The organism is Treponema sp. UBA7570, from assembly GCA_002477955.1.
GTDB lineage: Bacteria > Spirochaetota > Spirochaetia > Treponematales > Treponemataceae > Treponema_D.
Genome location: DLLE01000052.1, coordinates 1 through 57,671, shown reverse-complemented (window position 1 = coordinate 57,671; position 57,671 = coordinate 1). Strand labels below are relative to the sequence as shown.

Sequence of the window (57,671 nt, the reverse complement as noted above, 5' to 3'; positions counted from 1 at the left end):
TTTTTACCTTTACGGTACAAATACATCTGGAGGAACTTTTGGACCTGAAAAAGTGGATTTTAATGGAAATACAGATGCTGCAGGAGGCACTGCTTCAAAGACTGTCGGAACAATAAATATTCCGGCAAACAGCGCTGTATGGGAATTTACACTTGTCGCAGTAGCTAATGGAGATGCAGCCCCGACTGAAGCAACTCTTAAAGACAATGCGGTTCTTATCGGCTATTCGTCAATGGATATGCTCAACGGCGACACGGCAAAATTTACACTTTCTCCAGACGGTCTTACAAAAGAGGCACAAATCGCAATGAAGCTTTACACTGACGGTTGGAAACTTCCAGCAGGATTCACTGCAAAAGCCGGAATCTATCTTCTTACAACAGGAGCGGACGCCGGAGCAGACGCCACCCCGACAGAAAAAGATGTTACTTTTACAGACGCTTCAATTGACGAGGCACATGCCGTAGATTACGCAATTGCTTCTTTTGCCCCTGGAACTTATCTTTTCAAAGTGACTTTTGAAAAAACAGGCTCAAATAAAAAGTTCTACTGGAGCGACGTTCTTGTTGTTCTTCCTGGAAAAACAGTAGAAAATGCAGTTGGTATTCCAAACATAATCGGAACTGCGCCAGAAGCTCCGACAGCATTTAAAGCAGGCTATGTGGAAAACAGCGAGGACAAGTTCTCCGGCTGGTACACTACAGCATTTGAATGGGAACGTGGTTCTAAAAACGAAAACAATTTTGAAATCGAAGTTCTTGAATTTAACGATGCGGACACAGCAGTTACTCATCCAACCACTGACGATGAATGGACAACAGCTTTAGCAGACGGAAAATCTGTAACTTATGGCAGCAAATTGAGCACAGAAGCAAACTACGAAGGCGGCTCTCTTCTTTCTGGAAACACAAAGGCTCAGCTCCGCCTTGAACTTGGAAAACGCTATTTTGCAAGAATCCGCGCAGTAAACGACGCAGGAAAATCCGCTTGGAAGCTTGTTGACCTTACGACAGCACCAGCAGAACCGACAGAAACTAAAGCATTTACTGGAAATACAATCAACCGCTACAGGCTCACATATTTTATGAACGGAGGCACTTACTTCGATGACGAAACAGCGGCAGAAGGCGGCACTGGCGGCAGCACAGCGGACAGAGTAAGCTATCACTGCGAAGATTCTACAACTGGAACCGAAATCATAAAAGCAGACGGAACTCCAATCATCAAGAAAAACACATATACCTGGTCTTACTGGAGCAAAGACGCAACAAGCGAAACTGCAAGCAGATACAACGAACCTGGAACAGCACCAGAAGCGTATAAAGGCTACAAAAACTTGGATCTTTACGCAATGTTCGCAACAGACGCAAGTGTGGCAATCTTCGACAAACAAAGCCTTGAAATTCAAGACGGCTGGATTACGGTAGACACAGGAACGATCACTGGAAAAACAGCAGAAATTGAAGCTACAACTCAGACAGAAGCAAAATGGACGTTCACTCCAGGAGATGTAAAAGATGCGGAAGGCAACAAAATCGAAAATTTTGCTTATGACAAAGTAAACTTTACTGTAACAAGAGGCGGAACAATTTTTGAGGCATTATCCGCGGATAAAGTAGGCGCAGAAACAGACTTTACAATGTCACTTTCAGATCTTCCTGCAGGAATCTATCAGGTAATGTTCACCGCTCATTACGGCACAACTACGGTTTCTTATTCAATAATAACAACAATTACAAGATAAGATTTTAGTTTATCCCGGCCCGGCTAAGTCTTTAGCCGGGCTTTTTTTATAAACTGTCCACAAATGTTTATTTTTGATAGTTTTTTTCTTGAAAATACATTTTTCTTACATATTCTTGACAAAACGTTTTTGAGGTTACATAATCTGAAATATGTTTAATTCAAACCTTGTAAAAGTCAGCGTCCTTCTCGTGGTGGTTTCCATCTAGCCGGAAAGTCGTTGCTTTTATTTTTGTTTGATAAATTTAAAGCGTAAATCACAGGCTCTCCGGAACTAGTTTCCTGAGAGCCTTTTTATTTTTTTTGGAGAATAATATGAAGTTGACTGGCGCGCAAATCGTTGTAAAAATGCTCGAAAAACAGGGCATTAAGACTGTTTCTGGGATTCCAGGCGGTTCAATCCTGCCTTTGTACGATGAACTCAATAAAAGTTCAATCCGGCATATTCTAGTGCGACAGGAACAGGCGGCAGGCTTTATAGCGCAAGGAATGGCACGCACATCTGGAAAAGCGGCGGTCTGTCTGGCAACAAGCGGTCCAGGAGCAATGAACCTTTTGACGGCAATTGCAGACGCAAGAAGCGACTCGATTCCTCTGGTTGCCATAACCGGTCAGGTAAACACATATCTTATCGGAACAGATGCGTTTCAAGAAGCCGACACTTTCGGACTTTCGTTTCCAATCACAAAACATTCAATCGCAGTAAAAAATCCAGAAGAACTTTTGACGGCAATTCCACAGGCCTTTGCAATTGCCCAGGAAGGCCGTCCGGGTCCTGTTTTAATTGACATTCCGCGCGACGTTCAGCTTGCCCAGTGCGAAGTAGAAAGTTTTCCTGATTACGAAGATTTTTGCATAAAAGAAGAAAATGTGCGCTTTCATACAAAAAAAGGAAAAATTCAAAATATCGTAGAAAAAATGGCATTAGAGCTTGCGCAAGCAAAAAAACCGGTTTTGTACATTGGCGGTGGCTGCAATTCTCCAGCAGCAGCAAAAGCATTGAGGGAATTCAAAAAAAATTACCGTTTGCCCGTTGTAACTTCGCTCATGGCTTTGGGAGCAATTCCAAAAACAGATTCGGACAATGCCGGAATGGTCGGCATGCACGGCTCTTACCCGGCAAATGTTGCAATGTACGAAAGCGATCTGGTTTTTGCGGCAGGAGTACGCTTTGACGACCGCGCAACAGGAATCGTAAAAAAATTCTGTCCTTCTGCAAAAATTCTTCATATCGACATTGACGCTGCGGAAATAAACAAAATTCTCCCGACAACACACAGCCTTGTCTGCAAAGCAGAAACCGCAGTTCCGCTCATTACAGATTCGCTCAAAAATATTTTAAAAAATCAGGACAGCAAAGGATTTGCACAGGAACGCGAGCTTTGGGCAGAAAAAATCGCAAACCTTTCAAAAGAAAATTTTTCCCTCAACTGCGGTTCCCCGGACAAAAATCAAAAAAGAGAGGGTTTTGAAGATTCAGCAAATCCGCGAAAATTCATTTCAGAGCTTCCATCTCTTGCGCAAAACGCCGGACTCAACGAAAAAGACATACTCGTTACGACAGATGTCGGCCAGCACCAAATGTTTGCCGCCCAATACTATCCTGTAAACGAGCCGCGGACATTTTTAACTTCAGGAAGCCTCGGAACAATGGGTTTTGGACTTCCGGCGGCAATCGGAGCATCGCTTCAAAACCCGCAAAAAAGAATTATCTGCATAAGCGGCGACGGCTCAATTCTTATGAACATTCAGGAACTTGCAACTCTGGCCGAAAACAACCTTGCCGTAACGGTAATAATTTTTGTAAATCACACGCTCGGAATGGTTTACCAGCAGCAAAAGTTTCTTTTTGACAAAAATTATTCAGCAAGCACCTTTTCAGCACAGCCAGATTTTCTTCAAATTGCAAAGGGTTTTGGAATCGAAGGAACAAATGCAAACACGGACAGCGAATGGTTCAAAAAAGCCTTTGACCAAAACAGAAAAAACAGACCGTTCATTGTCACTGTAAAAGTTGATCCCGAAGAAAATGTACTGCCGTTTGTTCCAGGCGGAAAGGCAAATATTGATTCGATAAGATAAAATAAAAATTCGGGTGGCTTTTTGCTAGCGCAAAAATCGGGCTATTCGGGGTTCCGCGCTAACCGCGCTACATTGGCGGTTGCAAGCAACCGCCAACGGCTCCGCCGCCCCTACTATCCCTGCCATGTAAGTGGCGGGCCGTGCGCGTAAGCGCACAGTATAATCAACGAGTTTTGCGCCAGCAAAAGTCGCAGCGTGCTTGCACGCAATATCCCTGCCATGTAAGTGGCAGGCCGTGCGCCAGCAAATTCAATTTTTTTTTACAGAATGTAGCGCGACAAATCAACATCCGTAACAACGCCACGGAGCTTTTCATCAACAAATTTTGCATCAATTGTAAGAGTTTCTCCAGAATGTTCGTCTGCAGAAAAACTTGCATCTTCCAGAACTTTTTCCATAATCGTATGCAAACGGCGTGCGCCAATATTTTCGCTTCGGCTGTTTACATCTTCTGCAAGGAAACTCATTCTGTCGATTGCATCGTCGCTAAATTCAATTTTTAAGCCTTCTGTTTCCAAAAGCGCAGTATACTGTTTTGTAAGAGCATTTTTTGGTTCAAGCAAAATGCGCTTAAATTCATTCTTTGTAAGGCTTTCAAGTTCAACGCGAAGAGGAAAACGTCCCTGCAATTCAGGAATCAAATCGCTTGGTGCGCTCATGCTAAAGGCTCCTGCGGCAACAAACAAAATATGAGTTGTATCTACAACGCCCCATTTTGTATTCACTTTTGAGCCTTCAACAATCGGAAGAATGTCTCTCTGAACGCCTTCGCGGCTTACCTGTCCAGAAGAATTCTGATTTTTTGCCGCGATTTTGTCGATTTCATCAATAAACACAATTCCGCTCTGTTCCACACGCTGCTTTGCAATATCAGCAACTTTGTCAGGATCAATCATTGAATCCAATGTTTCTGCCTGTAAAATCTTGCGCGCTTCGCGAACAGTAACCATTTTTTTCTTCAAATTCCGGCCTGTCAAAATATTCTGCAAATCCTGCATTCCGCTTTGCAAATCATCAAGGCTTCCACCGGCAATAATTTCCATGCTCGGTCCGCGTGGCTGCCTTCTTATTGTAACTTCAACTTCGCGGTCTTCGAGTTTGCCCTCACGAAGCATCTGGCGGAATTTTTCGCGGGTCGAATTCTGAGACGATTCTGTTTTTTCATCAGAAATCTGCTCCGGCAAAACAAACGCATTTTCCGGCATCTGCATAGATTCGGAATCCTTTGGCGTTTTCTGTTTTTTTTCTGTTCCGGGCAGCAAAAGGTCAAGAATCTTTTCTTCAACTTTCGGAAGGCTTGATTCTTTCATCTGCTCTTCCATTTCTGCCTTTACGTTATTAAAACCAACTGCCATAAGGTCACGAATCATTGATTCAACATCGCGTCCAACATAGCCAACTTCTGTGTATTTTGTCGCTTCAACCTTTATAAAAGGCGCATTTACGAGTTTTGCAAGCCGACGTGCAATTTCTGTTTTTCCAGAACCTGTAGGCCCAATCATAAGAATATTTTTTGGCGCAACTTCGTCCCGAATATCTTCAGAAAGATGAATCCGGCGCAAACGGTTACGCAAAGCAACAGCAACCGCCCTTTTTGCTTTTTCCTGGCCAATTATGTACTGGTCGAGTTTTTCTACTATCTGTTTAGGTGTAAGTCCTTCAATAGCCATAGTTTTTTTTCCTTTTTTATTTTGCAATAACGTTTAAATGTAAGTTTGCAGTTTTTTCTATTCAAGAACTTCTGCTGTCACGTTATGGTTCGTGTAAATACAAATATTTCCTGCAATACCCAATGATTTTTCCGCAATTTCTTTTGCACTGTAATTGCTGCATTCCAAATAGGCAAGAGCCGCAGAATAAGCGTAATTCCCGCCAGAACCGATTGCAAGAACATCATTTTCCGGTTCAATTACGTTTCCATCGCCGCTTATCAAAAGAATTTTTGACTTATCCGCAACAATCAGCATTGCTTCGAGTTTCTGCAAAGAACGTTCTGTACGCCACATTTTTGCAAGCTCAACAGCAGAACGGGTCAAATCACCGTTAAACTCTTTTATTTTTTCTTCAAATTTATCAAGCAAAGTAAAAGCGTCTGCCACGCTTCCGGCAAAACCTGTCAAAATTTTCCCATTGTAAATTTTTCGAACTTTACGCGCATTGCCTTTGCAAACCGTGTTTCCAAGAGTAACCTGTCCGTCTCCGGCCATAGCAACTTTACCGTCTTTTTTTACAGCAATAACTGTCGTACTTCTAATTTTAGCCTTTTCCATATTTTAAATATATTCAAAAAAAAATAATCGGGCAAGAAAAAAAACAAAAAAGAAAATTATCGGTAAATTGTCAATTCTTTTAAATTTTGTTTCCGCCGTGAGGGTGCGCTTTATTGTACATTGCAATCATTTTGTCTGTAGAAACGTGAGTATATCGTTGAGTTGTACTTATCGAAGAATGGCCAAGCATTTCCTGAACAAGCCGGACATCTGCTCCCTGGGTTATGAGGGCAGTGGCAAAAGTATGCCTGAACGCGTGAGGATTTACATGACGGTTTGTCCCCTCCGCTCCCGAATATTTAGAAAGAATAAAACCGACACCTCCACGCCCCAGAGGTTCTCCCTTTTGGCTTACAAACAGAAAATCTTTCGGATTTCTAATCTTTAAATCTGTAAACCGCGAATTTCTTTCTGCAAGATAAGTTTTTATTGCGTTTTGAGCGTCTTTTTCAAAATAAACAATTCGGTCTTTTTTTCCCTTTCCTCTTACAACTGCACTCGAAAAACCGTACGAAAAATCTGAAATTTTTAAGCCGACAACTTCAGAAAGACGGCAGCCGCTTGAATACATCACCTCAAAAAGGGCTTTGTCGCGGCTTTTCCATAAAAGAGGCTTTTTATCCGGTTCGGAGCAAATTTTATCAACTTCTGCGCCTGTCAAAAAATTCGGCAAGTTTTTTGACGTTTTTACGGTTTTTATTTCAAGCGCAGGATTCGTTTTTAAATATCCGAATTTCCAGCAATAAGCGAAAAGGCTTCTAAATGATGAAATAAATCTATTTATGGAAGTGTTTTTTCTATGTTTTAAAGACATATTTCCAACACAAAGCCTCAAGTCTTCGGTTGTTACAGTTTCTATCTGCCGTTCAAAACCAATGCTCTGCATCAGGCAAAGCTGTTCAAGGTCATTTTTATATGCCGTCACAGTATTTTGCGACATTCCCTTTACAGAACCAATATAAAGCAAAAATTCTTCGCAAGCCTCTTTTATTGTCAAAAAAACTTACCTCAATCTTCAGAAGGAATCGCCGGCATTTCTTCTTCTCCGGCAGAGTGCAGATAATCACAATCTGGATTTATGCACGATTTGTAAGTTCCATTCTTTTTGTCAAATTTTTCAACCAAAAACCAGCCGCACTTAGGACAGGTTGCGTCGATAGGTTTAAAATGACTGATAAATGAACATTTTGGATAATTTGTACATCCGTAGAAAGACTTTCCTCTTCCCTTTGATTTTCGTTCAACAATGTCGCCGTTACAGCCTTTTATCGGACATTTTGCAAGAGGAATAGACTTTGTGTTGTGGCATTCTGGAAATCCTGAGCAAGCAAGAAAAAAGCCAAATCTGCCGAGCTTTTTCACCATCGGCTTGCCGCATTTTTCGCAGACCAAATCAGTCTTTTCGTCCAAAAATCCCTTTATGCTTTCTGTATTATGCTCAACTTCTTCAACACGTTTTTTAAAAGGACCATAAAAATCGCGAATCATATCGTTCCATACGACCTTGTCTTGTTCAACTGCATCGAGTTCGTTTTCAACTTCCGCTGTAAATTTTTCGTTTATAACGTCAGGAAATGATTCTACAAGAATTTTCGAAATCATTTTCCCGAGAACCGTCGGCATAAGCTGTCTGTTATTTCTTGTTACGTAATAACGATCGAGCAAAACAGAAATAATCGGCGCATATGTAGAAGGACGTCCAATTCCTTTTTCTTCAAGCATTTTTACGATTGAAGCATCCGTATAGCGTGCGGGTCCAGAAGTAAAGTGCTGTTCAGGATAGAACTTATGAGCACTATCCAAAACTTCGCCTTCTTTTAAAGCCGGAATGTTTCCTGTAACTTCTTCCTTTGAAGAAAGAACTTTCATTACGCTGTAAAAACCTTTTTCAATGAGTTTTGAAGCGCTTACGCGGAAAAGAGCATCTCCAGCTTCAATATCAACACTTGTTGTACGTGTTTTTGCATTGTTCATCTGGCTTGAAAAAAATCTTTCCCAAATAATTGAATAAAGTCTCAATTGGTCGCGGGTAAGATATTCCTTTACGCTGTCTGGAGTGTAATCAATATAAGTCGGGCGAATACATTCATGCGCATCCTGGGCGCTTTTTCCAACTGCATAATGAATCGGCTCGGCAGGAAGCTGGTCAGGAAAATTTTTGCCAATCCATTTGCGGACATCATCGAGCGCGCTCTGTGCAATTCTGACAGAATCTGTACGCATATAAGTAATAAGACCGACACGGCTGCTTCCAATCTGAATTCCTTCGTAAAGCTGCTGTGCAACCTGCATGGTCTTTCTTGAAGTAAAACCTAGCCTGTTTGCGGCATCCTGCTGAAGTTTACTCGTCGTATACGGCGCTTTTGGGCGAACTGTTTTATCTGTGTTTTTTATTTCCTTTACTTTACATTCGGAATTTTTTATTTCTTCTATGATTTTATTGACTTCAGCTTCGTTTTTTAATTCAGGCTTTGCCCCCTTATATTTTACGAGCTGAGCCGTAAACTGGGTTTTACCTTTTATAAAATCCGCTTCCAAAGTCCAATATTCTTCAGGAATAAAATCTTCCACTTCTTTTTCACGTTCGCAAATAAGGCGCAATGCAACCGACTGAACTCGGCCTGCAGAAAGACCGTTTTTTACTTTTTCCCACAAAAGCGGACTCAAATTGTAGCCTACAAGACGGTCAAGAACACGGCGAGCTTTTTGCGCGTTTACAAGGCTTTCGTAAATACCGCGAGGATTTTTTACCGCTTCGCGAATTGCATTTGGAGTAATTTCATTAAAAACAACGCGCTTTATGTCCGCAGATGTTTTTTCTTTGATTGCGTTGTTCAAATGCCAGGCAATCGCTTCTCCTTCGCGGTCAGGATCGGATGCCAGAAATACCTGGCTGCTGTTTTTTGCATCTTTCTGCAATTCATTCAAAAGCTTTGCACGTCCGCGGACTGTTATATATTCAGGTTCAAAATTATTATCAATTTGGATTGCCATCCGGCTTTTCGGGAGATCGATAAGATGACCCATGCTCGCTTTTACCGTATAGCCTGGCCCAAGATATTTTTCAATTGTTTTTGCTTTCGCAGGAGACTCTACAATTACCAGAGTTTTTTCCGCACTCTCTTTTTTCTTAGCTGCCATTTTTTACTCCAAATTCAATCAATAAACAAATTTAACTGCTCTTCATCCTTTTTTAAGGTTATTCCGCAGAAATCTTCATTTTTTAACGCATAGTATTCTGCGTAGCTTTTTACAACAGGCGCCCCTTCAGAAACGTATCTTTCCGGAGAATTCAAGCTTTTTGCATAAGCCTTTTTTTGTCCGTTTTTTTCTCTTAAAGCCATTGCCGAAAGTTTTTGAGCATTTATTACGTCCAAAGCTTTTGATTCCTGATTAAAACACGCTTCGTGAAAAAACACATATCTGTTGTAATCAAGCGCAAGTCCTGCCGTAATCATAGCCCCGCTTCCAGCAGGCGCCTGAACAACCACAGTTGCCGGACTCAAAGCGGCAATAATTCTGTTGCGTTGCACAAAACGAAAAGGCTGGGCAGGAGTTCCAGGCGTATATTCGCTCAAAATCAATCCACCGTTTTCAACAATTTGAACGGCAATTTTTGAGTGCCCTGCAGGAATAATCGAATCAATTCCACCTGGCAAAACAGCCGCGGTTTTTGCAGATTTTCCAGCCAATGCTCCTCTATGACTTGCAATATCAATTCCATAAGCAAGACCAGAAACTACAGTTTCGCCATTATCTGACGCATCTCTTGCAAACTCAAAAGCTGCGTTTTTTCCTGTAAAAGTCGCTCTTCGAGTCCCTACAATCGAAACACAATTCGCCTTCAAGCAATCCAAATTTCCACGATAAAAAATAACATAAGGTGAATCTTTCATTTCTGTCAGCAATACGGGATAATCCGAATCTCCGAAAAAGATCCATCTTATGCCAAATTTTTGCATAAGAAAATTTGCAATTTGCGCTTTTTTTAGAACTTTTTTTCCATCCCAAGAAGTCTTTATTAAATCCCTGTTTATAATAGAAGAAAGTTCTTTATTTGACATTAACGCAATGTCATTAAAACTGTCAAGTTTTTTTTGCAAAAGAGTCTTTTCTTTGAGCGTTAAAAAAGAGGCCTCGGAAAGCATCAGCCTCTTTATGATTTCGTTTTCGCTAATTTGCATAGGAAGCATCAAGTGCAATTTTTTTATTTGCTTCTGCGCTATTTTTTTTCTGCTCAGATTTTGTTACAGAAATTATCTTATCATAAAGCGAAACAGCTTTGTCGTACTGATCTTCAACATAATATGCTCTGGCAAGAACAAACATAATGTCTGTGTTTTTTGTTTCAACACTAAGCGCAGTTTCAAGATAAGGAATTGCTTTTTCGCACTGATCAAGTTCAAATACATAGAGAACGCCAAGACCGTAAAGTGAACGGACATAACGCGGTTCTAGCTCAATCGCCCTTAAATATGCGCTTTCTGCAAGTTTTAAATAATTGAACTTTTCGGCAGAAGTTCCGCCACCCGCATTAAAATCCAGGGAAGCTTTTGCCATATAACCGGCGCAAACCCCGACATAATAAAAAAGATTTTGATTTGCAGGATAATATTGAATTGCAGTTTGAAAAGTTTTTAAGGCTTCCCCGTACATTTTTGCATCAAGATAACGTGTTGCAAGCATTTTGTACCAAATTCCAATTTGAGAATTTGCAAGCTGAATATCGGTTACACGGTCTTGATATTTTTTTATAGCGTCTTTTAATTCAGCCTCGGTCGTAGGAGAACCAACATTTTCCTCCATTTTTTGAAGACGAATTATTGTCTTGCTTGATTTTCCAGAACAGCCGCAAAAAAGGAATACGGCTAAAAAAAAGGCAAAAATTGAATTCCTTAAATTTTTTTGTGAAGATTTTTTTAGGACAATTTTTATCATTTTCTTAATCCTCCTGCTCTTCCGTTCTATGTCCCGGAAAAAACTTTTTATGAGCTTCTCTCAATTGAGAATTTTCAATATGCGTGTAAATCGTAGTCGTTGCAAGATCCGAATGACCAAGCAATTCCTGCACAGAACGCAAATCCATTCCGCCGGCGAGCAAATGGGTTGCAAAACTATGGCGCAAAGTATGAACTTTTGCATTTATCCCGCTTTTTGCTTCGTAAATTTGAAAATTCTTCCAAATTCCTTTTCTGCTCAAAGGCTTACCTTGATAATTTACAAAAACTTCATCAATTACTCTAGTACCGACCAGTTGCGGCCGAATATCATTTAAATATGCTTCAAGGCGGATTTTTGCAGCTTCTCCAAACGGCACCATCCGCTCTTTATCACCTTTTCCATGGACAATCAAAATCCTCTCTTTAAGATGAAGATTCTGTATTTTTAGTCCGGCCGCTTCGCTAATCCGAAGTCCGCAACTGTAAATAAGCTCAAACAAGGCTCTGTCGCGAATCCCCAGCGGTTTAGAAAGGTCAATTGCATTCAAAAAAGCATCAACCTGCTCAACACTCAAAACTTTTGGCAGAGAGCGGCTCGCTTTTGGTCTGTCCAAAGGAAGGGCAAAATTCTCTTTCCAATAGTTTTTTCTTTTTAAAAAAGAACCAAAAAGCCGGAGCGCCGAAATATCTTTCGCAATTGTAAGTTCGTCTGTTCCCTCAGTTTTTCTCCAGACAAGATAATAAACCAAATTTTTTGTGGTTACAGAAGAAAGCTTTATTTTTTCTTTTGCCAGCCACCTAAAAAAAAGAACAACACATTCCGCGTAAGTTTTTGCTGTATTTTCGCTAAGCCGTTCAACAGTCCTTACATCAGTATAAAACTGTTGAACAAGCATTTTTACCGTCATTTTTTATTTTTTTGAAAGATCAATGAGTTTTGAATATTTTTTTCTCAAATATGTAGGCTGATTTATATCGTTTATATCAAAATTCGGCGGAGGAACAAGGCCTGACTGCATGCGGTTAGAAACATTTTCCCTTCTTTCTTCAATAGTATTTGCCGGTTTTGCGCCGCCTGCGATTTTTGAAGCGGTGCTCTGTTCAACCACAGGAATTTCTTTTTTCTTTTCGGAAAATGTCGAAACATCTTCAAAAGAACCGCCGTTCAAAACGTTTATAAAATCGCCAAGACCGATTGTGTTTTTGTCGTTTTTTTGTTTTGCCGATGTCTGCACATTCTCTTCGACCGCAGATTCTTCCTGTTTTTCTTCAAGAACTTCAGGAGAATTAAAACCAGTAGCAACTACAGTCACGCTGATTTTATCGCCAAGTTCTGGTTCAGTATAAAGCCCCCACAAAACCTTTACATCTTTTGACGCGCTAGCCGTAATTCCTTTTACAATTTCATCACATTCATCAATACCAACGCTTTCATCGCCGCTGATTTTTACAAGAACATTTTTTGCTCCGTCAATGTGAGTATCAGAAAGAAGCTTATTGTTGATTGCCATAGAAGCAGCATCGACAGCACGGTTTTCGCCTTCCGCAACACCAATTCCAAGAATAGCATCGCCCTGACCTTTCATTACGGTATTTACATCGTTAAAGTCGCGGTTTACAACGCCAGTTTTTGTAATTATGTCAGAAATTCCCTGTACACCTTGACGCAAAATATCATCAATAATTTTAAATCCCTGCAAAACTGAAGGCTTTTTTTCTGGTCCTTCAAAAACGCGCTGGTTTGGAATCACAATTAAAGAATCAACTTCTGTTCGGAGTTTTTTTATGCCTTCTTCTGCAAGCTCGCGTCGTGCTTCACCTTCAAAATCAAAAGGAGTCGTGACTACAGCGACAGTAAGAATTCCAAGTTCTTTTGCGAGTTTTGCAACGACAGGGGCAGAGCCAGTTCCAGTTCCACCGCCCATTCCTGCCGTAATAAAAACCATATTTGTTCCCTGCAGAAGCTTTTTTAGATTTTCAGATTCCTCTTTTGCGGCTTCTTCTCCAATCTCTGGATGCATTCCAGCTCCAAGTCCTCCGGTAATTTTTTTACCGATTTGAATTTTATAGTCGGCCTTGGAAACAGCAAGATGCTGCAAATCTGTATTGAGCGCAATAAATTCAACCCCCTGAATTCCGGCATCAATCATATTATTTACGGCATTTCCGCCACAGCCACCGCAACCGATAACCTTTATTTTTGTAGGATTTACAGGTTCGATTGTTTTTACTGAAAAATCAGGTTCTGTTTTTTCCGATTTTTCCTCGTTTACGGCTAGAATATTCATTTTGTCCTCCCGCCCATATTTTTTAGCAAATCCCCATCTGCTTTTTATAAACTCCAGTTTTTAGATGTTTTTCCAGAACAAATATCGAGTTTTATCAAAACATTCTAAAAATTGACTTTTGACCTTCTAAAAAAACTTTTTGAAAAATTTCTGGATAAGTCCAATTTCATCAGAATGTTTTTCGTTCTGTCCTTTTTTACTTTTTTTGTTCGGACTGTCTGATCCGCAAAATCCTTCAAAATAACCGTTTACAAGTCCAACAGCTGTTGCAAAATCCGGTCTTCTATATTCTTCACGAATTCCACCAAAATCTCCAGGAACTCCGATTCTAACGGCAGTTGTGCCAAAAACGCTTTCAGCAAGCTGGACAACTCCAGGCATAAGCGCCCCGCCACCCGTCAAAATAATATTTCCAGACAACTGCAAATTTGCCCGGTCAATTATCTCATCTCGAATCATTGTAAAAATTTCCTGCATTCGAGGTTCAATAATTTCGCAAATTTCTGAACGAGCACAAACTTCCGGCGGACGGCCGCCAGCACCAGGAATTATAACTTCCCTTTCACCTTCCATTGCATCGAGCCAGCAGCATCCGTCTTCAATTTTAATTTTTTCAGCATTTGCGGCAGAAACTCCTTTTACGACAGCAATGTCGTTCGTAACAAGGTTGCCGCCGACAGGAATCGAAACAGTACAGACGGGAGCATCTTTATTTATGACGATTGCGTCCGTAGTTCCTCCGCCCAAATCAATTATAATTGACCCCAAATCCCTTTCTTCAGGATCCATTACAGCGTGCATGGAAGCCAAAGTTTTCAACATAATATTATCAATTGAATAACCTGCGCGTTCAATACATTGAGTTATATTTGCAATTGCAGTTTTTGAAGTGGTGATTATTAAAACTTCCGCTTCAAGCCTGACAGCAAGATTTCCAAGCGGCTCTTTGCAAGGCAGGTTTCCATCAATAATAAAATTCTGAGGAATTACATGAAGCATTTTTCTGTCATAAGGAATATTTATTGAATTTGAAGCGTCAATAACATTCTTAATGTCCTGTTTTGTAATTTCCCGTGCGCCTTTTCCGTGAGAAGCGATCGGCAAAAATCCAGTTGAATTCTGACTTTCAACTTGCTGACCGCCAATTGCAGTCACGCAAGAATAAACTTCATATCCAGCCTTTTGCTCCGCTTCTTCAATACAATTTTTTATACATTCCATTGCACTTTCACGGTTTACGATTATGCCGTTTCGTAGGCCAGCAGATGCTTTTTGAGCCGTACCGATAATTTCTATTTTGTTGTCTTCCGTAATTTCTCCAATTACAGTGCGCACATTGCTTGTACCAAGATCAAGACCAACTATAATATTGCCCAAAATATGCTCCTAAAAACAACCGTTACTTTGAAGAACGGGAATGATAAGAAATTGAACCGTAGCGCAAATCGATTACATCAACATCGCGATCCAAACCAGTCACAACGTCAAGAGTCACCATCATTTTTTGCAGCGTATCTTCGTCCAAAATACGATCTGCAAGAACCCGAAGGTGAGCTTTTAACGGAATCAAAACAAGTTCAAAATTGCCGTATTCGCGAGGAACAACATGAATTTCAGAAACTGCCGCAAAATATTTTTTGTTTACAGACTGAATTTTTGCAATCTGATCAATAAGCAAATGATATTTTGAAGGAAGCCTCATTCCCTCAGGAATATTTTCTACAGGAACTCCAGAAATAATCGGAATTGAACCGTCAACAGGAAGCTCGGCAGATTTTACAGGAAATAGTACTCCGTTTTTGTCGATTTGAACAGGCACAGTTCTGTCATTTTTATTCACAAAAGTAACTGCAACCGGCTCTCTTTCCTTTATTTTTATAAAAATTCTGTCAGGAAACCGCCGTTCAATTTCAACATCTTCGATTCCGGGAATACTTGCAATTATCGACTGAACCTGAACCTTATTGAACCGGATAAAATTTCTGTTGAGTTTTTCGCCGCAGGCATTTACAAGCTCCTGGCGAGTGCAATTATTCAAGCCGTAAAAATTTATCTTTACATTATTTAGGCACGGAAAAACAAAAATATAAACAAGCGCTTCCACAAAAAGCAAAACAAGAAGAATTGCAAACACAACCTTCAAAACCTTGCCTTTCGTGTCTTTTTTCTTATGATCCTGAACCTTAAAATCCTCAAAAGAGGTTATCATTATCTCACTCATCTTATCCCTTCTCCGTCAAAATTTTCAATTTCATTTTCTTCTTCAATTCTCGACGCATTTAGGATAAAACCGCACATTGCAAGTGTAAAAATAATTGAAGAACCGCCAGAACTAAAAAACGGCAACGGAATTCCTGTGGAAGGCAAAACTCCGCCAGCTACGCCAATATTCACAAGAGACTGCAAGACAATCATCATTCCAAAGCCAAACGAAGAAATCGCAGCAAAATAATTTCCGCAGTGCAAGCTTATTTTTACAACCCTATAAGCAAAGGCCGAAAGAATTGCAATATAAACCGCAACGCCAAAAAGCCCCATGGCTTCCGCCCAGCCTGCAAAAATATAGTCGGACTGAATTTCTGGAACTCCGCCCAATTTCGTCAAGCCAGTTCCAATTCCTTGTCCAAAAAGTCCGCCGTCAATAATTGCGCGTTTTGCGCCGTTTACCTGCCAGTTAAGCGTCTGCTCGTAACTGTCCGGCGCTAAAAAACCAACGATTCTGTTTACGCGATACGGCTCAAGAAGAATAAAAAGCGCAAAAAAAGGAATTGCAAGTCCTGCAAGAGGAATAAACATCTTTAATTTGACACCCGAAACAAAAAAAAGCAAAAGTCCTGAGCCAATTATAAAAATCCCTGTACTAAAATCTTGCTGAGCAAAAACAATTCCACCAAAAACTACAAGCCCAATAACAGCCGGAAAATCCGACCTTTCTTCTTCGAGGGAATTGCGTTGCTTGTCAAAAAGATTGGCCAAATACAAAACCATCGAAAATTTTATAGCTTCGGAAGGCTGAAAAGTTGAAAAATACGGAATTTTTATCCATCGGCGCGCACCGTTTCTTTCAACTCCAATTCCCGGTATAAAAGTCAAGACACAAAGAAAAAGAGAACCCAAAACAATAAAAGGCAGTATTTTGCGGAGTTTTTTTATATCAATCACTCCAAAAAAAATCATAAAAAGAAGCCCGATAAACGAACTTATAAGTTGCCTTTGAGTAGAATGAAACGGATTTTGATGAAAACGCATGCCGTAAGTCATAGAACAAAAATAAAGCGTTACAATTCCAATTCCCCACAATAAAACAACGAGAATTAAAAAATGAAAGTCGCTTTTTCTATAAGTTGAACTTGGTTTTTCGGCAAAAAAATTAAAATTATGCATTTTCAGTCCCACCACCGTTTAAAAGCGGAACAAGACGTTCCAATGCAATTCCATGACTTGCCTTCAGAAGAATAAAATCGCCTTCAACTGCAAAATTTTTTATTATTTCAGCAATTTTCCTGATTGAATCTTCATCGCTGTGTTCAAAATATTCAAGGCGAAGATTTTCTGCCCTCTGTCCGCAACTTTTTGCACATTCAAACCCGCTGAGCATGTCTTTTCCCACAAAAACGATCATATCCGCTCCGCCTCTTACAGCTTCAAGACCGGCTTTTTTGTGAGCTTCGCACGACTCCTGCCCAAGTTCAAGCATAGACCCGAGAACAAAAATCTTTTTTCCACTAAATTTTATGCTGCCAGCAAATTCCAAAGCTTTTTCCATAGAATCTGGATTTGCGTTGTAACAGTCTTCAAGAATTTTATATTTTCCCTTTAAAATACGGCTTCTGCCATTTAAAGGCTTTACTTTTTCAATTCCATTTTTAATCTGCCGGCTGGAAAGTCCAAGAGCGTGGCCAATTTCAACTGCGGCAAGCGCATTTAAATAATTATAGCTTCCAGGAATTGCAAGATGAACAGTTTCGCCGTCCAGCTTAAAACTCGTTCCGTCAATTCCATCATCGCTCAAAAATTCAATTCCATTGTTTTTTACATTTTTTCCATAAAAAACAATTTTTCCTTTTACACCTTCTGCTAAAAAATCAGAAAAATCATCGTTTTCGGGAATTACGGCGATTCCATCTTCCTTTAAGAAATTAAAAATCTTCTTTTTTTCTTCCGCAATTTTCTGGCGGCTTCCAAGTTTTCCAATATGAGCCGTTCCAATATTCGTAATTGCACAAAATTGAGGCTTAAAAATTTCGGCAAGCTCACCGATTTCGCCCTCACGGTTCATTCCCATTTCGAGAAGCGCAACCTGATTTTCGCTCCGAATTTCAAAACAGCTCAAAGGAAGGCCAGTTTCGCTATTCAAATTTCCTTTATTGCAGACAACATCGTATTTTTCGCTCAAAACAGATGCTATAATCTCTTTAGTTGTAGTTTTTCCGCTGGAACCTGTTACAGACACGCGAATCAAGTCCGGGAATTTCTCAACATAGCGTTCGGCAGTTTTTTGAAGCGCATAAAGGGTATTTTCAACAAGAATGAATGCAGTTTTCGGGTTATTTTCTGCCAGTTTTTTTAATTCTTCAGAAGATTTTTCAAAAGCACAGCGTGCAACAAAAACAACCGATGCGCCTTTTTCCAAAGCTTGAGGAATATATTTGTGTCCGTCCTGAAACTCTCCAATTAGAGGCACGAAAAGTGAATAAGGAACAACATTGCGGCTGTCAGTCACAACGGATTTAAAAGAAAAAAGAGAAGAATCAAAATTGCCGACAACGCTTCCTCGAACAACTTCAAGAAGCTCATTCAACGTCAAAAGAGATGTATTTGTATTTTCAGCAGCAAGATTCTTCATTTTATGTTACCCTAAATTTTAATTTTCCCCTTTAATCTCAACACGAACAATATCTTCGGTGTTGGCTTTCCGCATTCCAAGCTCTTCTTCGGCAATTTTTTCAATTCTTTCAGAACTCGAAAGCACGCTTATATCAGAAATCAATTTTCTGTTCTGTTCAACAAGCTCAACCTGTTTTTTTTCCAGTGTTTTTATCTCTGCGCTCAGTTTTTTATAGCGATAAGACTGAAACGCCTGAAAAACCAGCAAAACAGGAATCAAAAAAGTTGCAAGGCAGGCAAAAAAATATGATTTAAAAAATTTTCTTTTCATCACATAGCCTCCTCTTCGATTGCCATAAAATGCCGGGCGCTCGCATCATGGATTTTCCGCACAACACGAAGTTTTGCGCTTCTGCTTGGGGAATTCATCTTTACTTCCTGGGCAGTCGGCTCAACAGGCTTTCTGGTCAAAATTTCAGCGCAGGCAGTACCACCGCAAGTGCAGGCAGCCTGTTCCGGAGGACAAACACACTGTTTTCCTAAATTTCTAAAATAATTTTTTACAATGCGGTCTTCCAGAGAATGAAAAGTAATCACGCCCATTTTTCCACCGTCTTTCAAAACATTGAACGCACTGTGCAAAGCTTTTGGCAGACGACGCAATTCACTGTTTACAGCAATTCGCAAAGCCTGAAAAGTTCTTGTAGCTGGATGAATCTGACCGTAACGATAGTTTGCAGGAACCGCATTCCAAATGATTTCCGCAAGAGCTTTTGAAGAAGTGATTTTTCCACCCATTCTCGCTTCAACAATCGCCTTTGCAATTTTTCGGCTCATTTTTTCGTCGCTGTATAAATAAATCATATTTGCCAGTTCATCTTCTTTCCAGGAATTTACAATGTCACCTGCACTTTCCCCTTCAGAAGCATTAAGCCTCATATCCAAAGGTTCATCATGCCGAAAAGAAAATCCCCTCCCGCTTTTTTCGTAATGATAAACACTTATGCCCAAATCAAAGAGTATTAAATTCGGTCTTTCGCCAGACATATCATAATTCTCATAAAAATCATTAAACCAGCCGTTAAAAAACTTCATTCTTTCGCCAAACAAAGCAAGTCTTTCTCGTGCTCTGGCCTGAATATTTTTATCAGCATCAAGTCCAATAATATGAAGCCCTGGAAATTTGGAAAGAAAAGCAAAAGAATGTCCGCCTTCTCCCAGAGTTGAGTCAATCATCAAAGCATTTTTCTCAAAAAGCTCTCCAACAGGACTTAAATAATCCAAGCATTCCTGCAAAAGAACCGGAGTATGAACAATTTCCAACTTAAAAACTCCCGCAAACTTCAAGGAAAAACTGCACAGAAAAAAAACGTCCGGCACACAGCAGTTTTTTCAATAAAATTTATAAATTTATAGCACTAAGAGCTTCTGCCGCATCTTTTAAATCCTGCTCATTTTCTTCAAGATAAGATTTATAAGATTCACTGTCCCAAAGCTCCATATACCTGTTAATTCCAAGAATTATGCAATCTTTAGACAGTCCTGCATACTCGCGCAAGCTCTGCGGGATAGAAAGCCGTCCAGCTTTATCAAGTTCAACTTCTTGAGCTGGAGCAATAAGACTACGAAGAACAAGACGATTTTGCTTGCTGAAAGGAGATGCCGTTTCCATAATTTTAGAAGAAAGCGTCTTCCATTCTTCCAGCGTATAAAGCCATAAACAGCGGTCAAACGACTGCGTAACGATGAGGACATTTTTATCTGATTCACCGAACAACTCATTTCTAAGTTTTGCTGGAAAGAGAATTCTCCCTTTTTCGTCCAGCGTGTTCCGGTACTCACCAGTCAGAAGCTCCATTTTTTACCACTTTATTCCACTTTTTCCCACTTAAAATACATTTTAACCAATAAAATCATAAAGTCAACCACTTTTTTAGCCGATAAAATGAATATTTTAATGTTTAGAACAAAAAAAAATTGAGCAACAAAAACAAATAAACAAAAGCAACAAAAAAAATGACAGTCATAAACACATACAATGAAAATTCCCTACATCGTACGCTAAAAAACATCTACGCGCTTGAGTTCAGCGGAAAAACCGAACAAAAATCCGGACGTTTTATCTGCGACATAATCACTCAAAACGACGAGATAATCGAGATCCAAACTTCAAATATTTCTGCTCTAAAACGAAAAATCGAATATTTTCTAAACAAAAATAAAAAAATAAAAATCGTTCATCCGCTAATCGAAGAAAAAATCATAAAAACTTTTTCTCCAGACGCAACCCTTCTTTCAAAAAGAAAAAGCCCGGCAAAACAAACCGTCTACACCGCGCTCCGCTCTCTTACAGGAATTTACACATTTTTAGGAAATAAAAATCTTTCTATAGAGTTTTTAAATGTAAAAATTACAGAAATCCGCCGTCAAACAGAACAAACCGTCCAAAACAAAACAAAAAGCCGCCGGCATCTAAAAAACTATCTTGTAACCGACAAAATTCTTGAAACAATCAATTCAAAACAAATTTTCCACACAAAAGAAGACTGGAAAAACCTGCTTCCACAGTCGCTTCCAGATTTTTTTACGCCGCCAGAACTACAGCAAGCCCTTTTAAAAAAAAATTGGCCTCAGAATTTTTCAAAAACAAACATCAAATCATGCGTAAAATGCTACACGCTCTTAATCTGGCTTCTGGAAAAAATGCATCTCATAAAAAAAACAGATAAAAAGAAGGGAAAAAGCTGGATTTATAAAATCAATTAGGGCGTGCCGTTTTTTTTTACAAAAAAAAACGTCGGGTCAAACGTGGCTACAGCGCCTTCGCGCTTTCGGTGCTCTGCACCCGCATCGCGGCCACTAATGCCCCTCACGCAAAAAAAAATGGGACTATTCAAAAAGCCAATCCATCGCAATTCATAACAAATCACTTAGAATAAAACTTTTAGAACGGTCCCTTTTTTAAGAAAGTCTATCGACTACCAGTCATCCATAATATCATCTTCATCACGGTTTTCAACGTCATAAAGATCAGTTACAGCATTCAATGCATCAAAATAAATATAGTACTGACCGCGAGCAAGAGCTGGATCACAGTCAATTCTAAATCCAAGAATACGAAGTCCTGGTCTAATTCCATCGTAAGCACTCTGCTGGATAATTCCATGCTCTCCATCCGGAGTTGGAGGAATTGCAACCGTCATCTTTCTCCAGCCAGAAAATGCAAGATTTCCCATATAAAGTTCAAAGTTGTTTCCAAAATAATCCTGAACTAAAAGATAAAGACTATGTCCAATATTGCGTCCTGCTACCCAAACAGAAACAGTCTTCGTAACACCTTCAATCGGAATTGGACGAGCAGAACGGATAAAGAAAGAATTTATACCGCGTCTAAAAAATTCAACCTTAACGCCCAAAACCTTTGAATCTTCTGCATTCTCATCACCTTTTACAGGTTCTTTCATTGCTGGCGAACCGTCAAAAAGCCGGCTAGAAATCACGCCAAAATCTGGAGAAATCGAAGCATTCCAAGAGCCTTCAACTTCAAATTTATCTACAGAAATTTCACGGAGAGCCTGTTTTGCAGAATCTGCGCCGATAATTGTTGGATCAGGATCTGAAAGGCTAGAACTCTGTGCAAAAGCAATACTTGCCGCCGCCAATGTAAAAATTACAGAAATTAACTTTTTCATTATTTTGCATCCTCACTGCTTGAGCTTGATGATGAATCACCAAAATCAATATCTTTAAGCTCATATCCATCAAAAATATTGCTCAAAGTATTTGTCGTATATTTAAGCTGATCGAAGAAGATATTAAAATCATCTACAAATTCATCTGGATCAGTACGTACTCTAAAACCAACAAACATCATTGTATCAGGACCGCTACGAAGCCTTGAGTGCTGACGGATAGAAGTAGGAACTGTTACAATAACATTTTTCCAGCCGTTAAATGCAAGATTTCCGGCAGGAAGAGTATGAACGCGGCCATCAGAGTCACGAACAAGAATGTCGATGTAATAAAGATAGTTTGCGCCCCAAACCCAGAAATCTATCTGTGTGCAAGTTCCAACAAAAGGAATTTCATAAGGTTTTCCGTCAACTTCAGGGTAAACTTCAAACCAGTTTTCTCCCTTGCGTGCAAATTTAGTCTTTACACCGAGAACTTTAGGCTCGGCATTTTTATCTCTATTTAAAACTTTAAGAGAATTTGGCTGTCCAGGCACAAAATCTTTTTTCGGAAAACCTTCCTCAATGAAACGGCTTGCCTGAACACCCCAAGTCCACAACTCAGTACCAGCCATATTCTGGTATGCATTTTTTTCACCTTTATTGTCAAAATCATCAACAATAAAAGTTTCAACCGCCCTGCTGCTTGGCTGTGCAAATACCGGAGCACAGAATCCAAAAAGAAGAGCAAGACTAGTTAAAGCAACAACGCTTTTTTTCATCTAAAAACTCCTTCATGCGTATTACTTGATAATACGGCAATTTAATTATCGGCATTATTTTCTAAAATAATTATATAACATTCCAAATTATATTTTTCTCTTTGTCCTTTGTCAAACTCTTTTAGCATCATTATTTTCTAAAAACCAAAAACTTTACACGAATCTGCACATTTTCTTCTTAACTTGATTTTTCGTTTCTGACGCTGCATAATAACAGCAAGAGAACAACACCAATGGAGGCGTAGAATTTTATGGTAAATTACAAAGATTTAGGACTCGTAAACACCCGCGATATTTTCGCGAAGGCAATAAAAGGCGAATATGCAATCCCTGCCTATAACTTCAACAACATGGAACAGATGCAGGCAATTATCCAGGCCTGTGTAGAAACAAAATCTCCTGTAATTCTTCAGGTTTCAAAAGGCGCCCGCCAGTATGCAGACAAATTCATCCTCAGAAATTTAGCTCGCGGCGCAGTTGAATATGCTCATGAGCTTGGCTGCGATATTCCGATCGTCCTTCACCTTGACCACGGTCCTAGCTTTGAAGTAGCAAAAGACTGTATCGACAACGGTTTTTCTTCAGTTATGATCGACGGCTCTTCGCTTCCATACGAAGAAAACATTGCGCTCACAAAGCAGGTCGTTGACTACGCACATAAATTCGACGTTACCGTAGAAGCAGAGCTCGGCGTTCTTGCCGGAGTTGAAGACGAAGTAAGCGCGGCAGAAAGCCACTACACAAAACCGGAAGAAGTCGTAGACTTTACCCGCAAAACAGGCTGCGATTCCCTCGCAATCTCGATTGGAACTTCTCACGGCCGCTGCAAATTTACTCCGGAACAGTGCACCCGCAACGCCGACGGAATTTTAATTCCACCGCCGCTTGCCTTCGACGTTCTCGCGGAAATCGAAAAACAGCTTCCAGGATTTCCTATCGTACTGCACGGCTCATCTTCCGTGCCAATCCAGTATGTAAAAATGATTGAACAGTACGGCGGAAAAATTCCTGATTCAGTCGGAATTCCAGAAGAGCAGCTCAGGAAAGCGGCAAAATCCGCCGTTTGCAAAATCAACATCGACTCAGACGGACGCCTTGCAATGACAGCCATCATCCGCAAAGTTCTTGCAGAAAACCCGGGCGAATTTGACCCTAGAAAATACCTTGGGCCGGCCCGCGACGAGCTCAAAAAAATGTACATGCACAAAAACATCGACGTTTTAGGCTCAGCAGGACACGCGCTCGACTAGGATTTGCCACTTCTTAATAAAAAAAGGCTGTTCAAAGCAAATGCCAATTTTTTACAGGCACTGCTTTTTACAGCCTTTTTGTTTTTTTCAGGCGCAAATTTTACCGTCCAGCGTTTCTCCGTGGTTCGGTAACCCTCAGTCCTTCGGACCGGCCTTGCCGCCACTGCGGAACGGAGCGCATCTTTCTAAAAAAAACTATTTTTTCACCTTAAAACAAAATCTAAAAAGACACAAAACTGCAAAAACACCACAGGCAGAACCCCAGATCCACCAGTCAAAATCAAAATAATAAAGAGTCAAAACAAGCGAAGCAAAAACGGATTCGGCCAAAATAAAAAAAACGTTAAGCACACATTTTGCAGACTTGTTTTTTAAATTCAAATAAAAAGCCTTGACATCAGTCTCGAGCGCAAAAACTTCAAAAAGGAACATCACCGGCAAAACAAAAAGCATAAAGAACGAAAGTTCCGCATTTTTTGTAAAAAGCCAAAATGGAACATAAACGCACAAAAAAGGAAGAAAAAAATACAAAAAGCCGTCAATTCGTACCCGCCATTCATCATTCGACCACAAAATAAAAAAAACAAAAAAAAGCGACGGAATAAAAAAGCTAAAAATCCACTGCAATAAAAAGAAAAACGCGGCATCAGTTCCCTGATACTCCGGAACAAAAATACAAAATTCAAAAATTGCACAAAGAGCACAACCGCTCAAAGCGCCAAAAAGCACAATTAAAAAACGGCTTTTTAAGTATTCAAAACCTAATTTCTTATAATCAGAACACGCTTTAAAAAAAGTTACTATTGGAAACAACAAAAAAGAAAACAAATACATAGGTGCAATAAAAAATATCAGCAAAGTTCTATTTTTTCAATACAGCAGATACAAAAACAGAGAAAAAACAACTAGACAAAGAATCTCAGAATTTGATATTATGTAAAGACTTATTGATACAAGTGTTTTGTAAAACACTAGGAGGAACGTTGGCAGACATTAAAGGTTTAAGAATCAATGAACAGATTCGTGTTCGTGAAGTTCGTTTGATTGATGGTGAAGGTGAAAAGAGTGAAGTAAAAATTATTTCAACTCGCGACGCACTGGAATTAGCAAAAGAGAGAAATCTCGACCTTGTTGAAGTGTCCCCTAACGCAAATCCGCCGGTTTGCAAGATTCTTAACTTTGGTAAGTATCGGTACGAGCAGGAAAAAAGACTCCGTGATTCCCGCAAGAACCAAAAAGCCCTTAAGAATAAGGAAATCCGCATGCAGCCAAAAATCGGCGCAGGCGACCTTGACACTAAGGCAAAACATATTCAGGAATTCCTTGATGATGGTAACAAAGTAAAAGTAACGATTCGTTTCCGCGGACGTGAACTTGCCCACACAGAACTTGGATTTGATGTCCTGAAAGAAGTAGAAAAAAGACTTCGTGAAGGTTCATACGCAATTGAAAAGGCGCCAGCAATGGAAGGCCGTTTCATGTCGATGACCTTAAATTCGAAAGTCAAGTAAAGGAATGAGGTAAAGTAAAATGCCTAAGATGAAGACAAAGAAAGCCTCAGCTAAGAGATTCTCTCTTACTGGAACTGGCAAAGTAAAGTACAAGAAAATGAATCTTCGTCATATTTTGACTAAGAAATCACCAAAACGCAAAATGCACCTTCGTGGCGCTGGAATTCTTTCTGAAGATTCAGCAGCAAGAATCCGCAAACAGCAGCTTCCATACGGCTAATACCGTTAATTAAAGGAGAATAAAATGTCTAGAGCAATAGATGGAACAAAACGCAATAACCGCCGTTCAAAGATTCTTAAACTTGCAAGCGGATTTACTGGACGCCGCGGAACAAACTACAAAGCAGCAAAAGACGCTGTTGTAAAGGCTCTTCGCCACGCTTATGTTGACCGCCGAGACCGCAAAGGCGATTTCCGCCAGTTGTGGATTGCACGTATCAATGCAGCTGTTCGTGATGAAGGTCTTTCTTACTCACGCTTTATTGATGGGCTTAACAAAGCAGGTGTAACATTGAACCGAAAGGCTCTTTCAAACATGGCTATTGAAGACCCAGCAGCATTCAAAGCTGTTGTTGAAGTTGCAAAAAAAGCGCTCAGCAAATAATTTTACGGAGACGTAAAAATGATTTCACTCGATCAAGTCATTCTTCTTGAAGAAAAAGTAGAAAATGCTGTTGCGAAAATCGTACAGCTTAATGCAGAAAATGCTGCTTTGCGTAGAAAATGCGCAGAGCTCACAAACGCACTTTCAGCAAAAACGGAGCAATTTTCTAGTTTTCAGACAGATCAAGGCAAGATCGAGGAAGGAATTTTAAAGGCGCTTGAACGTTTAAATGCTGTAGAAAATGCAGTTCATACGGCAACAGCAGGTGTTCAAGCGTCTGTACAAAAACAACCGCAAATACTAGTTCAGCAAGCAGACAAAACTACAGAACAAACTTCAATTCAAAATTCTTTCGAACAAAAAAATACAGAAAACAGTTTAATTCAAGATAAAGCAGTTCAGCACTCGTTTGATACAGCAATTCCAGTTCAGAACCAGCAGACAGAACAAGAAAATTCAGTTAAGAACGAAGAATCTTCTGAAAAAACAGAGACAATTCAGCCGTCATTTGATATTTTTTAATAAACCAAAAAGGCAGTTTAATGGGAACATTGAAAATAGAGCTTTTAGGAACATCTTTTTCAATAAAAGCAAGTGAAGATGATAACTATCTTAAAAAGTTGCTTGGCTATTATAAAAATATCGTAAACGAAATTCAAAAAAGTGGAATGTTAAAATCTGAACTCCATATTTCAATTCTCGCAGGAATAATGCTCTGCGACGAACTCTACAAAGAAAAATCAAAAAGTTCAGTTTCTCAAAAAACTTCGCTCAGCAACGAAAAAGCAGAAAAACTGACTTCCGAAATGATAAAAAAACTTGATCAGGTTTTAAAAGCATAGGTGCAAAAAAATGTATTCATTTTTCATCTGGATAGATGCCGATTCCTGCCCTCTTCCTGTAAAAAATTATGTAATCGACATAGCAAAAGCAAAAAACTTAAATGTTAATTTTGTCGCAAACCATGAAATTTCCCATCCAAAGAACAACCCTCTTTTTAAAATGATTGTCTGCGAAAAAAAAGAAGGTGCCGCCGATAATTTTATTTTTGAAAATGCAAAAAACAACGACATCGTAATTACAAGGGACATTCCATTTGCAGCACGGCTTGTAGAAAAAAAAATCTTCGTAATGAATGATCGCGGAACAGCTTTTACAAAAGACAATATACACGAACGCTTGAGTGAAAGAAATTTCAACCTCAACCTTGCACAGCTTGGGCTTTCAGAAAAAAATGCAAGCCGCTACGGAATTAGAGAATTAAAAAAATTTGCAGACTGTTTTGAGCGAAAAACAAGCCAGCTTATCGTAAACGAAAATTTTTCAAAAAAGAACTAAAAAAATATCAGTCAATATCCTCAGCAGAACCATTTGTTTCAAACGCAGAATTGATTGCAATAATACGATCTTTTATCTGCAAAAAAGCCATTACCAATGATGGATCAAACTGAGTTCCGGAAAGTTTTTCGATTTCAAAAAAAGAATCTTCCAAAGACCATGCGCTTTTATAAGCACGTTTATGGCTTAGAGCGTCAAAAACATCGGCAATCGAAACAATTCTCGCGGCAAGAGGAATTTCTTCGCCTTTTAAGGGTTTTGCCTGAGGAATAGCCATTCCAGGCTCATATTTTGAAAAATCAAAATCTCCAGGATAACCTTTATCCTGCCCGTCCCACCATTCATGGTGTCTCAAGGCAACATCTCGGCACATTTCTTCGAGGGCGGATTCAGGCTCATTAAAAATCAAGGCTCCAGCGCAAGTATGACCTTTCATAATATTACGTTCGTCGCAAGTTAACCGCGGCGTTATTTTTTTGAGAATTGCGTCCTGAACGGCAACTTTTCCAAAATCATGGCATTTTGCGGCAATCTTTAAATTATCACGGTATTTTTGCTGTTCAAGGAATGGAACATTATTATTCACTGCCCAGCGGTCATAAATTTCAATCGAAAACGAAGAAACCCTTTCGACATGCTTAAAAGTTTCTTTCGGATCTCGAAACTGTGCCATAAGTTGAAGTGATTTTATCATATTTCCGATAAGACGGGCATGTTCAAGAGCCTGAACCGCACTTGCCGCAAAATGCGTAATATAAAGTTCAGCATCAGAGTCAAAAGGAATTACATTTCCATTTTCATTCTGAGCATTTATAATCTGGAGAACTCCAAGAATTTTTCCGCTGGCAATTTTTAAAGGAATACAAAACATTGAAGTTGAACGATATCCAGTTTCTTTGTCAGTCGCTTTGTTGAACGAAAATGGCAAATCTTCAGAAAGATTATAAGCATCGGCAATATTTACAGATTTTCCGGAAACCACGCAGTAACCGGCAATTGATTTTTTTGAAATAGGAAAGGAAAAAGAAACATAAGGAATTTTTGAGCCCGCAGGAACAGTTTTTAACTGGGTGTCATTTTGTGCATATTTTATTCTTAAATTATTTCCTTCAACTACATAAATCGAGCCGGCATCTGCATGAACAATTTTTCTTGCTTCCGTTAGAATTCTTTCCAGCAGAACATCCAAATCTTGAATTTCATTTAGCATTCGTTCCATCTCAATAATGCTCTGAAGTTTCTGTTCCTTTGTAGTTGAAGCCATCTCTTTCCTCTTAATTTTTAAAATAAACCTCTACCATTTTAGCACTTAAACTTAAATTCTTCTATTATTTTTATTCTATTATGCCAATTTTATGCAAAAGTGAAAAATAAAGAGGTCCTGCTCCATTGCAAGTGTCTGGCAAAACATGGCTTCCAAACTCTGTTTTTTCGCCTTCAGGCAAAGTCGCATTGCAAAAGCTGCTTACATCTGAAGAAATTTTAGGTTCACAAATTTCCACATCGTCAAATTTTTTTAACAGTTTTTTTATGATATTGTCATTTTCGTCCGGATTAAGTGCACAGGTTGAATAAACCATATATCCGTCCACATTGAGCATGCGCCATGCAGAAGACAAAAGCGACCACTGGGCAATTGCAAGAGTTTTAATTCTCGATGGCGACCAGTCTTTTAAATAATTCAAATCGCAAAGAACATGCCTTTCGGAAGAACATGGAGCGTCGAGCAAAATTCGGTCAAATCTGTTTGATTCTGCAAGGCAAAGTATAGCTCCATCTTTGCAAATTACATTGACACGTTTTTTTACATTTTCTGGAAGACAATTTTCCACAGAATGAAAAAGGCGGATTTTGCGCTCAGACGAACGTTCATTTGCCAAAAGCTCAGCATTTTTTTCCATGCAGCTTGCAAGGACAATTGTTTTTCCTCCAGGAGCGGCGCACATGTCCAAAACAGTCCTGGCATTTTTTAATGGAAGAGTTACTGCGGCGCGAACAGAAGCGCTGTCAAGAAAATAACTTTCGCTTCCGCCGGCATTAAATTCTGCAAGCTGATTTTTGCCGTAAAGAGACGGCTTCAACAAATTCCATCTTGAACCAAAAATTTCTGAATAATATGAATCAAAACCTTCGGCTCCAGAAAGTTTATTTTTTTTGTTTTTTTGTTTCATTCTTAAAAATCCGCGGCAACGACTTTAAAAGCTGGAATTTTCAGTTTTTTGCCGTCTGAATCAAAATCAAACTGCCTAAGTTCCAAAAGTCCGCCCTTAATTTTATATTCGATTATTTTTTGAACGCTTTTTTGAATTTTTTGATTAAACTCTTGAGATTCAGATGCTTTTTTGAGTAAAATTTTTGCAACAGAACCAAAACGTTTTTCGCTCAGCATAATTATATTAACACCGGCCTCAATCGCCCTAACCGCTGCATCTTCGCTCAAAAAACCATTGTCCGCCAAAGCGCCCATAAAAATATCATCGCTCAAAACAAGACCTTCAAACCCAAAATCTTCCCTCAAAACTTTTGTTACCCAAAATTCAGAAAGACAGGCAGGAATTGAAGAATCGCAATAAGAAAAGTCATCCTCAACGGTAACTCTGGCATGGCTCATAAGGACAGATGAAGACAAAGGAAGAAGTTTTTTAAACGGTTCAAGGAGTTCGTTTTTAAGCTCTTCTGAAGAAATTTTTATTTCAGGAAGACCTGTATGCGGATCGGTATTTGAATTTCCTGGAAAATGCTTTAAAACTGTCGCAATTTTTTGATTTTCAAAGGCATTTATCTCCAAAGGCGCATAAAAAAGAACTTTTTCAAGAGAACCAAAAGAGCGCGTATCCAAAAAATCGGAATTTTCCAAAGTTTCAACTTCAACAACAGGCGCAAGGTTCATATTAAAACCGAGTTCGGCCATTTGGCTAGCCTGATTTTCATAAATTTCCCGGGCTTTTGCTTCATCGAAATTTTGAGAAATATATTTTTCTGAAGGAAAATTTCCGGTAATTTTTCGGAGACGGTTGACTGAACCGCCTTCCTGATCAACCGCAATAAACGGAAGAACGTTGTTATTTTTTGAATAAAATGAATTTATAGAGTTTATAAACGAACGAACCTGCTCTTTCGAATCCGCAATATTGTAGCTAAAAAAAAGACAGCCGCCAGGAAGGAGAGGTTCGCCTTCGTTTTTTTTGCCATAAAGCGAACCTGTTTTTTCAACAGGAATATAATTTTTGTTTCCTTCTATATTGACCAAAAAAAGCTGAGAAATTCTTTCGCTTTCTGGCAACTTGTTTACAAACTGTTCAATTGCAGTTTTTTTTGAATTTTGAACTGCAATTTCGCGCAATCTTTGCTTTTCCGATTTTGAAGCACAGGATAAGATAAAAAAGGAAGTCAAAAACAGTGGAGAAAATTTGAAAAATTTTTCCACTGCTTTTTTTGTTTTTTTTAAGCTTGAATAAAAATTCATAACGATTAAACTTTAAATTTGAGAAGCATTTCGTCAATTGCAGACATTGCATCTTTTGTTTTTAAAGCAAGTTCGCTTACAATCTGAGTTGCCTGGCTAATTTGTTTTGAACCGGCAGCCATTTCGTCCATACTTCCCATAACAGTTGAAGAAATCTGAGTTACGGATTCCATATCATTGTTAATTTTTACAAAACCGTCAGAAAGCAATTTTGAACTGTCATCAACAAGAACAGATTCATCCTTCATATTTCCAAGCGCCTCCAAAATCTGAGAAGAACCGCTTGTCTGCTCTTCCATAGCATTTGAAATCTGAGAAACGAGAGGATCAACGACATTTACCTGATTGTCGATATTTTCAAAACTTGACTGAGAAAGGTCAGAAAGACGTCCGCCTTCACTAATCAAATCTGTTATATCTTTGATATTTTCTTCAATGGCCTTTGCCTGCGCGCTAGAATTTTCTGCGAGCTTTCGAATTTCGTCCGCAACAACTGCAAATCCTTTTCCAGCTTCTCCAGCGTGAGCAGATTCAATCATCGCATTCATTGCAAGGAGGTTTGTCTGGGAAGAAATTGACTTGATTGTGTTATTTGCATCGGCAAGAACAAGAGATTTTTCTTCAACCTGCTTAATAACATCAGAACATGCCTTAACATTTTCTGCACCTTCTTTAATAAGTCTTTCAAGATCTGAGAACGAAGAAGACATTTTTTCGGTAGAATCAGTTACAGAATGAATATTTCCAATCATCTGTTCAATTGCGGCAGAAGATTCTGTAATATCAGAAGTCTGAGCAACAATGTTTTCCTTAAGTTTATTCATAGAATTGCTTGAATTTTCGATAACACCTGAAACATTTTGAACAGCGTTTACCTGATTTGAAGACTGATTTTTTACAGATTCAATATTTGCCATAATTTCGGCAGTGGCGCTTGCAGTTTCCTGAGAACTTGTACCAAGTTCCTGAATAACCGCCTTAATATCGGCAGCACGCAAATGCAAATCCTTCATCAGCTGCTGAAGCAAAGCCATAAATTTGTTTACACCAGAAGACAAATCTTCAAATTCATCGCCACCACGTTCTGGAAGACGAACAGAAAGATCAGCTTCTCCGCTCGAAAGATCAATAATCGCTTTATTTGTCCTTTTTAACGGTTTGTAAACGAAAATCCAGATAAGAATCAAAGTTACAACCATAACAACAACTGTGTTTATGATATTCGCAGCAAGGACGATTCTTTTTATGCCGCTGATAGATTTATAAATTCCTGTAGCTTTCTGAGCAACAAGAAGCTTACAATCATCAAGTTCGGAAAATTCCCAGCAGTGCGCAACATAAGCCGTAGAATCTATATTGTATTCTCCAACCCAAGTATCATCATCTTCCATATCGGAAAGAACGTCGGCAGGAACATTTTGTCCGACAAGAGTTTTTAGCGTAGACGCGACAACCTTATTTTTGTAGATAACCGCAACATCGCAGCCAACTTTTTCAGGCATACGATCCAAAAATTCAGAATCACTCAAATTAGTTGTAATTTCTACAGCAGCGACAACTTCACCGTTAACATAAATCGGACGGCAAGAATCAGTTGTCAAAAGCGAGCCAGAAATCATTTTCAAGTTAGAAACAGCATTTCCTTCCAACGCAGCATGAACATCGTCATTTACAACCGCGCCCTGAGCATATTCCGGAGGCGAAATCAGATTTCCGTCAGTATCAAAAATGGCTATAAATTCCAAATCAAGCGACTCAAAAGCCATTTTTGAAACTTCACTGACAGCATCCGCCGCATTATTCGCAAGAATTCCAGAAAAAAAACTAGAAGCAAAATCTGCAACGCTGTCGCCATAAACCAGCTCTTCATTTATAAGGTCTTCGACAATAAACCTGTCGCTGGCAACACTTGCCTGCATATTCTGAAGAAGCCTTGACGAAACTATTTTTGTGAGTCCAAAAACAAGCATCATTGCCGAAATAGTCAAAACAAGAATAACAGGACAAACCAACTTAAAAAAAATTGAGCGAATACGAATTTTCATTTATATACCTTTGTTACGATTTTATCTAAATGCTATGCAAGTGTCAAAAAAAAGTTGATATATCAAAAAAGTTTTAATTTTTTGCAGGACGACACATTTCTTAAAAAAAATATCCGGCGTTTTGCCAGACATTTTTCTCAAAAACCGGCTGCTACAGGTTCGCTCACGCTCATTGCCGCGGCAGAACGTTTCATCGTTTTGCCGCGGCAACTAAAGCCTTTCGCATCCGGCGTAAGCTATTGGTTTAAGGCAGAAACAACAGCCGCAATTCCCGCTCTTCCAACGTTGCTTGATTTTCCTACACCCCAAACTTGTTTTCCGTTTTCTTCCATAATCTGAACATAAGCAATAGCCGAAGTATCAGAACCTTCGCCAACAGAATGTTCGTGGAAAGCAGCAATATTAAAGTTAGGAATTTTTGTTTCACGGAGGGCGGCAACAAAGGCATCGAGAGGCCCGTTTCCTTTTGCACCTATAGAAACTTGTTCTCCATTGCATTTTATTACGCCACGGACAGAAACAACTTCTTCCGAACCAGAGCTTCCAATCATTGTCGTTGCAAGATCAATAATTTCGAGACGAGATTTATTCTCAAGCCACTGCTTCTCAAAAAAGCGCAAAATTTCTTCAGGCTTAAGCTCACGCTGAGCTTTGTCGCTTTCCGCCTTTATCAAATTTCCAACTGCCGGCTGCATTGCCTTTGGAACAGCATAGCCAAAATTGTGCTCCAGAATAAAACTTGCGCCTCCCTTTCCGGACTGAGAATTGATTCTGATAATACCTTCGTATTTGCGGCCAATATCTTTCGGATCAATAAGAAGATACGGAACATCCCAAACTGCGTCTTTTGGCATTTTATCGCGGGCAGAAAGTCCTTTTGCAATAGCATCCTGATGTCCGCCAGAAAGCGCCGTGTATGCAAGACCGCCGGCATAAGGAGTACGGGGAGGAATATCCATTTTTGTAAATTCCTGATAAGAATCCGCAATTTCAGGCAAATCAGAAAAATCAAGCTTAGGATCAACGCCTTCTGCAAACATATTGAGGGCGACAGTCACAATGTCAAGGTTTCCAGTACGTTCACCGTTTCCAAAAAGACAACCTTCAACACGGTCAGCACCAGCCATAAGGGCAAGCTCGCACGAAGCAACTCCTGTTCCGCGGTCATTGTGGCAGTGTGTCGAAATTACAACATTTTCGCGGTCAGAAATATGCTCAGCAAAGTATTCAATTGAATCTGCATAAACATTCGCGGTATAGCACTCAACTGTAGTCGGCAGATTAAAGATGATTTTTTTGTCAGGACTTGTTCCCCATTCTTTTTTTACGGCTTCGCAGATTTCAACTGCATAGTCAAGTTCTGTCATTGAAAAACTTTCTGGAGAATATTCAAGGCGAATTTTATTTCGCTCTTCCTCCGGTAAATCTTTCATGCATTCTTTTATGCACTTTACACCGTCAACAGCAATTTTTATGATTTCTTCTTTTGATTTATTAAAAGTATATTTGCGCTGAGCCGGAGATGTCGAATTATAAATATGGAAGATAACATTCGGCGCACCTTTAATTGCTTCCATTGTGCGGCGGATTAAATGCTCACGGGCCTGGCACAAAACCTGAATCGAAACATCGTCAGGAATATGATTTTCTTCGATAAGACGGCGACAGAATTCAAATTCAGTATCGCTCGCAGACGGAAAACAAATTTCAATTTCCTTAAAGCCGATTTTTACAAGAAGGTCAAAATACGCCAGTTTTGTCTCAACTCCCATCGGGTCGATTAAAGCCTGATTTCCATCGCGCAAATCAACTGAACACCAAACAGGTGCTTTTGTAATGCGCTGATCCGGCCACTTTCTGTTCTTCAATGCCGGCTGAATAACCGGTCTGTACTTTGATGCGTTCATTTTTCCCCCTATAATCCGCAAAAATATTCATTGGATAAAAAAAAGACCCGGCGCCTAAAGCACCAGGTCTTCTAAATGCAAAAATAATATTCTACACTACCCGATTTGCTTAGGCCCTAACGAGAAAAGTTTCTAGCTGTAGAAGTAGTGATAAAGAATTCATATTTTTATTATGCAGTTTTACAAAAAAAATTGCAAGACTTAATCTATATTAAAGAGATTAAGCAAGGCTTCATTAAATCTTTGAGTTTTCTCTTTCATTTCTGTCAAAAATTCATTGTCTTCAATTTTTCCAAGAACTGCCGACATTTCCTCGTCATTGCGGAAAGTAATTTTTCTAAATTCATCGGTAAAGTCTTTCTCGCGGGACGAATGTGCCGCATTCATCATTTCGTTGCTCACCAAAACAACATCGCTGATAATATCGTTGAAAATTTCTGGAGTAAAGTTCCGCACTTTCATCGAATAAAGCCTTTCCAAAAGGTAAATTGCATAGTTTGTCCGGTAAATCAGATATTCTTTTTCGCATTTGTCGTAAAAATCGTGAACTTGCCGCCAGTTTTCAATTTTGTGAGATTTTATATTTTCAAAAAGCTCTTCAATTTTTTTCTGAGGAATTATCTGGCCTCCAACATTGAGCCATTGCGTATAAAGCGGAAACTGAGTCGTAATAACTTTTAATTCTTCGCGATCAATCTGAGTATTGTAAAGCGTGCAGTAGTCAACAAGAACAGAACAAGCAAAATACTTGACGATTTTTCGGTACATTTTATATGCGCGAATCGGCTTGTGAATTTCCGCTCCGTATTTTTTTTGAGCTTCAGGGTCGCACAATGTAACTTCAACGCCAGAATTTTGATGGAGAAAATCTTTTGTAACATTATAAAGCTCTTCCGGCGATTTTGCGCTTACGGCTTTTTCCAAACCTTTTTTTACAAGATATTCTCCAGTCAGCTCAATTATCCGGCTGAGCGCAGATACAACTTCCTGAATTGAATCCGGCGCAAGAGGATCTGTTTCGATGTGCTGAACTTTTACAAAACGTTTGTCGCGCTTAAAGAATTTTGACTTGTTGCGAGAAATTGCATACATATTGTACAAAAACCAGTATGCAGGAATAATCGTTATACATTTTTGGTTGCCGTTCGATGCAACAAGAGAAAAAGGATATTTTATGTTCAGTTCGTTCTGATAACTTCCCTTTGAAACAAGAGTAAAGCTTGCAAAACGGGAATTATGCTTAAAATCAGAACAAAGTCCCGGCCAAAAACCTCTTCCTGCAAACATTTCGCCGTCAGGAGAGCGAGAATTGTGGTTTGAGCCGATTGTAGCTCCAGAAGCAATGTTCGACTGACCGCAAATTGTAGAAGCAATAAGAAACGAAGAATTATGATGCTGCTCATGAAATGGAAAAATCAAATTGTTTAAAATTTCGCAGCAACTTACGGTAGAATTATCGCCCAAAACAGAATTCAAAAGCCTTGCTCCGTATTTTAACTGACAGTTTCTGCCGATTATAAACCTTACGGCAACCGCCTGATAAAATACTTTTGAACCAAATCCCAGAATTCCGTTTACAAGCTCAACGCCTTCACCAATCTGGCTCGGCTCATCTTCGCTCGAAAGAACAGTAATGTTTTTTAACTTGAGCGCGCCTTTTATATAGCAATGCGCGCCGATTTTTGCGTCTTTTATCAAAGTCGAATTTTTTATTACGGCATCATTTTCAACAATTCCAAAAGAGTCGAGCTCTTTTGACTGGCCATACTCGGTAAGTTCAACAAAACGCTTCTGCAATTCAGAATCTTCTCTATAGCGGCTCCAAATGTAGGCGTCGGCAGGAATCATGCCTTCAAAAGGCAAGACCGCCCTTCCGTCATTTTCGTTTCCAACTCCAATCCATACGCGGACTTTTTCAGATTCGCCGTTTTTTAAAATTCCATTGCCGAATTTTGAATGGTTTGTGCAGCTCATTTCCTGCACGTTAAAAATAATAGAGCGCGTACCGATTCTGTAATTTAAAAGATAGGCAACATTTCTTATTGCAACATCATCCTCCAAAACAACATTTTCCACATAAGAACTGTAAATTCCAGTTTCGAGAACGAGATCGTGAAATTTCAAGGTTGAAGGAACAAGCCTGCCCAAAATTAAAAAACCATGGATTTCTGAAGAACGGATTAAGCCCGCGTCAAACTCTCCGTCCCTTGCGGAAACAAAAACATTCTGCCACAAACTGTCGCTGTTTGTATTTCCGTTTGCTTTTAAAACTGCAATTTCCTGCTCAGTCAAATGTCTTTTCGACTTTAAAATTTCAGCAAGATTTTCAGGAATTTTTGTTTCTGTTTTTTTTTCTTTTAATGTAATTACCGGCATTTTTCCGTCATCCTCTTCTCCGCAATAAAATGCTTCTAAAAACCGCAGTTTTTAGAAATTCGATGAATTTTAACTTTTTTATTCTACAGAAAATATCAAAAAAATAGAACTGTTCGGCTAAATCTTCTATAATTGAGCTATGAAATTTTCTTCAATTTTTTGCAATTCTTTCAAAACAAAAAAAAAATTTGCAGGAATTCTATTTTTTTTGAATGCAGTTTTTTTATTTTCATTTTCTCAAAACGACATAAAAACATTCACGCTCGAAAACGGTTTTAAAATCTTTTTTTTGGAAGACGAAGCGACTGCCACAGTCAGAATCGAACTGAACATAAAAGCCGGAACAAAAAGACAAAATCCACAAAATGCCGGATTTTTTTCGCTTTATGCAAACCTTTTGGGACTCGAAATTTCACCAGACTGTGTAAAAATCGAAAAGACAGCGGCTCCTGCCCAAACCGAAAAAATTTTCATTGACTTTGCAGAATATTTTAAGCCGAATTTTATCTCCGACAAAAAACTGAACGAAGAACTAAAAAAATCCCAGCTTTCTCTTAAGGAATTTTGTTCTTCAACAGAAAGATTTATAAACCAGGCAATCGACAGCAGAATTCTTTATGAAGAGCCGTGGAAAACCGAAAACGGAATTTTCCCACAAAATTTTAATTCACTTTCAATAAACGAAGCGCGCACAATTTTAACTCAAATTCAAGATGAATATTACAGTCCGCAAAACGCAATTCTCTACATAAGCGGCAACATAACAGAAAAGACAGCCCTTTCCCTGGCAAAAAAATATTTTGAAAAGCCAGTCCGCCGCTCACAAAATCATTTTTCCGAAGAAAAAAAATTTAAAATTCCGGAAAATCAAAAAATTCAGAAAAAATTTGTAATTACAGACGACCAGCTTTCGCCGGATTTGACGCAGATTGTCCTTCAATACACGGATTTTTTTCCAGAAGAAGCAGAATTGATGGCTGCCGTTTTTAACAAAAATAATTCGTCTTTTAAAAAATTGCTTTTAAAACAAAGAAATCTTGCAATCCGCTCTCCAGAATATATGGACGTTTCGTCCGTTCCGCAAAACAGCCGCGAAAAACTCATAATTCAGGCAATTTGCGAAAAAACAAAGGTTGGACCTGCGGTTCAGGGAGAACTTTTTTTAGAAATGTCGCGGGAAAAAGAGAGAATTTCCTCTCAAGAAGCAGAATCCGTTCTCCGGGAAATAAACAGTTCATTCGCAAAAATTTCTGACAACTCTACGCTTCTTATGAAAAATCTTGCAATTTTTAACCGGACAAGCGGCGGTCTGGCGGAAGATTTTTTTTCCAAAAACGACAAATTGAATTCGATTTCTGCCGAAAAACTCAACGAATCATACGAAAATTCAAAACCTTACGTTTTTATTCTTTGCAATACAAAAAATTACACAAAATATTCGGATGAATTTAAAAAATACGGTTACGAAAGAATTACCCAAAAAAACGGCGCATGGTATCTTTTGCCACAATACAAAAATTTTATAAATGGACAAAATTTGCAAAATAAAAAAGAAAAATCGCCGTCAGAAGAAGATTTTAACTTTTCTGCCAGACGATTTATTCAAAAAAGCAGGGAAGAATTCTCCCAATTCACCTTAAAAAACGGAATTCCAGTAACAATAAAAAGCTCTTCTTCAAAAAATACAGCGACCGTAATGCTTTCGATTGCCGGAGGAGAACTGCTTTTTGCAGAAAAAAATGCCGGACTTGCTTCTGTGCTGACAAATTCGCTTTCGGCAATGATTCAATGGCAAATGGACGAACTTTACAAAACCGGAAAACTAAATTCGCAGGCAAGCGTAAATGCCCGGACAAATTCAGAGGATTCCGTTTTGACGGTGAACTGCTCAGCAAAAGACATTAACACCTGCCTCGAAACAATGGCTTACTGCACGATTTTTGGCGACATCAGTCCGGCCCTTGCAGACGGAATCAGTTACGATCTGCGTGCACAATGGCGAATAAAAACAGGTTCTGCGGATTTTCAGCTTTTGTGCGAAGCCGTACGGACAATATACGAAAAACCAGTTTCCGCTCTTTACGAAGACACAAAAGACAAACCGGCCCAGATGGAATTTACAGAAATTCAAGCCGCATATCCAAAAATTTTGGACTGCACCAGATTTTCGATTATTTTGACTGGAGGAATTCATCAGACAAAAGAATTAAAAGCCTCGTTAAATTCAACTTTTGGAGAACTGAAAAGTCTTTCACAAACACAAAACATTCAGTTAAAGGTAAAAAAACTTCCGCTTCCAAAAAAAATAAAGAGAATTCCGCTCCGTCACCAGTTTTTTACGGACGTAAGCGCCGACAAGGCAGGACCTAGACCTGCGATTTTAATTCCGACGACAGATTTTTCTGACCCTCTTTTGTTTATGCTCGAAGCGCCAGACATCTCTTCGACCGACAATGCGATTTTTAACGCGCTTCTCTATTTTTTAAAAGACAGTCTTCAAAAAAAACTTGAAGAATTTGTGCAGGAAGTAAAAGTTTTTCCAGCAGATTCGGATTTGCCTTATGCACAAATCGTAATTACAAAAATCAAGCACTATCTTCAGACCGAAAAAATTTACGAGCAGACTATAAAAGAAATTTCTCAGGAACTCAAAAAAATAATAAATACTGACACACAAGGGGTTAAAGATTTAGAAAAAAATGATTTTTTAGCTAAGCTTGAAAATCTGTGGATTATAAATGAACTCGAAAAAACTTCAACAAATGAAGGAACGGCATTTTTAATTCAAAAAGGTCTTGCATCCGGCAATCCAGAGTTATATTTAGATCAATACGAAGCAGTAAACAAGGCAACGGCAGAAGATTACTATCTTGTTTTTAGTTCGTATCTGGAGAATTTTCCGCGGATGAGAATTTATTCTGCTGACACAAAAAAATAATTTTCAAGGCGTAAAAATTCTGTCCAAAAAAAAGTCAGTCTTTTCGACAGGAATATTTTCGACAATTTGCTCACAATAAGCAAACCCCGCGGTAAAAAGCGAGCAACCAGTTTTTAAAAGCCGGGGAAGATAAAGGTCGTAAAAGCCTTTTCCCTTTCCTAGCCTAGCTCCGTCTTTAGAAAAAGCAAGGCCAGGAACCACCATAAAAATTTTTTTGTCTCTTAGAGAAGAATCCGTAAAAACTTTTCTTAAGGTCAGTTTTGGCTCTAAAATTCCAAAGGCTCCGCTTTCGAGCTGATTTTGAAGAGAAAGTTTTGAATCTAAAAAATAAAAATCCATCAAATTTGAATCCGAAACAACGCGAGGAACACAGACAGTTTTTCCGTTTTTCCAGGCAATCTCGACAAGAAAACTGGGATCAATTTCAAATCCATAGGGAATATAAGAAAAAATTAAATCCGAATTTTTAAATTCTTCAGATAAAATGATTTTTTGAGCGGCGGAATTTCCAGCAGCCTGAATGTTTTTTAAATCAGAATATCTTTCTTTTAAAAGCTTCCGCATTTTTGAACGCAAAAGTTTTTTTTCTTCATAAACATTTTCATAGTTCATAACTTTCCTCAATTGTTTTCAGACTGATTATATCATAAAATAAGATTATGGACTTAAACATTTTACTTTCAATTCTTGCGGGAATTTTTCTTTTGACAGGACTTGCTGGATGCGTAGTTCCAATTTTGTCTGGAGTTCCTCTTGCCTGGGCAGGACTTTTTACAGCGCATTTTTGCACGCCTCCTAACATCTCTGTAACTGTTCTTACGATTACGGGAATTATCGCCTTAATTATAACGATTGCCGACTCGATTTTGCAGCCACTTCTTACAAAAAAATTTGGCGGAAGCAAAAAAGCTGTTTTGGGAGCGACAATAGGTCTTTTTCTTGCAATGTTTTTAGGACCGATTTTTATAATCATTGCACCATTTGCAGGAGCATTTATCGGCGAACTAATTCAAAATCCAGAAGACATTCCACACGCATTAAAAGCCGCAATTGGCTCGTTTATAGGATTTTTGCTCGGAACAGGAATTAAAATGCTGTGCGTAATAAGTTTTATTTGGATTTTTGTCTGGACGCTTATTAAATAACTTTTTACAAAAAAATAAAAAAAAATTGCATTTTATATATTGACACATTTTTATAATTTTTATATTATAAATTCACATTCAAGTGAATGAAACTGGTTCCTTAGCTCAGTCGGTAGAGCAACGGACTGTTAATCCGTGTGTCGCTGGTTCAAGCCCAGCAGGAGCCGTAAAAACTCAGTACATTGTACTGAGTTTTTTTTATTTTAAATCCAACGGGTGATTTTTTTAGAAAAATTTGGGAACCAAAAAAAACTTACGCCGGATGCATAGGCCAAAACTGGCGTTTAGCCAGTGAGCGAAAAGCGAAGCCGGAGCAGCCGGTTTTTAAGAAAAACTTTCCCAAACAAAAAAAATGTTTTTGCAAGAAAAAAATGACGTCCGAAAAATCAGGATGCTAATTTGTCTAAAATTATTTTTAAATAACCGATGTCTTCAATTGCGTTTATTGCCGCAAATATTTTTGCTAAAAATAAATTTTTGAGTTTAGCCCGGTAAAATTCTATCCGCGGATTAAAATTGCTTTTGCTGTGTCCATTGAATATTTTAATCCAAGGCTAAAAAGAACCGGAAGAAGCGCAAAATACATTTTTAAGCTTAATTTTCCGCCTCGTGCAAACCATGCCCTTTTTAACTGAGTCCACATTTTAAAAACTGCGGGAATAAAATTTATGAACATAGAAACTGTTGCGGCAAATTTTGATTCTTTTTTGCATGGAAGAATACGCCGGATAAAAAGTTCAATTTTTTCAATTCCTTCGCGAAGTTCAAGAGAAGTTGAAGTTTTGAACATAAGAGAAGCGCTCTGATTGCAGGCAAAGAATTTTACAACGACAGAAAATGTTTTTTCGTCATGAATGCAATTTTTGACTGCCTGAACAAAACTTTTTATAATTCCATATTCGGCAAAATTCAAATAAGTGTTGGAAAGAATATTTATAAGATATAAAAAAATTCCGTACCACAAGACAGGCGTTAAGTCGAAAACCTGTTCTTTTAGAGAAAAATGAAGGCATAAAAAAAGCAGGGCTTGGGCAAATACAAAAAAAACGGCAAATTTCCAGCTCAACGAAAAAATCGCAATGTTAAAAAGAGGAATAAAAAGTATTTTTATCCAGGAAGGCAGCTTGTGAAAAAAACTTTTTCCGGATTTGTAACTAAACGCGTAACAATTCTGATTCATTTTTTTACAGCCAGACTAAATCTTCCAATTTTGAATAAGCGTTGAGCGGGTTGCGTATATTCCACTGCTCAAGTTTTTGCAAAAGCCCTTCGCGCGCAGTTCCATCAAAAACTTTATCGCCTCGGAACAAAACCACAAACTTATCTGCTAAGCCAAGACATTTTTCAAGTTCGTGTGTCAAAATAATCACTGTTTTTTTCTGTTCGTGAAGACGTTTTACAAGAGCATTTACCTGCTTTACACCGCCATAATCGAGGTTTGCATAGGGCTCGTCAAAAATAATGACCGGAAGCTCCATTGCAAGCATGCAGGCAACAGCAAGCCGGCGTTTTTCTCCACCAGACAAAAATCTTGCAGGATAATCTGCTTTTTTTGTAAGGCCGACCTGCTCAAGAGAATTTTCTACAGCTTGCTCAACCTGGATTTTTGATTTTTTTTGATTTTTTGGACCAAAAGAAATATCTTCGCGCGGAGTTTCGCCCAAAATTTGAGTATCCGCTTCCTGAAAAACAAGTCCAGCTTTTGCAAAAGAATAAATTTTTCCGGAAGTCGGCTTTTCAAGCCCGGCGATAATGTTCATAAGGACACTTTTTCCTGAGCCGTTTTCTCCGCCAATCACAGTAACCGAACCTTCATCAATCTGAAAAGAAACATTGTTCAAGGCGGTTTTATTGCCCTCAGAAGTCGCGTAAATTTTCGTGATGCTGTCGATTACGATTTTATTCATCTTTTTCCGGCTCGTAAAGATACATTGCAACAACCGGACGAAGTTTTAACGAAATCAAGATTACAAAAATTGCTTTAACAAAATCAACCGCCAAAAAAGGAGCAAAAAAAGCCGCAAAAAAAAGTTTTACAGCACCCAAAACTCCAAGTTCTGAGTTTTTAAAAGCTATTACATAGAAAACTTCAGGAAGATAAAGAACAAGCATGCCAATAAAAACTGCCAAAGAAAGGCGGATTATGCCTTTTACGGTGATATGCTTTTCTATAACTGACGGACGGCCAGAAATCATACCAGCTACAAGCGCTCCGATAACCCAGCCGATGCGAAAGCCACCGTTAATATTCATCAAAACCTGAAAACCGCCTTGACCGCCAGAAAAAACAGGCAGGCCGATAACACCGACTGCAAAAAAAAGCGCGGTCGGAGCAGCGCCCAAAAGTCCGCCCAAAAGAACAGCGGTCATAACACAAAGCGCATTTTGAATTACAATGCCACTTGCAATTCCTGGAATTGGAATTCTAAAAAAACTTGAAGCGCAGATAATTGCCGCAAAAAAAGCAACAATTGCAGAACGAAGAATTGATTTATTCATTTTAAATGTAAACCTCTTTATTTAAAAATATGGTTTACATTTTACAAAAAAACAAAGAATTGTCAACTTAAAGAAAAGGTCTAACGGCGGCGTTTTTGTGTCAAAAGCAAAAGCCTTACAAAATTTCCAATTGCTCCAAGCGCGCTTGCAACGTATGTCATTGCCGCTGCCCACAAAACTTCGCGTGCGCCAGAAAGTTCTTCCTTGTCAGTAAAAACTCCAGCACCTTTTAAAATTTTCAGTGCTCTCCAAGAAGCATTAAACTCAACAGGAAGAGTAACAATATAAAAAAGAGTTGCGCAGGCAAAAAGCAAAAGTCCGATATTCGTAATCATTTGGAAAAAAGGCATATAAGACTCAACTTGTGCAGAATAGCCGAAGCCAAGACCAGCAAGCGCAAGAACAGGACCAAGCGCAGACCCCAAATTTGCAACAGGAACAAGCAATCGCCTAAAAGCAAGAGGAAAATAACCGGTATTATGCTGAATTGCGTGTCCGGTTTCGTGAGCAGCCACTCCAACGGCAGCAACCGACGCACTCGAATAAGTCGCCTCGCTCAAGCTCAAAATTTTATCTGTCGGATTATAATTATCGGTAAGAGAACCTTTTATACGGGCAATCTTTACGTCTGTAATTCCATTTGCCTTAAGCAAAATTGCAGCCGCCTGCGCTCCAGTTATGCCTTTTTTTGTCAGAATTTTGTCGTATTTTGAAAAACGGATTTTTACGGCAGATTGCGCCCAAAGTCCCAAAAGCAGAGCTGGAACAGCAAAAACAAGGTATGTTAAATCTAACCCACCATAATAAAACATAAATTCTCCAGTCTAAATACAAATTGTATTTTCGCAAAAAGCCCCGGCTAATACAGCCGGATCAAATTTTATCAGCCGATTTTAAAAAGTTTTTCAATATCTTTCTGGCGAACAACAAGAACATTGCATCTTGCGCTGCCAATAATGTCCATATTTGTTGAACTTGCCCTGTCGCGTGCAACTTCGCTCGAAAGCGATGAAGCCGAATGTTCTTTTCCGCCAAGCAAAATAAGGTCGGCATCAAAATCGTCCGCTGCATGCAGAATTTCTGACCATGGGCTTCCCTTTCTAAGTTCAGTTTCGACTTTTACACCTTTGATTTTTGCAAAAGTAACAATTTGCTCAAGATATTTTTTTCCGTCATCAAGAAGATTTTCTTCATACTTTTGACTTTCGGTTTTAAGGAAGAATTTGCTCATGCTCAGGAATTTGAGAGCCGCAGTATCAACGACATAAACTGCTTTTAGAGAACATTTATACTGCTTTGCAAGGAGAATCGCATACATAGCCGCATGAAGCGACTGGTCTGAACCGTTAATAGCAACTACAATTTTTTGAAATAAAGGTTTTATCATTATGACTTCCTGTTTTTCAAAGATTTTAAAACGAAAGTATTTTCGCGCTCACGCTCTTCAAGAACACTTTCGATATAAATCTTTGTATCCTTCGTCTGAGGAATAACCATCTTGTCCAAGGCATTTACACGCCGCTGAGTTTTCTTTACTTCGCCTGCAAGCCGCCATGCGACCGTGCGAATGCTCGCCATATTTGTAAGCAACTTTAACAAGTTAAAGAATTCTACCATAACTTTATCGCTGTCTGCAAATGATTCCATAAAAGAATAGAATAACTGCTGCTTTGGAAGCTCAACTTCAATCGAATTAAAGCTCATTCCACCAGCAGTAATTGTCTTGTCCTTCATTTTAAAATCATACTTTACAGCGTGGGCAATCCGCTCTACACGGTCGCCGCCTACTGTCTTAAGCATATTCTTTAATGCAGGATAAGCTTTTGCATACTCTTTATCAATTTGCGATTCAAGAAGTTTTACGCGTTCAACCATGTGCATAAGTTCCATTACCAGAATTTCACGCTTTTGCTCGAGCAGCTCATAACCGTTTTGAGCGGAAGCTAGCTGCTCTTTTATTGCGAGAAGATTAGATTTTGTCGGTGCGACATTTAACTTTGCCATCAGTTCTACTCTTCATCTTTTGGAAGATATTTTTCAATAAATTCCGGTTTAATTCTATAAAGTTCGTTCTGTGGAAGCAATTTTAAAAGTTTCCAGCCCAAATCAAGAGTTTCTTCAATAGAGCGGTTTTCGTATTCGCCCTGAGAGAAGAACTGGCTTTCAATCGCATCTCCAAACGCCAAATACTGCTTGTCAACGCTGCTCAATTCCTCTTCGCCAATAATCGCTGCAAGAGAACGGATTGACTTTACTTTTGAATAAGATGCAAACAGCTGGCTCGAAACACTAGCATGGTCTTCCCGTGTCATTCCGTCGCCAATACCGTCTTTCATAAGCCGGCTCAAACTTGGCAAGGCGCTGACTGGCGGATAAACACCGCTCTGACTCAATTCACGGCTCAAAACAATCTGCCCCTCAGTAATGTATCCGGTCAAGTCAGGAATTGGATGCGAAATGTCATCGTTCGGCATAGTCAAAATCGGAATCTGGGTAATAGAACCGTTTGAACCCTTTATTTTTCCGGCACGTTCATAAAGTTCTGCAAGGTCAGAATAAAGATAGCCAGGATAACCTTTTCTTCCAGGAACTTCACCGCGAGTTGTAGAAATTTCGCGCAAAGCTTCGCAGTAGTTCGTCATATCAGTCATTACGACAAGAACATGCATTCCCTTTTTAAATGCCAGATATTCGGCAGCAGTAAGAGCACATCGAGGCGTAATAATTCGTTCAATCGAAGGAGCGTCTGCCAAAGACTGGAACATAACAACCTTTGAAAGAACACCGCTTTCCTCAAACGAATTTATAAAGAACTGCGCCTGATCGTATTTAATTCCCATTCCCGCAAAGACCATTACAAACTGCTCGTCAGAATTGCGGATTTTTGCCTGACGAATAATCTGAGCCGCAAGCCTGTTATGAGGAAGTCCATTTCCAGAAAAAATCGGAAGTTTCTGACCGCGAATCAAAGTGTTCATGCCGTCAATCGAAGAAATTCCTGTCTGAATAAAATCCCTTGGATAAACGCGAGCAAACGGATTCATCGGCATTCCGTTTACATCAACTTTTTCAGAAGAAACAATCGGCGGAAGTCCGTCAATCGGCTCTCCAAGACCATTAAAAATACGTCCCAAAAGCCCTTCGCCAACACGAAGTTCCATCGGTTCGTCCAAAAATTCAACCGAAGTTTCGTTCAAATCCAAACCAGTCGTTGTTCCGAAAATCTGTACAATTGCAGTATCTTCGTTCAAATCAATTACACGGCCAGTTTTTTTGTCGCCATTGCGGTCACGAATATAAACGATTTCGTTATAAAAAATATTTTCGCTGCGTTTTACAACAACAATCGGACCGTCAACCGAATTCAGACCTTTATATTCTACGCCTTTCATTTTTTCTCCAAATTTTAAAAGCAACCAAAGTTTTTCAATTTTGAGGGGAGAAGTCTCTCCCCTAGGTTCGCACTTCGTTGCTCACACACCCCACTCTGCGGGGAACTTCCCCGCAACACCCCTGGAAGTCGTCCTTAAACTTTTGAGTACATCCGTTCAAGTCCGCCCATCTGCTGTTCAAAACGGCTTTCCGTTTCTTTTATCATTTCGAGCTTATCGTTTGGAACAGTTGTCTTCAGGCGGACAATTTCTTCCTTAACAGGAAGAGCGTTCACCTTAGACAGCGGAGCACCGGCTTTTATTACGGCTGCGCCACGGTTGTAAAATTCCATCATCAAAAGCAAAATCTGAATCTGCTTTTCAGGAACAGAATAAACGTCAATCGCGTCAAAAGCATTCTGCTGCAAAAATCCGTTTTTAATCATGTCCGCAACGATAAGAACAATGCGCTCATAGTCAGGCAAGGCATCTGGTCCAATCAAACGAACAATAGATTGAAGTTTTTGCTCTTTTTTAAGAAGTTCAAGCGCTTCAAGCCTAACCTTTGCCCAGCGCGGATCAAGATTATCCCACCATTCTTTTACTTCGTCAGCATATTCAGAATAAGAATCAATCCAGCCAATCGCAGGATAGTGCCGGGAATTTGCAAGTTCTCTGTCCAAAGCCCAGAAACAGCGGATAAAACGCTTTGTGTGCTGTGTTACAGGCTCAGAAAAATCTCCTCCTGGAGGCGAAACTGCGCCGATTACAGAAACAGAACCTTCCTGTCCGCAAAGGGCATCTACGCGGCCAGCCCGTTCATAAAACGAAGCAAGCCGGCTCGGAAGATAAGCAGGAAAACCTTCCTCAGCAGGCATTTCTTCCATACGGCCAGAAAGTTCACGCAAGGCTTCTGCCCAGCGCGAAGTTGAATCTGCCATTATTGCAACGTGCATTCCCATGTCGCGGTAATACTCGGCAAGAGTAATTCCCGCATAAAGAGAAACTTCCCTGGCAGCAACCGGCATATTTGAAGTATTTGCAATAAGAATCGTTCTTTCCATAAGCGAGCGGCCGGTTCTAGGGTCGATCAAGCTAGGAAATTCTGTAAGAACGTCGGTCATTTCGTTTCCGCGCTCTCCACAACCGATATAAACGATTAAATCCGCATCGCACCATTTTGCGATTGCGTGCTGCGTCATTGTTTTTCCTGTACCAAATCCACCAGGAATTGCAGCTGTGCCTCCTTTTGAAAGCGGAAAGAAAACATCAATTACGCGCTGGCCTGTAACCAAAGGCTGGCTTACAGTCAATTTTTTTGCAAAAGGACGAGGAGTTCTTAAAGACCAGTAATGGCTCAAACGAATTTCTTCATCGAGTTCAGTTTTAGCAATAACGTCGTCGACAGTATAATCTCCGCTTCCCTTAAAAGAAACAAGAACACGTCCGCGAACCTGCGGTGGAACCATAATTTTATGTAAAATCGACTGAGTTTCTTGTACAGTTCCAAGCACAAAACCAGGTTTTATCGGAGTTCCTTCTTTTACACATTCGCAGGCATCAAAATGCCAAATTTTATTTGCGTCAATCGGCTCGCTTCTCTGTCCTGGAATCAAAAATGCTCCAGATTCTTTGTACATAGCTTCGAGAGGACGCTGAATTCCATCATAAATTGTTCCGACAAGTCCAGGACCAAGTTTTAAGGAAAGAGGCCGTTCGTTAGAAACAACATCTTCTCCAATCTTCATTCCAGTATCGTCTTCGTAAACCTGAATTGTGGCAATGCCTTTATTCTGACGAATGATTTCGCCGATTATTTTCTTTTCGCCAACATCAACAACATCATAAAGACCGCAACCTTCAAGGCCTTCAGCATAAACAATCGGTCCTGAAATTCTAGTTATTTTTCCTTTTATCATTCCGGGAGCCTTCCTCCGAACAATGTTGATGAGAGTTCGTATGAATATTTATCTTTTAATTCGCGCACAAGCTCATCTATTGTAAGACGAACAATCACGGAATTTTTTTCATCGCTTTTAAGAATCATTCCTTCGTGGATTTCATTTCCTTTTACAGATTCTTCTCCACTTTTTTCAAACTGAATTGCTTCATATCCTGTAATATTTTTTGCAAATGCTTTTTCTACAACTTTTCTAGCATCTGCCTCTTCAAGACCGCCAAAATAACTGACAGTAATTTTTTTATTTTCTAACGCAAATTTACACTTTTCAAGTTTATTTTCGAGCAAAGACAGGCGTTTTTCTTTTCCAATTGAATTAAAATATTCGTTCATAGCCTTGCAAACCTGTTCATTGTAGAAAGCAACAAGGAACCTTTCTTTTTCGAGAGGAATATATGCATCCGCATTTTTTTCCAAAAGAGAAAGTTTGTTTTTATATACGGATAATTTTTCCTCAACAGCTTTTTTTACGCGTTCATCAACGCCTGCAATAATTGACTTTGCCTCACTCTCTGCCTTAGCGACAATTCTGTCCGCTTTTTTTCGAGCATCGGCTTCAATTTCTTTGTCGAGTATTTCAGTTGATCTAAGTTCTTCCATTTTTTAATTCCCGTAAAATCAGGCTTTGCCTGAGTCAAAATCTACACAGAAATACCAACTGCTTCGCGAATCGAATCAGTAAGGGATTTTTTTCCCTGCAGATGTCCGTTCAGCGGAGGAATTTCAACAATAAGCGGAAACTGAGCACTTTTCTGCCAGGCCAGCACTTCCTGTTCAAGCATGGCAGAAACATCCTCTGACAAAATCAAGACTTTCGGTCGCTCATCAACAGGCAAAGAATTCTCGCCGCCATGACCGGTTACACGGTTAAATGCATCAAGAGCTTCTTTTCTGTTAAGGGCAACTGCACCGTCAACTCCGACGAGTTTAAAAGCCAGAACAAGTTCCCGCTGAGCAATCGTAAAGTATTCCATAATTTTCGTTTACTAAAAACCTAGAGAATGATAATTAAAAGTGCAACAAGGAAGCCCCAAAGACAAATACCTTCCGCAAGACCAACAAAAGGAAGAGCTTTTCCTGAAAGTTCAGCATTTTCGCTCATAGCGCCCATTGCCGCAGCACCGATTTTTCCTACTGCCATACCGCCGGCAATACATGCAAGTGCAACTGCAAAAGCCGCAGCTACATATTTTATAGCACTAGAGTTGCTGTCAGCCTTAGCTTCTACAGTTGAAGTCTGAGCTTCTGCAACAGTCTGTGTAGCAGCAGGAGTTTCTGATTCCTGAGCAAACAAGCCAGCTACTGTAAAACAAAGCAAAGCAGCTGCCAACGCAATAATTTTTTTGTTCATATTTTTACCTCACAAAAAATTTATTTAATTACCAGGGGTTTTAAGCTAACTTCAAAACCTCTATTTATATGTAAACGCAAAAGGAACAAATTCCTTTCCCGTTTCATTGAAAAACTTTGAGAAAAATTCATAATATTGAAGACGAATAACCTGAATTGCAACAATCATTCCCTCAAGAACAACAACAATCCCGTTTCCAATAATCAATATCAAAACCTGTGCAAAACCTGCCGGAGCAATACTGCACATTTTTTCAATAATAAATCCCAAAACCGCGTGTGCAAGAGCAAAAGCGCCGACACGGACAAAGCTAATTGAATTAGAAAGATAAGAAGAAACAACTTCTATCAATTCAACCGCGCCACCAATTATTACACCGCCAATTCCGCCTTCAACAGCTGGCTTTTCTCCGTCAAAAAATCTTTCAAAAGGCTCGCCAAAAGCTGCAAAAAACAGAGTAACGGCAATAAAAATCCAGTCAAAAGTTGTCGGAGAATGATGCGCAAAGCCAATCCTCAAAGCAAAGATTACGACATACCAAAACCAAAGCGCTCCTGCGATTCCAGTTTTTCCGAAAATCGCGCTTCCGTATTTTTTGCATGAAAACTTGTTGATAATGTTTATTAAAAGTCCAATCGAGTTTATTACAAAACCAACTGCCATTGTAAAACCGAAAATTCCAAAAATGATTCCGATTGCATTTGCCGATTCCCAGAATTTCATTTCAAGAATCGGATATCGGCTTTCTCCAAAAAGTCCGGTAATAAACATCGAGATAGGTTTCATTATTCCTTCGGTCGCAAAAAATTCGCCTGTTAAAATTCCCATAATCATACTTGAACAGCCGATTGCCATAAAAATCGGAGCAAATTTATTCCATCCGCCGATTTTTACAACTTTTGCTGACATTAAAATTCCAACGAGCAAGAAAACAAAGCCCTGGCCGGCATCGCCAAACATAATCCCAAAAAGCAAAGTAAAGAACAGCGCAACAAACGGAGTAGGATCTATTGTTCCATAAGCCGGGGAGCCGTAACTAAAAATCATTCTCTCAAAAGAACTAATCAGTTTTCCGTGATGCAATTTTACTGGAACTTTTTCTTCTCCAGTCTGAACAGAAGGAACTTCGCTCGGCTCAAAAAGACGAATTGCAATTCTTCCTTCAGAAAGTTTATCGAGTTCTGTCATCATGGAATGGCAGTCGTTTTCAGGAATCCAGCCTGTAAGACGGTAAACCAGATCAGTTGACTCAAGGCTGTTCTCCAAAAGTTTAATTTGAGCGGCAATTGAGAACTGGCACAAAAATTTTTTAAGAAAATCTGCATGGGTTTTTGCAATATTGTGCTTTTCTTCTTCGATATTCTCAAAAATCTTAGTTTTTTCCTTTACCTGCTGCTGCAGACTTTTTAAGACATCGTCTGGAACACCTTTAAAGTCGCTAGGAATTTCCATATTTACAAAACCGTGCTTGCGCAGTTCACTGTCAAGAGAAAAACGGCCTTTTTTAGAAGTTGCCGCAAGGATTTTTGACTTATCAGAACCAAGAGGGACAATTACAGCCCTTTGTCCAACATCAAAAACCAGCTCGTCAAAAATAGCAGGATCTATTTTTCCAATACGGAGCGACAAAAAAGAAAGATGCTCCAATTCGCTGTAAGGAACTTTTAAATTTGAAAAAGAAAGTGCTTCCTTATAAGCATCTTGAACACGCTTAAGCTCATCATCAGCATCGCGTTCTTTTTTCTGCAAAACGTCCACAGTATAAAGAAATTTCTGGCACAACACTCTGTCGTATTCAGAAGGACGTGTCGAGGCCTGCAAATCTTCGGTTGTAACATCCGGCAAATTCAAAAATGAACGTACATTTTTTAGTTTTGAAAGAATATCCTCGTCAGGGTTTGAAATAGAATGATTTAATTCAAGTTTCTGCTGAAACTGAAAATTTCCTTTTTTACCAAGAAATTCAACAACTTCATCAATGTCTTCTTTTAGAACCATCAATTCGACAAGACGCATTTTTGCAGTTTTTGCCATTATTCGCCTCCAAGCCTTAACTCTTCCGTCACATGGCGGATATTATTCAATTCGTCCTGCTTTATCTTAAAAAAGCAGACAAGAGACAGAGAAGTAAGCGGATATTTATGAAAAGCTGTAGAATATTTTTTTACGAGATCTGTGCGGAAAGAATTTTCCAGCCAACGCGGATCAACTTCCCAAATAACGCCTTCCTCGTGCGGATTCAGCATTTTGCTGTACTTCCATGTTTTCCATTCATCAAAATTAGAAATATCTTTGCTTAAAATTTTCAATGCTTCGCCAGCAAAAACATCAGTTTCGGCTGATTTTGGATTTTCAAAAAAAAGCTTTTGACAGATGCTTTCATTGTCCATTTTGTAATAAATTTTTAGGCGGAGTGCCCAGACAATATTCCGGATTTTAATTTCTTCGACAACAAGAGATTTTATTTGAACTCTTACAGCCTGTTCAGAAACGCAGGCGTCTTTCCAAAGGTTGTGCAGATATTGAAAATCAAGCTTTGTGTCTAAAACCTGCTGTTCGGAAATATCAGGAACTTTGTTATACCAAGAAAGCTCGTCTTTTTCGGTGATTTTTGCAAGATTCGGCCAATTTTTGTAATTTAAAAGAGAATATTTTCCCAAATCGATTACTTCGGGACATTTTGTTTCCTTCATACACAAAGCGCCGGCAAGCATCTTTAAATTACTATAATCATAAAGCCGAAGCAAGGTTAGAAGAATTTTTTGAGGATGGGCATAACACTCGACAAGCTGGCAATACTGTTCTACAAAAATAAAAACTGATTTTTCTTCAATTTTTTTGGCAAGCAAATTTTCAGGAATTGCAGGAACTTCGGATTTAAAAAGAAGACCATAAAGTTCTGTCAGAGATTTTGCAGAATACAGTCTGTCCGCATTTTTTCCAGAATAGGAATTGGCCAGTATTCCGGATACTTTTGCATAAACATAAGCATCTGCAGCAGATTTATCCATCATACCGCACCGCCATCTATTTTTGCAAAACCAAATTATTCATAAGATTGCTAAAAGCAACCTTATCCTGAACTGACTGATAAATATTCTCTTTGTAAGAGTTTATTTCAGAAACAATGTTTTCGTTTATTTTCGCAGACTTTTCCTTGAAAGATTTTTCAAGTTCTGCAGATTGAATATTAAATTTTGAAAGATAATCCTGCTCTGCCTTTGCTTTTGCAGAATTCAAAATTTCGGCTGCTTTATTCTGAGCATCAACGGTAAAAGAAGAAGCGATATTTTCAACTTCAAGAAGATGTTCAATTACATTTGACTCATTTTCTTCCATGACTTCAGCCTCCTCAGACTGCCTCTTCTGTCTGCAAAATCAAGTTGTAGGCTTCAGACTGCGACTGACACGAAACAAGTTTATCAACAAATCCGTTTTTTTGAATAAGAAGTGCTAATGATTTTAAAATTTGAATATGCTTTTCTGTCTGTCCGTTTCCTGCAAGAAGCATAAAAACAACATGAACAGGCGAACCGTCGAGAGAATCGTAATCGATTCCGTTTTTGCTGATACCAATAGCACCAATTGTACCATTTACAGAAGGCGCAAAAGCATGAGGAACAGCAACAGAATGCATAATTCCAGTGCTCATCTGAGCTTCACGTTCTTCGAGCGCAGAAAGAACTTCTGCCCTGTCAAAATCAGGATGCAATGAATGAATGGCTTCTACCATTTCTTCAAACAGCTCGTCTTTTTCTGTACTCTCCAGACCAATAATGATGCTTTCCTTTGTAAAAACATTCTCAAGAACCATTACTATCCCCTTAGTTTTCTGAATTATTTGAATATCAGAAAATCGATTTTTTTAAATACTATTTTAAGGCAGATTTTAACTTAAAAAAATCAAAACCTGCCTTTTAATTTTATTCTGCAGCAGCTTCTTTCCACCAGTCAGAAGAGTCCGCTGTAGTTTTTTCTACTTCTGGAGCAACTTCTTCAGTAGAAACTTTCCCCTCTGCCTGAGCAGCTTTTAAAAGTTCTGAATCAGAAGAAAGTTTTTTAGAAGGAAGAACTTTTGCAAGAGCCAAAGTTACAACAAAGAAAAGAATTGCAAGAACAACAGTAGTCTTTGTAAGAATTGAAGCAGAATGTGATCCAAATGCAGCTGAGTTTCCGCCGCCCAAAAGTCCGCCCATTCCGCTGCTGTTTTCGTCCTGTACGAGAACCAAAAGAACCAAAAGAGCACAGATAATTACAAATGCTACCAACAAAACAACTTTCATTTATTTCTCCAAAATGCTGGCAGATAATTCCCAGCTACTTTTTAATTGCAGATTGCATTTTATCGAAATATAAACAAACTGTCAATTTATTGCTATAGAGTATAGAAGAAAAAAGCTTCTCGCTATCGGGCAAGGGATAGCAGCACCGCAAGGCGTCCGGCGTCTGCCGGATGGAGCGCGAAGACGCGGAAGTGAGGATAGCCCGGTTTTTGCCAAAGGCAAAAATGCCTCCAGCTTGCAAAATAAAAAAATTAACCGTTACAGATTGGAATAAAAGTTTCCGCCTTTAACGAGGCTCCGCCGATTAAACCGCCGTCAACGTCGCTTTGAGCAAGAAGCTCCTTGTAGTTTTTTACGTTCATTGAGCCGCCGTACTGAATTATGATATTGTCGGCCGCTTCCTGATCATACATTTTTGCAATTACTTTTCTTGCATAAGAATGGATTTGCTGAGCGTCTTCTGGAGTTGCAGTTTTTCCGGTTCCGATTGCCCAGACAGGCTCGTAAGCAATAGTCACATGCGAAAGCTGTTCTTTTGAAACGCCCATGAGAGCTGAATTCAACTGGCGTTCGCACACTTTTTCGGCACGGCCTACCTCGCGCTGAGCCAAAAGCTCTCCAATGCAGATTATTACGTCAAGACCGGCGGCAAGCGCTCTTGTAACTTTCATATTTATAAGTTCGTCGCATTCGCCAAATTCGTAACGGCGTTCTGAATGTCCTAAGATTACAACCTGAACACCAAGATCCCTGAGCATTGCGACAGAAATTTCTCCAGTATGAGCGCCATTGTCTGTAGCGGCGCAGTTTTGTGCTCCAAGAAGAATATTTGTTCCTTTTACAAGCTGAGAAACAAGATCAAGATAAACAAATGGAGGTGCAATCATCACTTTATTTTTGCAGTCTTTTAACTGGACTACAAGCTCTTTTACGAGGGCAACTGTTCCCTCGCGATCCATGTTCATCTTCCAGTTTCCAGCTACATAAGTTGTACGCATTTTTAATTTCTCCCATAAAAAGTCAAGATTAAAACTTCAGTCTTAGGATTGACTCTTTATTGCAATTTCGTAGCAAAGTGAGAAATTGCAGTTGATTAGTAAGTTTGCAACGCCAAACTTGTAAAGATAAAAACAGACGCCATTTTCGGCTGTTTTTATCTTACCTCCTAAAAGCACTATCGTCTTGAATTTTTATTTTATTGCTTATTTTGATATATGTCAAAATAATTGGTTTTTACGTTTTGAACTGAATATTTGAATATGGCTGAACGAAATTTTGAAAAAAGAGAGCCGTAATTTATCTGTTTATTTTGAATAAAAAAAGCCGCATCATAAAAAAGTAGACGATGCGGTTTTTTTTAGATTATTTTAAAAATCTATTTTGAGGCCAGTTATTTTGTAGCCAAAATCGGTCGTAAACCGGCAAGCGGTTTAGTTATCGAGTTTCGGCAAGCGAAACTCGCACGCAATCTTAGCCTGCAAACAAAATTATTTTGTCGCCAAAATAGCAATTCCTGGCAATGTCTTTCCTTCCAAGAATTCAAGCGAAGCACCGCCGCCTGTTGAAACGTGGCTCATCTTGTCTGCAAGGTGGAACTTGTTCACAGCAGCAACAGAGTCTCCGCCACCAACAACAGTCATTGCGCCGCGTCCAGTCGCCTCTGCAACAAGGTTCGCGACAGCTTCCGTTCCCTTTGCAAACGCGTCAAATTCAAATACGCCTACAGGTCCGTTCCATACAACAGATTTCGCTGTTGAAAGAACTTCTTTGTAAAGCTCAAGAGTTTTCGGACCAACATCCATAGCCATAAGATTGTCAGGAATGTCAACACCGTCAACAGCAACCGGAGTAGCGTTAGCGTCAAATTTATCCGCGGCAACGTGGTCAACAGGAAGAACAATCTTCACGCCTTTTGCCTCAGCGTCTTTCAAAAGTTTTTTAGCTGTGTCGATAAAGTCATCCTCAACCAAAGAGATTCCAACTTTGTGCCCCTGAGCCTTCAAGAATGTGTAAGCCATTCCGCCGCCGATAATCAAGGCAGAAGCGTTCTTCAAGAGGCTTTCCAAGACAGCGATTTTTGAAGAAACCTTTGCGCCGCCGATAATTGCCACCTGCGGTTTTGGAGGATTTGTAACCATTGGCTGGATATATTTAACTTCTTTTTCCATCAAGAATCCGCCGACTGGCTGCTCTTTCATAAATTTAGCGATTGTCGCTGTGGAAGCCTGATCGCGGTGAGCAGTTCCGAAAGCGTCGTTTACAAAAATATCTCCGTAAGTAGCGAGTTCTTTCGCCATTGTCTCACGTTCAGAAGCGTCTTTTGAAGTTTCTTCTTTATGGAAGCGGACGTTTTCGAGCATTGCAACTGCGCCTTCAGGAAGAGCGTCGATTGCGGCTTTCTGTCCGAGAGCGTCCGGCAAGAAAGTTACAGGCTTTCCAAGCTTTGAAGCAAAATACTCAACAACAGGCTTCATTCTGTTTTTTCCGTTGATGAATTTTTCAGAATCTGCTTCTGTCCAAGCTTTTCCGGCTTTTTCAGCCTTCTCTTTTGCTTTTTTCACATCTTTGTTCGGGTCTCCGAGATGGCTCATCAGAACAAGCGAGCGCGGATTCTGCTCAAGAATATATTTAATTGTAGGAAGAGCCGCCATAATGCGTGTGTCGTCCTGAACAACACCGTCTTTCATAGGAACGTTAAAATCAACGCGCATGATAATGCGTTTGCCTTTCAAGTCAACGTCTTTTACTGTCTTAATCATCTTATTTCTCCTTTATAAACAGAAATACCGCTTTAAATATAATAATTTCAGGCTGAAAATTCAATAATTTAATTTTTTTAGACAAAAAGGGGAAAGTCTTCCCCTACGGCCGCACTTCGTTGCGCCCTACCCTTTCTACGTAGGGAGCCGTTCGTCGCAGACGAAGAAACTCACGAGGTGAGTTTCTAGGCGAGTCTCGGCGAAAGCTATGCCTGAGCCGCGCCCGTAACGCCCCGCAAAACAATTCCTTATCTCACAAAAAAAA

Annotated in this window: 55 protein-coding genes and 1 tRNA gene (1 of these 56 running past the window's edge); 13 read left to right on the top strand and 43 right to left on the bottom strand. The window is 39.4% G+C overall.

Going from position 1 to position 57,671, the window contains the following annotated elements; all coding sequences use genetic code 11:
- Together B4N75_RS06200 and ilvB are read left to right on the top strand one after the other, a co-directional pair.
- Window positions 1-1,744: the 3' portion of a hypothetical protein gene (locus B4N75_RS06200; RefSeq protein WP_296706875.1), read on the top strand. Its footprint begins 227 nt before the window's first position; 1,744 of the gene's 1,971 nt are visible here — the last part of the coding sequence; its start codon lies off the left edge, out of view; the stop codon is at window positions 1,742-1,744.
- 314 nt (window positions 1,745-2,058) lie between these two features.
- Window positions 2,059-3,825, top strand: a complete 1,767-nt coding sequence (gene ilvB / locus B4N75_RS06195) for a biosynthetic-type acetolactate synthase large subunit (RefSeq protein ID WP_296706873.1) — start codon at window positions 2,059-2,061, stop codon at window positions 3,823-3,825.
- A gap of 260 nt (window positions 3,826-4,085) precedes the next feature.
- On the opposite strand, the gene hslU is transcribed toward ilvB, so the two are convergent.
- The 15 genes from hslU to mraZ all read right to left on the bottom strand — a co-directional run bounded on the left by hslU (window position 4,086) and on the right by mraZ (window position 20,008).
- Window positions 4,086-5,495, bottom strand: a complete 1,410-nt coding sequence (gene hslU / locus B4N75_RS06190) for an ATP-dependent protease ATPase subunit HslU (protein WP_296667638.1) — start codon at window positions 5,493-5,495, stop codon at window positions 4,086-4,088.
- 57 nt (window positions 5,496-5,552) lie between these two features.
- Window positions 5,553-6,095, bottom strand: a complete 543-nt coding sequence (gene hslV / locus B4N75_RS06185) for an ATP-dependent protease subunit HslV (protein ID WP_296020076.1) — start codon at window positions 6,093-6,095, stop codon at window positions 5,553-5,555.
- A 79-nt stretch (window positions 6,096-6,174) separates the two neighbouring features.
- A complete protein-coding gene (locus B4N75_RS06180) occupies window positions 6,175-7,092 on the bottom strand; it encodes a tyrosine-type recombinase/integrase (RefSeq protein WP_296667635.1) in 918 nt (305 codons plus the stop codon).
- Between the two features lie 11 nt (window positions 7,093-7,103).
- Window positions 7,104-9,236, bottom strand: a complete 2,133-nt coding sequence (gene topA / locus B4N75_RS06175) for a type I DNA topoisomerase (RefSeq protein ID WP_296667633.1) — start codon at window positions 9,234-9,236, stop codon at window positions 7,104-7,106.
- Between the two features lie 14 nt (window positions 9,237-9,250).
- Window positions 9,251-10,279, bottom strand: a complete 1,029-nt coding sequence (dprA, locus tag B4N75_RS06170) for a DNA-processing protein DprA (protein WP_296706871.1) — start codon at window positions 10,277-10,279, stop codon at window positions 9,251-9,253.
- Entirely contained in the window at window positions 10,269-11,033 is a 765-nt protein-coding gene (locus tag B4N75_RS06165) for a tetratricopeptide repeat protein (protein ID WP_296706869.1), read from the bottom strand. Before B4N75_RS06165 ends, dprA begins: the two co-directional genes overlap by 11 nt.
- A gap of 4 nt (window positions 11,034-11,037) precedes the next feature.
- Complete coding sequence (locus tag B4N75_RS06160) at window positions 11,038-11,943, bottom strand: tyrosine recombinase (RefSeq protein WP_296020090.1); 906 nt, start codon at window positions 11,941-11,943, stop codon at window positions 11,038-11,040.
- Window positions 11,944-11,946: 3 nt separating this feature from the next.
- Entirely contained in the window at window positions 11,947-13,323 is a 1,377-nt protein-coding gene (gene ftsZ / locus B4N75_RS06155; protein ID WP_296706867.1) for a cell division protein FtsZ, read from the bottom strand.
- 126 nt (window positions 13,324-13,449) lie between these two features.
- Window positions 13,450-14,700 carry a cell division protein FtsA gene (gene ftsA / locus B4N75_RS06150; protein WP_296020095.1) on the bottom strand — a complete coding sequence of 417 codons (1,251 nt, stop codon included), beginning with the start codon at window positions 14,698-14,700 and terminating at the stop codon, window positions 13,450-13,452.
- A 22-nt stretch (window positions 14,701-14,722) separates the two neighbouring features.
- A complete protein-coding gene (locus tag B4N75_RS06145; protein WP_296706865.1) occupies window positions 14,723-15,544 on the bottom strand; it encodes a cell division protein FtsQ/DivIB in 822 nt (273 codons plus the stop codon).
- Complete coding sequence (locus B4N75_RS06140) at window positions 15,541-16,707, bottom strand: FtsW/RodA/SpoVE family cell cycle protein (RefSeq protein ID WP_296020101.1); 1,167 nt, start codon at window positions 16,705-16,707, stop codon at window positions 15,541-15,543. Before B4N75_RS06140 ends, B4N75_RS06145 begins: the two co-directional genes overlap by 4 nt.
- Entirely contained in the window at window positions 16,700-18,169 is a 1,470-nt protein-coding gene (locus B4N75_RS06135) for a UDP-N-acetylmuramoyl-tripeptide--D-alanyl-D-alanine ligase (RefSeq protein ID WP_296667626.1), read from the bottom strand. The genes B4N75_RS06140 and B4N75_RS06135 overlap by 8 nt, the downstream gene beginning before the upstream one ends.
- Before the next feature lie 18 nt (window positions 18,170-18,187).
- A complete protein-coding gene (ftsL, locus tag B4N75_RS06130; protein ID WP_296020105.1) occupies window positions 18,188-18,481 on the bottom strand; it encodes a cell division protein FtsL in 294 nt (97 codons plus the stop codon).
- Window positions 18,481-19,473 carry a 16S rRNA (cytosine(1402)-N(4))-methyltransferase RsmH gene (gene rsmH / locus B4N75_RS06125; RefSeq protein ID WP_296667624.1) on the bottom strand — a complete coding sequence of 331 codons (993 nt, stop codon included), beginning with the start codon at window positions 19,471-19,473 and terminating at the stop codon, window positions 18,481-18,483. The genes ftsL and rsmH overlap by 1 nt, the downstream gene beginning before the upstream one ends.
- Before the next feature lie 79 nt (window positions 19,474-19,552).
- On the bottom strand, window positions 19,553-20,008 hold the full coding sequence (mraZ, locus tag B4N75_RS06120; protein WP_296667622.1) for a division/cell wall cluster transcriptional repressor MraZ: 456 nt from the start codon (window positions 20,006-20,008) through the stop codon (window positions 19,553-19,555).
- 158 nt (window positions 20,009-20,166) lie between these two features.
- On the opposite strand from mraZ, the gene B4N75_RS06115 reads away from it, so the two are divergent.
- Entirely contained in the window at window positions 20,167-20,916 is a 750-nt protein-coding gene (locus tag B4N75_RS06115; protein WP_296706863.1) for a hypothetical protein, read from the top strand.
- Between the two features lie 212 nt (window positions 20,917-21,128).
- On the opposite strand, the gene B4N75_RS06110 is transcribed toward B4N75_RS06115, so the two are convergent.
- A complete protein-coding gene (locus tag B4N75_RS06110) occupies window positions 21,129-21,842 on the bottom strand; it encodes a flagellar filament outer layer protein FlaA (protein ID WP_296020115.1) in 714 nt (237 codons plus the stop codon).
- On the bottom strand, window positions 21,842-22,603 hold the full coding sequence (locus B4N75_RS06105; protein ID WP_296020117.1) for a flagellar filament outer layer protein FlaA: 762 nt from the start codon (window positions 22,601-22,603) through the stop codon (window positions 21,842-21,844). The genes B4N75_RS06110 and B4N75_RS06105 overlap by 1 nt, the downstream gene beginning before the upstream one ends.
- A 251-nt stretch (window positions 22,604-22,854) precedes the next feature.
- On the opposite strand from B4N75_RS06105, the gene B4N75_RS06100 reads away from it, so the two are divergent.
- Window positions 22,855-23,853, top strand: a complete 999-nt coding sequence (locus B4N75_RS06100) for a class II fructose-bisphosphate aldolase (RefSeq protein WP_296020120.1) — start codon at window positions 22,855-22,857, stop codon at window positions 23,851-23,853.
- 195 nt (window positions 23,854-24,048) lie between these two features.
- On the opposite strand, the gene B4N75_RS06095 is transcribed toward B4N75_RS06100, so the two are convergent.
- Window positions 24,049-24,669 carry a hypothetical protein gene (locus tag B4N75_RS06095; protein ID WP_296020123.1) on the bottom strand — a complete coding sequence of 207 codons (621 nt, stop codon included), beginning with the start codon at window positions 24,667-24,669 and terminating at the stop codon, window positions 24,049-24,051.
- A 167-nt stretch (window positions 24,670-24,836) separates the two neighbouring features.
- Here B4N75_RS06095 and infC point away from each other — a divergent pair, with 167 nt between their 5' ends.
- From infC to B4N75_RS06065, 6 genes are read left to right on the top strand one after another with little or no spacing between them, the layout of a single operon-like run.
- On the top strand, window positions 24,837-25,364 hold the full coding sequence (gene infC, locus B4N75_RS06090; RefSeq protein ID WP_288584162.1) for a translation initiation factor IF-3: 528 nt from the start codon (window positions 24,837-24,839) through the stop codon (window positions 25,362-25,364).
- 19 nt (window positions 25,365-25,383) lie between these two features.
- Window positions 25,384-25,584: a 50S ribosomal protein L35 gene (rpmI, locus tag B4N75_RS06085; protein WP_078930221.1), complete on the top strand. Its 201-nt coding sequence runs from the start codon at window positions 25,384-25,386 to the stop codon at window positions 25,582-25,584.
- 24 nt (window positions 25,585-25,608) lie between these two features.
- Window positions 25,609-25,968, top strand: a complete 360-nt coding sequence (gene rplT / locus B4N75_RS06080; RefSeq protein WP_078930220.1) for a 50S ribosomal protein L20 — start codon at window positions 25,609-25,611, stop codon at window positions 25,966-25,968.
- A gap of 18 nt (window positions 25,969-25,986) precedes the next feature.
- On the top strand, window positions 25,987-26,490 hold the full coding sequence (gene zapB / locus B4N75_RS06075; RefSeq protein ID WP_296706860.1) for a cell division protein ZapB: 504 nt from the start codon (window positions 25,987-25,989) through the stop codon (window positions 26,488-26,490).
- Between the two features lie 20 nt (window positions 26,491-26,510).
- Window positions 26,511-26,810: a cell division protein ZapA gene (locus tag B4N75_RS06070; RefSeq protein WP_296020130.1), complete on the top strand. Its 300-nt coding sequence runs from the start codon at window positions 26,511-26,513 to the stop codon at window positions 26,808-26,810.
- Window positions 26,811-26,820: 10 nt separating this feature from the next.
- The gene (locus tag B4N75_RS06065; RefSeq protein WP_296667613.1) at window positions 26,821-27,306 is read left to right on the top strand and encodes a DUF188 domain-containing protein; all 486 of its coding nucleotides are present in this window, start codon (window positions 26,821-26,823) and stop codon (window positions 27,304-27,306) included.
- Window positions 27,307-27,313: 7 nt separating this feature from the next.
- Here B4N75_RS06065 and B4N75_RS06060 read toward each other — a convergent pair whose 3' ends face one another.
- From B4N75_RS06060 to B4N75_RS06035, 6 genes are all read right to left on the bottom strand, one after another.
- Window positions 27,314-28,570 carry an HD family phosphohydrolase gene (locus B4N75_RS06060; RefSeq protein WP_296706858.1) on the bottom strand — a complete coding sequence of 419 codons (1,257 nt, stop codon included), beginning with the start codon at window positions 28,568-28,570 and terminating at the stop codon, window positions 27,314-27,316.
- A gap of 70 nt (window positions 28,571-28,640) precedes the next feature.
- The gene (locus B4N75_RS06055) at window positions 28,641-29,477 is read right to left on the bottom strand and encodes an SAM-dependent methyltransferase (RefSeq protein WP_296667607.1); all 837 of its coding nucleotides are present in this window, start codon (window positions 29,475-29,477) and stop codon (window positions 28,641-28,643) included.
- 2 nt (window positions 29,478-29,479) lie between these two features.
- A complete protein-coding gene (locus B4N75_RS06050; RefSeq protein WP_296706856.1) occupies window positions 29,480-30,649 on the bottom strand; it encodes a glycoside hydrolase family 3 N-terminal domain-containing protein in 1,170 nt (389 codons plus the stop codon).
- 128 nt (window positions 30,650-30,777) lie between these two features.
- Window positions 30,778-32,817 (bottom strand): methyl-accepting chemotaxis protein, encoded by a 2,040-nt coding sequence (locus tag B4N75_RS06045; protein WP_296667604.1) that lies wholly within the window; start codon window positions 32,815-32,817, stop codon window positions 30,778-30,780.
- A gap of 236 nt (window positions 32,818-33,053) precedes the next feature.
- Window positions 33,054-34,724, bottom strand: a complete 1,671-nt coding sequence (gene leuA, locus B4N75_RS06040) for a 2-isopropylmalate synthase (protein WP_296667603.1) — start codon at window positions 34,722-34,724, stop codon at window positions 33,054-33,056.
- Window positions 34,725-34,925: 201 nt separating this feature from the next.
- Entirely contained in the window at window positions 34,926-37,100 is a 2,175-nt protein-coding gene (locus B4N75_RS06035; RefSeq protein WP_296706855.1) for a DUF4954 family protein, read from the bottom strand.
- A gap of 208 nt (window positions 37,101-37,308) precedes the next feature.
- On the opposite strand from B4N75_RS06035, the gene B4N75_RS06030 reads away from it, so the two are divergent.
- Window positions 37,309-40,038 (top strand): insulinase family protein, encoded by a 2,730-nt coding sequence (locus B4N75_RS06030; RefSeq protein WP_296706853.1) that lies wholly within the window; start codon window positions 37,309-37,311, stop codon window positions 40,036-40,038.
- Between the two features lie 3 nt (window positions 40,039-40,041).
- On the opposite strand, the gene B4N75_RS06025 is transcribed toward B4N75_RS06030, so the two are convergent.
- The gene (locus tag B4N75_RS06025; protein ID WP_296667596.1) at window positions 40,042-40,650 is read right to left on the bottom strand and encodes a 5-formyltetrahydrofolate cyclo-ligase; all 609 of its coding nucleotides are present in this window, start codon (window positions 40,648-40,650) and stop codon (window positions 40,042-40,044) included.
- A gap of 47 nt (window positions 40,651-40,697) precedes the next feature.
- Here B4N75_RS06025 and B4N75_RS06020 point away from each other — a divergent pair, with 47 nt between their 5' ends.
- Together B4N75_RS06020 and B4N75_RS06015 are read left to right on the top strand one after the other, a co-directional pair.
- Entirely contained in the window at window positions 40,698-41,183 is a 486-nt protein-coding gene (locus tag B4N75_RS06020; protein ID WP_296706850.1) for a DUF456 domain-containing protein, read from the top strand.
- Between the two features lie 94 nt (window positions 41,184-41,277).
- A tRNA-Asn gene (locus B4N75_RS06015) sits at window positions 41,278-41,350 on the top strand.
- A gap of 332 nt (window positions 41,351-41,682) precedes the next feature.
- Here the strand turns inward: B4N75_RS06015 and B4N75_RS06010 are convergent.
- From B4N75_RS06010 to B4N75_RS05925, 18 genes are all read right to left on the bottom strand, one after another.
- Window positions 41,683-42,363 carry a hypothetical protein gene (locus tag B4N75_RS06010; protein ID WP_296706848.1) on the bottom strand — a complete coding sequence of 227 codons (681 nt, stop codon included), beginning with the start codon at window positions 42,361-42,363 and terminating at the stop codon, window positions 41,683-41,685.
- Window positions 42,364-42,367: 4 nt separating this feature from the next.
- The gene (locus tag B4N75_RS06005; RefSeq protein ID WP_296020167.1) at window positions 42,368-43,090 is read right to left on the bottom strand and encodes an energy-coupling factor ABC transporter ATP-binding protein; all 723 of its coding nucleotides are present in this window, start codon (window positions 43,088-43,090) and stop codon (window positions 42,368-42,370) included.
- Window positions 43,083-43,682 carry a biotin transporter BioY gene (locus tag B4N75_RS06000; RefSeq protein WP_296668800.1) on the bottom strand — a complete coding sequence of 200 codons (600 nt, stop codon included), beginning with the start codon at window positions 43,680-43,682 and terminating at the stop codon, window positions 43,083-43,085. Before B4N75_RS06000 ends, B4N75_RS06005 begins: the two co-directional genes overlap by 8 nt.
- An 80-nt stretch (window positions 43,683-43,762) precedes the next feature.
- Entirely contained in the window at window positions 43,763-44,494 is a 732-nt protein-coding gene (locus B4N75_RS05995) for a zinc metallopeptidase (RefSeq protein ID WP_296668798.1), read from the bottom strand.
- A 71-nt stretch (window positions 44,495-44,565) separates the two neighbouring features.
- The gene (locus B4N75_RS05990) at window positions 44,566-45,069 is read right to left on the bottom strand and encodes a universal stress protein (protein ID WP_296020176.1); all 504 of its coding nucleotides are present in this window, start codon (window positions 45,067-45,069) and stop codon (window positions 44,566-44,568) included.
- Complete coding sequence (locus B4N75_RS05985) at window positions 45,069-45,686, bottom strand: V-type ATP synthase subunit D (protein WP_296668795.1); 618 nt, start codon at window positions 45,684-45,686, stop codon at window positions 45,069-45,071. The genes B4N75_RS05990 and B4N75_RS05985 overlap by 1 nt, the downstream gene beginning before the upstream one ends.
- A 5-nt stretch (window positions 45,687-45,691) precedes the next feature.
- A complete protein-coding gene (locus tag B4N75_RS05980) occupies window positions 45,692-47,074 on the bottom strand; it encodes a V-type ATP synthase subunit B (protein WP_296668793.1) in 1,383 nt (460 codons plus the stop codon).
- Between the two features lie 134 nt (window positions 47,075-47,208).
- Complete coding sequence (locus tag B4N75_RS05975; RefSeq protein ID WP_296668792.1) at window positions 47,209-48,972, bottom strand: V-type ATP synthase subunit A; 1,764 nt, start codon at window positions 48,970-48,972, stop codon at window positions 47,209-47,211.
- Window positions 48,969-49,613, bottom strand: a complete 645-nt coding sequence (locus tag B4N75_RS05970; RefSeq protein WP_296706844.1) for a hypothetical protein — start codon at window positions 49,611-49,613, stop codon at window positions 48,969-48,971. The genes B4N75_RS05975 and B4N75_RS05970 overlap by 4 nt, the downstream gene beginning before the upstream one ends.
- Window positions 49,614-49,654: 41 nt before the next feature.
- The gene (locus B4N75_RS05965) at window positions 49,655-49,987 is read right to left on the bottom strand and encodes a V-type ATP synthase subunit F (protein WP_296668789.1); all 333 of its coding nucleotides are present in this window, start codon (window positions 49,985-49,987) and stop codon (window positions 49,655-49,657) included.
- Window positions 49,988-50,007: 20 nt separating this feature from the next.
- Window positions 50,008-50,364 (bottom strand): ATP synthase subunit C, encoded by a 357-nt coding sequence (locus B4N75_RS05960; protein ID WP_296668787.1) that lies wholly within the window; start codon window positions 50,362-50,364, stop codon window positions 50,008-50,010.
- A gap of 60 nt (window positions 50,365-50,424) precedes the next feature.
- A complete protein-coding gene (locus B4N75_RS05955; protein ID WP_296706842.1) occupies window positions 50,425-52,398 on the bottom strand; it encodes a V-type ATP synthase subunit I in 1,974 nt (657 codons plus the stop codon).
- Entirely contained in the window at window positions 52,398-53,378 is a 981-nt protein-coding gene (locus tag B4N75_RS05950; protein WP_296668783.1) for a V0D/AC39 family V-type ATPase subunit, read from the bottom strand. The genes B4N75_RS05955 and B4N75_RS05950 overlap by 1 nt, the downstream gene beginning before the upstream one ends.
- 13 nt (window positions 53,379-53,391) lie before the next feature.
- On the bottom strand, window positions 53,392-53,703 hold the full coding sequence (locus B4N75_RS05945) for a hypothetical protein (RefSeq protein WP_296020204.1): 312 nt from the start codon (window positions 53,701-53,703) through the stop codon (window positions 53,392-53,394).
- 13 nt (window positions 53,704-53,716) lie between these two features.
- Window positions 53,717-54,178, bottom strand: a complete 462-nt coding sequence (locus tag B4N75_RS05940; RefSeq protein WP_296020206.1) for a PTS sugar transporter subunit IIA — start codon at window positions 54,176-54,178, stop codon at window positions 53,717-53,719.
- Window positions 54,179-54,287: 109 nt separating this feature from the next.
- Window positions 54,288-54,647, bottom strand: a complete 360-nt coding sequence (secG, locus tag B4N75_RS05935; RefSeq protein WP_296020209.1) for a preprotein translocase subunit SecG — start codon at window positions 54,645-54,647, stop codon at window positions 54,288-54,290.
- 251 nt (window positions 54,648-54,898) lie between these two features.
- Window positions 54,899-55,645: a triose-phosphate isomerase gene (tpiA, locus tag B4N75_RS05930; RefSeq protein WP_296020212.1), complete on the bottom strand. Its 747-nt coding sequence runs from the start codon at window positions 55,643-55,645 to the stop codon at window positions 54,899-54,901.
- A gap of 489 nt (window positions 55,646-56,134) precedes the next feature.
- Window positions 56,135-57,406: a phosphoglycerate kinase gene (locus B4N75_RS05925; protein WP_296668780.1), complete on the bottom strand. Its 1,272-nt coding sequence runs from the start codon at window positions 57,404-57,406 to the stop codon at window positions 56,135-56,137.
- Window positions 57,407-57,671: the final 265 nt, after the last annotated feature.

What these genes read in the sequence shown, in the direction of transcription:
- ilvB (WP_296706873.1), top strand. Translation starts at nt 2,059, where the DNA reads ATGAAGTTGACTGGCGCGCAAATCGTTGTAAAAATGCTCGAAAAACAG.
- hslU (WP_296667638.1), bottom strand. Translation starts at nt 5,495, where the DNA reads ATGGCTATTGAAGGACTTACACCTAAACAGATAGTAGAAAAACTCGAC.
- hslV (WP_296020076.1), bottom strand. Translation starts at nt 6,095, where the DNA reads ATGGAAAAGGCTAAAATTAGAAGTACGACAGTTATTGCTGTAAAAAAA.
- topA (WP_296667633.1), bottom strand. Translation starts at nt 9,236, where the DNA reads ATGGCAGCTAAGAAAAAAGAGAGTGCGGAAAAAACTCTGGTAATTGTA.
- dprA (WP_296706871.1), bottom strand. Translation starts at nt 10,279, where the DNA reads ATGCAAATTAGCGAAAACGAAATCATAAAGAGGCTGATGCTTTCCGAG.
- B4N75_RS06165 (WP_296706869.1), bottom strand. Translation starts at nt 11,033, where the DNA reads ATGATAAAAATTGTCCTAAAAAAATCTTCACAAAAAAATTTAAGGAAT.
- B4N75_RS06160 (WP_296020090.1), bottom strand. Translation starts at nt 11,943, where the DNA reads ATGACGGTAAAAATGCTTGTTCAACAGTTTTATACTGATGTAAGGACT.
- ftsZ (WP_296706867.1), bottom strand. Translation starts at nt 13,323, where the DNA reads ATGAATATTCTAGCCGTAAACGAGGAAAAATCGGAAAAAACAGAACCT.
- B4N75_RS06145 (WP_296706865.1), bottom strand. Translation starts at nt 15,544, where the DNA reads ATGAGTGAGATAATGATAACCTCTTTTGAGGATTTTAAGGTTCAGGAT.
- B4N75_RS06140 (WP_296020101.1), bottom strand. Translation starts at nt 16,707, where the DNA reads ATGCATAATTTTAATTTTTTTGCCGAAAAACCAAGTTCAACTTATAGA.
- B4N75_RS06135 (WP_296667626.1), bottom strand. Translation starts at nt 18,169, where the DNA reads ATGAAGAATCTTGCTGCTGAAAATACAAATACATCTCTTTTGACGTTG.
- ftsL (WP_296020105.1), bottom strand. Translation starts at nt 18,481, where the DNA reads ATGAAAAGAAAATTTTTTAAATCATATTTTTTTGCCTGCCTTGCAACT.
- mraZ (WP_296667622.1), bottom strand. Translation starts at nt 20,008, where the DNA reads ATGGAGCTTCTGACTGGTGAGTACCGGAACACGCTGGACGAAAAAGGG.
- B4N75_RS06115 (WP_296706863.1), top strand. Translation starts at nt 20,167, where the DNA reads ATGACAGTCATAAACACATACAATGAAAATTCCCTACATCGTACGCTA.
- B4N75_RS06110 (WP_296020115.1), bottom strand. Translation starts at nt 21,842, where the DNA reads ATGAAAAAGTTAATTTCTGTAATTTTTACATTGGCGGCGGCAAGTATT.
- B4N75_RS06105 (WP_296020117.1), bottom strand. Translation starts at nt 22,603, where the DNA reads ATGAAAAAAAGCGTTGTTGCTTTAACTAGTCTTGCTCTTCTTTTTGGA.
- B4N75_RS06100 (WP_296020120.1), top strand. Translation starts at nt 22,855, where the DNA reads ATGGTAAATTACAAAGATTTAGGACTCGTAAACACCCGCGATATTTTC.
- rpmI (WP_078930221.1), top strand. Translation starts at nt 25,384, where the DNA reads ATGCCTAAGATGAAGACAAAGAAAGCCTCAGCTAAGAGATTCTCTCTT.
- rplT (WP_078930220.1), top strand. Translation starts at nt 25,609, where the DNA reads ATGTCTAGAGCAATAGATGGAACAAAACGCAATAACCGCCGTTCAAAG.
- zapB (WP_296706860.1), top strand. Translation starts at nt 25,987, where the DNA reads ATGATTTCACTCGATCAAGTCATTCTTCTTGAAGAAAAAGTAGAAAAT.
- B4N75_RS06070 (WP_296020130.1), top strand. Translation starts at nt 26,511, where the DNA reads ATGGGAACATTGAAAATAGAGCTTTTAGGAACATCTTTTTCAATAAAA.
- B4N75_RS06065 (WP_296667613.1), top strand. Translation starts at nt 26,821, where the DNA reads ATGTATTCATTTTTCATCTGGATAGATGCCGATTCCTGCCCTCTTCCT.
- B4N75_RS06060 (WP_296706858.1), bottom strand. Translation starts at nt 28,570, where the DNA reads ATGGCTTCAACTACAAAGGAACAGAAACTTCAGAGCATTATTGAGATG.
- B4N75_RS06055 (WP_296667607.1), bottom strand. Translation starts at nt 29,477, where the DNA reads ATGAAACAAAAAAACAAAAAAAATAAACTTTCTGGAGCCGAAGGTTTT.
- B4N75_RS06045 (WP_296667604.1), bottom strand. Translation starts at nt 32,817, where the DNA reads ATGAAAATTCGTATTCGCTCAATTTTTTTTAAGTTGGTTTGTCCTGTT.
- leuA (WP_296667603.1), bottom strand. Translation starts at nt 34,724, where the DNA reads ATGAACGCATCAAAGTACAGACCGGTTATTCAGCCGGCATTGAAGAAC.
- B4N75_RS06035 (WP_296706855.1), bottom strand. Translation starts at nt 37,100, where the DNA reads ATGCCGGTAATTACATTAAAAGAAAAAAAAACAGAAACAAAAATTCCT.
- B4N75_RS06025 (WP_296667596.1), bottom strand. Translation starts at nt 40,650, where the DNA reads ATGAACTATGAAAATGTTTATGAAGAAAAAAAACTTTTGCGTTCAAAA.
- B4N75_RS06020 (WP_296706850.1), top strand. Translation starts at nt 40,698, where the DNA reads ATGGACTTAAACATTTTACTTTCAATTCTTGCGGGAATTTTTCTTTTG.
- B4N75_RS06010 (WP_296706848.1), bottom strand. Translation starts at nt 42,363, where the DNA reads ATGAATCAGAATTGTTACGCGTTTAGTTACAAATCCGGAAAAAGTTTT.
- B4N75_RS06005 (WP_296020167.1), bottom strand. Translation starts at nt 43,090, where the DNA reads ATGAATAAAATCGTAATCGACAGCATCACGAAAATTTACGCGACTTCT.
- B4N75_RS06000 (WP_296668800.1), bottom strand. Translation starts at nt 43,682, where the DNA reads ATGAATAAATCAATTCTTCGTTCTGCAATTGTTGCTTTTTTTGCGGCA.
- B4N75_RS05995 (WP_296668798.1), bottom strand. Translation starts at nt 44,494, where the DNA reads ATGTTTTATTATGGTGGGTTAGATTTAACATACCTTGTTTTTGCTGTT.
- B4N75_RS05990 (WP_296020176.1), bottom strand. Translation starts at nt 45,069, where the DNA reads ATGATAAAACCTTTATTTCAAAAAATTGTAGTTGCTATTAACGGTTCA.
- B4N75_RS05985 (WP_296668795.1), bottom strand. Translation starts at nt 45,686, where the DNA reads ATGGCAAAGTTAAATGTCGCACCGACAAAATCTAATCTTCTCGCAATA.
- B4N75_RS05980 (WP_296668793.1), bottom strand. Translation starts at nt 47,074, where the DNA reads ATGAAAGGCGTAGAATATAAAGGTCTGAATTCGGTTGACGGTCCGATT.
- B4N75_RS05975 (WP_296668792.1), bottom strand. Translation starts at nt 48,972, where the DNA reads ATGATAAAAGGAAAAATAACTAGAATTTCAGGACCGATTGTTTATGCT.
- B4N75_RS05970 (WP_296706844.1), bottom strand. Translation starts at nt 49,613, where the DNA reads ATGGAAGAACTTAGATCAACTGAAATACTCGACAAAGAAATTGAAGCC.
- B4N75_RS05965 (WP_296668789.1), bottom strand. Translation starts at nt 49,987, where the DNA reads ATGGAATACTTTACGATTGCTCAGCGGGAACTTGTTCTGGCTTTTAAA.
- B4N75_RS05960 (WP_296668787.1), bottom strand. Translation starts at nt 50,364, where the DNA reads ATGAACAAAAAAATTATTGCGTTGGCAGCTGCTTTGCTTTGTTTTACA.
- B4N75_RS05955 (WP_296706842.1), bottom strand. Translation starts at nt 52,398, where the DNA reads ATGGCAAAAACTGCAAAAATGCGTCTTGTCGAATTGATGGTTCTAAAA.
- B4N75_RS05950 (WP_296668783.1), bottom strand. Translation starts at nt 53,378, where the DNA reads ATGATGGATAAATCTGCTGCAGATGCTTATGTTTATGCAAAAGTATCC.
- B4N75_RS05945 (WP_296020204.1), bottom strand. Translation starts at nt 53,703, where the DNA reads ATGGAAGAAAATGAGTCAAATGTAATTGAACATCTTCTTGAAGTTGAA.
- B4N75_RS05940 (WP_296020206.1), bottom strand. Translation starts at nt 54,178, where the DNA reads ATGGTTCTTGAGAATGTTTTTACAAAGGAAAGCATCATTATTGGTCTG.
- secG (WP_296020209.1), bottom strand. Translation starts at nt 54,647, where the DNA reads ATGAAAGTTGTTTTGTTGGTAGCATTTGTAATTATCTGTGCTCTTTTG.
- tpiA (WP_296020212.1), bottom strand. Translation starts at nt 55,645, where the DNA reads ATGCGTACAACTTATGTAGCTGGAAACTGGAAGATGAACATGGATCGC.
- B4N75_RS05925 (WP_296668780.1), bottom strand. Translation starts at nt 57,406, where the DNA reads ATGATTAAGACAGTAAAAGACGTTGACTTGAAAGGCAAACGCATTATC.